Consider the following 57043-nt stretch of genomic DNA (forward strand, 5'->3'; position numbering starts at 1 on the left):
TTTGAGTAATGCGCGCAAAAAGCGATCATTTTTGAGCTCAGGAAACATTAGTACTCTCCAGTGTAAATTTTCAGTTGACGCATTTTACCTAACTTATGTGGGAAAAGCAGAGTGAATAAGCACAATTTATGAGAAGGCGGACTAAAAGGCCAATATTATTGATCTATCGCAGGGTTTGCTGATGGCTATATGAGGCAAATCATCAATCACCAAGATAGGTTTTTAAACTGTTTTTTTGCACCCGTTGTGCGGCATTTTCGATGTCTTTATTGGCATGCAGCTCGGCTAAAACTTTGGGGAATGCCGCTTTGGTTTGTTTAACGTCCATACCGGGTTTTAGGTGGGGGGAATACAGTGCTTTAAGCAGCAAATAGTCCAACGGACTAATGTAGGTGTCTATGCTGACATCATTAAAAACCGAAGGAAACACATCATTGGAATCGTTTGGAAGTCCCAGTAATTGGGTGATTTCTTCTACGATACAATCTAAAAAACGCGCTTTTCTGCGTGCATAGTCAACAGGAATAATAATGCTGCCCTTGGTTATTTCGTACTGACCATTACGGCTAAAATTACCTAAGCAGATCGCTTCGTCGAGTGCTTTACGGATTCTTTCTGGGTCGCCTATGTACTGGCGTACCTTATTTTCCATGTTGTCATAAGATGTAAAAATAACAAAGATATTGGCTTGTTCAGGCGAGGTTGTAAAATCAATAGTTAGGCCTGTTATATGCGCAAGGTGCTGGGCGTGGACGCTGAGCAATTCTTTTTGCAGGCTGGCATCACCTTGGTCACTTTCAAAAAACAGCTTAATGGGTTTATTCCAGCGTATCAGTTTAGGATGCTGGGTTTCTTTGTATTCACGCTCTAAAGCAATTTTAATGAAGCTTTCTTGTATGTAGTCATCCTGTTGCCAATGCTCTTGCCCGAAAGAGCAAGAGGCAATAAAAAGACCGAATAGACCAACACTACAGCGGATCGTTGTCTTTAGGTTGCGTAAGCTTGTGCGCATAATGGCGAAGTGCTTCTAATGAGTCGGGTGTAAAGGAAAGATTATTTTTGTTGAGTAGAATGTCGTCAATGGTCATTTCATGCACGGAAGCGACCTCTTTGGGTTGTAAGGTAAGCTCACCATGAATGGTTTCATCATAGTGACAAGTGTAAATTTTGCCCCAAATTTTAAAACCTTCTCCCTCTGTGAAAAAGACGCCTTGGCTTTTGAGAGGAGCATCAAAACCTAATTCTTCTTGCAGTTCTCTGTGTGCAGAATCTATGTAAGACTCGTTTTTTTCAACCACTCCGCCTGTTGTAATGCCGTAATAACCTGGACAGAAGGCTTTGTCATCTGTGCGTTTTTGAACGAGCAGATTCCCCTTAGTATTGAACACTAAAATGTAGGTGACACGGTGGTAATCTCTGCCAAAGTTCATTAGATGTCGTGGTACATCGCCAATAATGGTGTTGTTTTGGTCGACTAGGATAATGACTTCGTCATTTTCGGGCATAAAATACTCAATTTAATGGTGCTACGAATAGAAAGCGAAAGGGTATCGGCATTTTCTCTGAAAGAAAAGACTTCTTGGTTATTAATAAGAGTAGTCGATCATAAAGCAAACGGGTTACTTATGTCATTTGTCTTAAAAGCGACCTATTTTTCTGTTTTCCGCACGACCCTCTAAAAGATACGTTCCCATTGCTAAAAAAACGCTATTATGGTGCTTATTTTCGACTTAATTGGGCAGGGAAAATGACCATTTTAAACCATGATTTTTTGGCCTTAACATTGGCAAATCCCAACGCTATGGCACCTTTTCAATTGACTTTTCCCAGTGGTACCGGCGTTGTGGAAGAAACGGGGATTTTACGACTTGAACCTACTCAAACAAGTCGCGTCAGTGTGGTTTTGTCCGCTGGCATTCATGGTAACGAAACGGGCCCAATGGAGTTAATTAATCAGCTGGTGAGGGATATTTTAGCCGGTAAGTTGACCTTAGGCGTGCGTTTATTGGTGATCATAGGTCATCCTGTTGCTGCGAATGCTGCGACGCGCTTTTGTGACGTTAATTTGAACCGGTTGTTCAGTGGGGCTTGGCGGAATTATGCTGGTATTGAGGTGCAAAGAGCCGAACGGCTTGAGATGGCGGTGAATGATTTTTATGCTTTATCATCGACCGACAGCGAACATATTCGGCTGCACTATGATTTGCACACGGCTATTCGTGGCTCAATGCATGAAAAGTTTGTTGTTCATCCATTTGTCGAGAACGCGCATTACAGTAAACAGCAATTGGCTTTTTTTGCGGCCAGTGAAATTGAGGCGGTGCTTTTATCGCATCAACCGACAACGACGTTTTCTTACTACAGTCATTCTGTGCATGGTGCGCACGCTTTTACGGTGGAGTTAGGCAAGGTCTATCCATTTGGGCAGAATGATTTGTCGTGTTTTGCTGCATTGGAAAAAAATCTACGCCAACTGTTGGAAAAAGGCAGTTTGGCTGAGTCATCCTTGTCTTCTTTGTGTATTTTTAATGTATTGGACGCACTTGTTAAAGACGATGACAGTTACGAATTAAATATTGATCAGGATGTTAAAAACTTTACCCAATTTACTGAAGGTTACCCTCTAGCGCAATCGAAAAAAAGCGTGTATCGGGTAAAGCAAACCGGTGATGCCATTGTATTTCCGAATACCAATCTGCCGGTTGGTCAGAGAGCGGGGTTGGTTGTGCGAGCGATATCGGTAGACGCCTTGTCGTTAATCTAATCAGTCGATATTTTTGCTTAGACGCTAAAGAGATTTGAGGTAACCCCTTGAATCTCTTTTTTTTATGTCGTATTGTTACGTTATAACGTTTATATGGTGTTGAAAATGAATAAAGTATTTCTTGCGCTAGGTGTTTCTGTTTTATCGCCTTTGGCTTTAGCCAAACCTGTCATTGCTACCAGTATTAAGCCTGTCTCTATGGTTGTTGCTGCGATTGCGGGTGATAAAGCGGATATTCAACAAATTGTATCGAGTACCGCTTCGCCTCATGATTTTGCGATGCGCCCTTCAGACCTGAAAAAGATTACCGATGCCGATACTGTGGTGTGGGTAGGGGAATCCCTAGAGCGGTTTTTAGAAAAGCCGCTTGAGAATGCAGGCAAAGAAGCCTCTTCGATTGAATGGCTTGCCTTGGAAGGGATGAAGCTGCATAACTTTGCGGAAGAGCATCATGACGATCATGAAAAACATGATGATCATGAAAAACATGATGATCATGAAAAACATGATGATCATGAAAAACATGGTGATCATGAAAAGCATGACGATCACGAAAAGCATGACGATCACGAAAAGCATGACGATCACGAACACCATGATGAGCACGAAGGACATGAAGGACATGACCATTCTGGTATTGATCCACATGTTTGGCTGTCACCGGATAACGCTTTAGTGCTGGCAAAAGCTGTGACGGCTCGTTTGGTTTCTTTGGATTCTGCCAATGCTGAGTATTACAAAGGCAACCTAGTGTCGTTTGAAAAAGGCCTGAGTGCGAAAGACGCCGAAATCCGTAACGCACTGAATAAAGTGAATAAAGTGCCTTATATCGTCTTTCATGATGGCTACAGCTATTTTGAACAGCATTATGGACTGCAAAATGCCGGTGAAATTACCGTCAGTCCAGAGCGCAAACCAGGGGCGAAAAAAGTGGCGGAAATTCGTCATGAAATTGAAGAGAACAAGGTTCAATGTGTTTTCAGCGAGCCGCAGTTTAGCCCTGCTATTGTCAAAACCTTGCTAGAAGGTTCTGACGTAAAAACCGCTCCTCTTGATCCGCTGGGTAGTCAGGTAAAAATGGGGACGAACGCGTATTTTTCTTTCTTAGACAGTTTGAGCGGGCAATTTCTTAACTGCTTAGGGTAATGATCACCGCTTTTGAGTCGCTTGTCAGAGAGGAAAAACCGCTCTTTGATAGGCGACTTGCTCTCTCCTCTGTATAATGATGGCAATTTCTGATTATTGCGCTGAGTTGAGAGGCTGTATGAGCGACCCATCTATGAAGAGTATTGACTCCGATGTGCTTATTGAGAGTGCTCGACGCACTCTATCTACCCAAGCACAAGCTCTGGCTAACTTGGTGAATCAAGTCACCGAAGAGTTTGCTAAAGCGGTTCGAATGATTCTAACCAGCAAAGGCCGCACGATTATTTGCGGTATGGGCAAATCCGGATTGATTGGTAAAAAAATCGCCGCCACGCTCGCTTCGACCGGTACACCCAGTTTCTTTCTTCATCCTGGTGAAGCCTTCCACGGGGATTTGGGGATGATTCAACCGGAAGATGTCTTAGTATTGATCAGTTTTTCAGGTGAAACAGAAGAGCTTATGCGCTTGCTGCCTTCATTAAAAAGCTTCGGTAATCCCAGTATTGCCATGGTCGGAAATATAGACTCTACTTTGGCGAAACACTGTGATTGCGTATTAGACCTTTCTATCGATAAAGAAACTTGCCCGAACAATCTTGCCCCCACTACGTCGACCACAATGACAACCGCCATGGGGGATGCATTGGCCGTTGCTTTGATGGAGTGTCGCAATTTTCAGCCACAAGACTTTGCTCGATTTCATCCTGGTGGCAGCCTAGGTCGTAAGCTGCTGACTCGTGTCAAAGATCTTATGCACAAAGATAATCTTCCTATTTGCGCACCAAACACCACCTTAAAAGACGCTATTTCCGTCATGACCCACGGTAGAATGGGCGTCGTCTTAATTCAGGATGAGGGGAAATTGTTGGGAATCTTCACCGATGGTGACTTGCGTCGCGCTATGTTAAAAGAAAGCGAGGGCATGATACACAAAACCATGGCAAGCTTGATGACGCCTAATCCTAAAACCATCAATGAGAATGTGATGATAGTGCAAGCGGAAGAGCAAATGCTGCGCGATAAAATCACCTTGCTCGTGGTCGTGGACGATGCGAAAAACTTGTCTGGAATTTTAGAGATTTACGATCGATAAGCCATAAGGTGCCTCTGCAAGATTATAGTGCTTGCGGCATCAGATACCGTATCTACCTTATTTATATCGCACGCTGACGCGTAAGTGTGCGTTAACTTAGATTAACAATGGAGTTCTCATGACACAGCTATCTCAGGCATCAAAAATCATTAAAATTGGTAGCAAAATTGAAGTGGCTAACCATCTTCCTTTTGTGTTGTTCAGTGGCGTTAACGTATTGGAATCTCGCGATCTTGCTATGCGCGTTGCGGAAGAACATGTAAAAGTAACGGAAGCGCTGGGCATTCCTTATGTGTTTAAAGGCTCCTTTGATAAGGCGAACCGTTCGTCTATTAACTCTTTCCGTGGCCCAGGCATGGAAGAGGGTTTAAAAATTCTGCAAGAGATCAAAGATACGTTTGGCGTGCCAGTGATTACCGATGTGCACGAGGCTTACCAATGTGCGCCAGTGGCGGAAGTGGCAGATGTGATTCAATTGCCGGCGTTCTTATCGCGCCAAACGGATTTAGTCATTGCGATGGCGAAAACGGGCGCGGTTATTAACATTAAAAAAGCCCAGTTTTTAGCCCCTCATGAGATGAAGCATATCCTGACAAAATGCCAAGAAGCTGGAAATGATCAACTTATGTTGTGTGAGCGTGGCACCATGATGGGTTACAACAACTTAGTCGTCGACATGCTTGGTTTTGGCGAAATGAAAAAGTTTGGTTTCCCTGTCATGTTTGACGTCACTCATTCTTTGCAGCGTCCGGGCGGTCGTGAAGATTCTGCGGATGGTCGCCGTGCGCAAGTGACTGAATTGGCTCGTGCAGGTATGTCGCTTGGTCTGTCTAGTTTGTTCTTAGAAACACACCCAGATCCAAACAATGCAAAATGCGATGGGCCATGTGCGTTGCCTTTGGGCAAATTAGCGCCGTTCCTAAAGCAAATGAAGCAGCTTGATGAGTTGGTGAAAACCTTTGAAGAATTGGATACGAGTGCTTAATAAATGGATATGGCTTTTCTGACTTCTTATCCAGTATTGAACAACGATCTAACTTTGCTGCCAACATTACAAGCCTTGAAGTTGGTCGTGTTTGATGTGGATGGCGTTTTAACAGATGGTCGTCTGTTATATACCGAGCATGGGGAGACCCTAAAGCGCTTCAATGTCAAAGATGGTGTGGCGATGAAGCTATTGCCACAGTGGGGCGTTCAGGTAGCCGTGATTACCGCGAAAGACTCCGCCCCATTGAGACAACGGATGAAAGAGCTCAAGGTCGTGCATTTTTACCCTGGTTGTCACAATAAAGCCGCCGCATTTAATGAGTTGATAGCGCAGTTGGGCATTACCTCAGCGGAAGCCGCTTACGTGGGCGATGATGTGATTGATCTTCAAGTCATGCCAAACGTTGGTGTGGCCTTGTGTCCAGCAGATGCACATATTTTAGTGCAGCGTTATTGTCATCTAGTGCTGAATAAGAGCGCTGGTGAAGGTGTCGCACGGGAAGTGGCCGACATGGTGTTGGCATCTCGTATGCCTTTAGAGCAAGCTTATGAATTGGCGCAAAAACCGGAGTTTGAAAAATAATGACCATGCAATCTTTACCTGATTTTCACATTGTTATTCCTGCTCGTTACGCTTCTCAGCGTTTTCCGCAAAAATTGATGGCAGACTTAGGTGGCAAACCCGTGTTGCAATGGGTTTATGAACTGGCACTAAAAGCGGGGGCACAATCGGTCACTGTGGCGACAGATCACGAGGTTATCGAACAAGCGGCATTAGCGTTTGGGGCGTCTGTTGTGATGACCCGTGATGACCATGAAAATGGTACCGAACGTCTGGCTGAAGTGGCGGCTAAAAAAGGCTGGAAGGGGGATGAGATTGTTGTCAACGTACAAGGCGATGAGCCTTTTTTGCCTGTTAACTTGATTCACTCCAGTGTGATTGCGCTAAATCAAGACAAAGAAGCCGAGATGGCGACAGTTGCTTGCGTGATTGATCAGGTTGAAGATTTCTTTAACCCTAACGTGGTGAAAGTGGTGTGTGATGAGAAGCAGCGTGCGCTGTATTTCAGTCGTGCCCCCATGCCTTGGGACAGGGATGGTTTTGCTAGCAATACTGAAAAAACGGGCTTTTTGCCTGTTGATTTCCCCGCTCTTCGCCACATAGGTTTGTACGTTTATCGAGCCAGTTTGCTGGCTAAATACGCCGATCTGCCTATGTCACCATTAGAGCGTTGGGAAAAGCTTGAGCAGCTACGTTTTTTGCATCAAGGTATCAAGGTGCAAGTGGCGCTCGCGGATGGGTTGCCGACCCATGGTGTTGATACACCTGAAGACCTGGAGAAGCTCCGTTATCAGTTGTCTTTGGATGTGAATTAGTTCGACAGTTTGAAACAGTATCCCCCCAAGAAAGTGGCAAGATGTATTTATATCTGCCACTTTTTTTTGTGCTCAATTCGTACGAATTTCAGACTATTTTCATATCTAATAGGCTTTATATATTGCTTTTTACTCAACAATCAGCTTTTTGAAGGGTTATTTATATCTTTTTGTTTTAATTTGTTACGGAAATAGCGATAAAATTGTCTTAATATTGTATGAAATGTGCAAAAAAAAGTCTTACAATTGCTCATGTTGAGATAAACTATCTTACCGTTGTGTATGTTTGCTTTGTGAGGGATTCTGTAATGAAAAAAATGGCGATTGTTTCTATGAGTTTGTTGAGTTCCGCTGTCATGGCGGCGATGCCTGTTAACCATCCAGTAGGCTCTAGTTTCACTTTAAGCAGTGCCCCAAATATTAGAGCGTTATCGACCGCGCTTGGAAACCCCGCAGCGCCTTTTTTGATGGTCAATCAAGACGATAATGACAGCTTCCGATTTGGTATTTTAGGCCCATTGAGTATTGGTGTTGAGATGGGTGATGTAAGTGATCTGGATGATCGTGCAGAAGAGCTCGAAGATCTAATTGATGCTACTTATGCCAATGCGACGGAGGCAAACAATGCCCTTGATAAAGCAAATGGCATATTAAATGAAATAGGCGATACGGCTTACATCAAAACTTCAGTAAGTATGCAAGTACCCTTTATGCCATTGATTTATAAAACTAAAAACAATGGGGCTTTCATGCTAGACGCCAGTCTTTCTGGTGTGGCACGTGCTAATGTCATTACTGACGATATTACAGTAAATGGTTCGGATGAGTTGGTAACGGATACTTCTTTTCAAGCCAAAACCGCCACAGATCTACAAATTGGCCTAGGCTACAGCCAATCTATGTGGCAAAACGATCATGGTATGTTGATAGGTGGCGCAAAAGCCAGCCTACATGATATTTCTATGGGTCGTGCGATTGTGTCTTTAAGCGATGAAAGTGATAACGCAGACGATGCTATTTCAGATGCCATTTCTGATGATGCTGTCAGCAGTACCGGGGTAAGTCTCGATTTAGGTGCTGTCTGGGTGTCTAATTATTATCAAGTGGGCGTGACGGTTGCCAACATCAATGAGCCTGAATTTGATGGTGCACCAATTAACCAAAGCTGCGCGACGGAAAGTTGTGCGGCAGCAGGACGTTTAATTGCTGATGGAAAGCTTTCTGCTAGTGAAAAATACGTCATGGAAATGCAAACCACAATCGATGCCGCAGTATCCACCAAGGGTAAGCAAGTGACTTTGGGCGTGTCCTACGATACCAATGAAGTAAAAGATGCCGTAGGTGACGAATATCAATGGGCAGCCGCTTCATTGTCTTATTACGGTGATTCGCATTTCCTACCTGGTATCCGTGTGGGCTACCGTGAGAATATGGTTGGCACCGAACTTAGCTACGCTTCTCTTGGCTTAACATTCTTGAAACGCCTCAATATTGATCTTGCTGTGGCGCTTGATACGGTGACGGATGAAGACGGTGATGAGTTGCCACGCGGTGGTTTTTTCTCGATTGGTTATGACACTGCCTTTTAAAAAATGTAAAGATTATTCAAACAAAGCCGATGATATTTATATGTCCTCGGCTTTTTTGTTTTTAATTTGATTAGAATACATATGATTTTACTAAAATGGATGGTTTTTCAATGCGATATTTAACTCTATTGTTAGGCGTGATAAGTGTCAATGCGATGGCGTCTTTTTCTGTAGGGACGAGTACTGTGTTGGGGAGCTATGCGAATCGGCAGTCTTTAATAACGTCTTTATCTAATCCTGCAGCCCCCTATCTTATGACAAATGTTCAAAGCCTTCGTGTGGGCTTTTTAGGCCCATTAAGCTTGGGGTATGAAATGAGTGATGTCAGTGATCTCGAAGATCAAGTAGATCAGTTAGAAGTTCTGCTTGAAAGAAATTATAGCGATCCTGTTGCCGCGAATTCGGCCAGAGAGCAAGCAAATAGTATAATTGCTGATATAGGTAGTACTTCTTATGTTAAGTTTTCAGGGGCTTTACAGGTGCCTTTTATGCCCATTGTTTATAAGACCGCTAATCGTGGAGCGTTTACGCTGGATGCTAGCGCCGCGTTTGTTAGTCGAGCTGAGGTGATTGCCGACGATATTTTTGTTAATGGTGGTGAGGAACTGGCTTCTGATACGGCTGTTTACCTAAAAAGGGCAACCGATTATCGTTTTGGTTTAGGTTATAGTCAATTATTCGGGCGCCCAGTAAGCGGCGCTCTTATCTTAGGAGGTAAGTTAAACGTTCATAGTATTGCTTTAGGGCAAAAGCTGTCATTTTTGACGAATGAAGATGATAACGGGACGGACGTATTTGGAGATTTTTTAACAAATAGGGATAACGCTCAATCGGGCATCAGCTTAGACTTAGGCGCTATTTGGACAGCGCCGAATTATCAGCTAGGAGTGGCGGCAACAAGTATTAATGAGCCAGAGTTTGATTTTGATGCGCTGGGGGATTGCCGCGGCTTGTCAGGTTCTGATTTATCAAATTGTAATGGAATCATTCGTTTGTCAGATAAGGGAAAGCTTGCATTAAACGAAACCTACAAGATGAACGCCCAACTTACGGTAGATGTTGCCGTGATGTCCACGAATCAAAATTGGTCTTTAGCTGGCTCTTATGATGTAAATTCGGTCTCTGATCCTGTTGGAGATAAGCAACAGTGGGCAGTGGTTTCTCTGTCTTATTTTAGTGATAATCTTTATTTTCCTGGTATTCGTGTTGGTTACAGAAAGAATCAAGAGGGGAGTAAGCTAAGTTATGCAACGGTAGGCGCAACATTTTTTCGGCGTTTAGATTTCGATGTTGCTTATGGATTAGAAAGGCAAAAAGGTGAAACCTTACCTCGCAGCCTATACCTTTCTCTTGGGTATAATTTTGCTTTCTAAATCAACAAGCCAGCTAAACAATAATACACTGCTTTGGCGTAATAATGGCTTGCAATGGCACATCCCAGCCTTCAATTGGCAGGCTTTTTACTTCTTGGCAATCGTGGGCTAAGCCGATAAGTTGTGGTGCTTTATCGACTTTTTTATTGGCAAAAGTTCGGTCATAAAAACCGCCGCCCATACCTAGCCGGCCTCCATTGGAGTCAAATCCCACTAAGGGTAAAAACACAATATCTAGATCAGCACCTGCAATGTGTTCCGTTGTTGTCGGTTCTTGGATACCGTAAACATTGCTTTGCCATTCTGTTTCTGGAACGTAACGTGCAAAGACTAATTGTTTGTCTTGGATGACAGGCAGATAAATGGCGATATCTTGCTGCCAGAAATATTCACATAATAAATGTGGAGAAATTTCGCCATCGTTGGACAGATATAAGGCCACCTTGTTGGGGGATTGCGCTTGCTGGTCTAAGAAATGTTTGGTTGTGCGTATAACCAACGCTTGTGCCGCGTTACGTTGCTCATCGGCCGATAAGCTTCTTCTGGCTTGACGTAATTGACGACGCAGGGTTTGTCTAGGATCGAGATGATAGGTCATAAAAGAGTTTCCCAAGTTGCCGTTTCGGCTATTGGCCTTGAACCCAGTGGTTCAAGGTGGAAAGAACTGTGACTCTTTAGGCTTTCCGACGCACGGACATGCACACCAAACCAGCAGGCTCTTTCCGGGGTATTACTCATAGGCTCAAGGGCGTTAAGCCGCTTCGAACAACCCAGGAAACGAATTCCAGTATAGAGTAACTCAAAAGAGAAATCACCCAATAGCCTAGTTCGTTTTCTGTATTGTATGAAGAAAATTCGTGTTCTACGCTTGCAATCGAAAAAGTAGGTCAAGGAATAAACCACAGGTGATTATTCATTGACCAATTTTGTTTCGTGGGCTAATGCCGCATCAAGCTGCGAGGTCAGTTCTCGCAACTGTTGCTCGTTAGAACGGGCGTATTTTCGACTCGAAAGCATATCGTGAGTAATATTCAATGCTGCCAGTACGGCTATTTTTTCAAGGCCAACAATTTTCCCGCTGGCTTTGATTTCACGCATTTGATTGTTTAAATACTCAGCGGCTTCTTTCAAATCCGGTTCGTGCCCTTTAGGGCAATTTATCTTATAACTTTGTCCCAGTATGGCGACAGTGACCGTTGGTTTATCCATATTGACTCCATTTGATAGCAAGGCCCACAAAAAATGGTCTGTTTTTCCATCATTGGGTAGCGAATGGCATTTTATGCTGCGAGTAAATTCGTTACAATTCCGAATCATCTTTATTCACACTGTTTATAGCAAATTGACGCCAATATGGAAATAAACCCGATAGTTTCTAAGATAAAAGACCTTTCCGCACGTGCTCTAACCCTTCGGGGGTATCTTTGACTACGAGTCAAAGAAAGAGCGCTTAGAGGAAGTGAACCGTGAACTGGAAGATTCTGCCATTTGGAACGATCCAGAATACGCCCAAAAACTTGGTAAAGAGCGTGCTGCGCTCGAAGCCGTTGTTGAAACCCTAGACAGTATGGAGTCTGGTTTAAACGACTCCAAAGAGCTGCTAGACATCGCCGTCGAAGAAAACGACGAAGATTCCGTAGAAGCGGTGCAACTTGAACTGGAAGAGCTGGAAGCTTTGCTGGCCAAGCTAGAGTTTCGTCGCATGTTTTCCAAAGAAATGGATGAGAATAGCGCCTTCTTGGATATTCAGTCTGGCTCCGGTGGAACTGAGGCTCAAGATTGGGCCAACATTCTGTTACGTATGTACTTACGTTGGGGCGAAGATAAAGGCTTTAACGTTGAGCTAATGGAAGTCTCGGCTGGTGATGTGGCGGGAATAAAATCCGCGACCATTCGTTTTGAAGGGGAATACGCTTTTGGTTGGTTACGAACCGAAACAGGCGTGCATCGTTTGGTTCGTAAGTCTCCTTTTGACTCTGGTAACCGTCGTCATACCTCGTTTGCTTCTGTGTTTGTGTCTCCTGAAGTGGACGACAACGTAGACATCGAAATCAATCCGGCGGATATCCGTACTGATACCTATCGTTCATCTGGAGCGGGTGGTCAGCACGTAAACACGACAGATTCAGCGGTACGTATTACCCACGTTCCGACGGGGATCGTCGTACAGTGTCAGAATCAGCGTTCGCAACATGCAAACCGTGATTTCGCCATGAAACAACTTCGTGCCAAATTGTACGAATTTGAAATGATGAAACGCAATGAAGCGGCGCAAGCCTTAGAGGACAGTAAGTCTGATATTGGTTGGGGTAGTCAGATTCGTTCATACGTATTAGACGCATCGCGTATTAAGGATTTGCGTACGGGTGTGGAGACCTCCAATACGGGGGCGGTGCTAGATGGCAATCTAGACCAGTTTATTGTTGCAAGCTTAAAGCAAGGCCTGTAACGAGCAGAATGTATTTTTAAACCTTTTTGAATTTTATAAAGAGCAATAGCAAACCATGGCTAACGAAAACAGCACAGAATCCACACTGCAATCTGATGACAATCGCCTAGTGGCCGAGCGTCGTGGTAAATTGGCCGCTATTCGTGCAGAACGAAATGCGTTTCCCAATACCTTTCGTCCTAACGCATATGCCGCAGACCTTCAAGCGGAATTTGGCGAACTAGAAAAAGCCGAGTTGGAAGAAAAAGATCACAAAGTCAGCATTGCGGGCCGTATTATTCGTAACCGTGGTGCGTTTATGTTGCTACAAGACATGACGGGCCAAATCCAAGCTTACGTTAACCGTAAAGCCTTGAGCCCAGAGCTGCTGGCTGACCAAAAAACATGGGATTTAGGCGATATCATCGGTATTTCTGGCCCTGTGCATAAATCTGGCAAAGGCGACTTGTACATTGATATGCAAGAAGCGCAATTGCTTACCAAATCGCTACGTCCACTGCCAGATAAGCATCATGGTTTAGCGGATATGGAAATGCGTTACCGTCAGCGTTATGTTGATTTGATTGTCAATGAAGAGTCTCGTGAGACCTTTCAGATGCGTTCAAAAATCATCTCTACGATCCGTCGCTTCCTAGAAGATCGTCGTTTCATGGAAGTGGAAACGCCTATGTTACAAACCATTCCAGGTGGTGCATCAGCACGCCCGTTCGTGACGCATCACAATGCCATGGACATGAGTATGTATCTACGTATCGCGCCAGAGCTTTATTTGAAGCGTTTGGTTGTGGGCGGTTTTGAACGTGTGTTCGAAATTAACCGTAACTTCCGTAATGAAGGTACGTCTACTCGCCACAACCCAGAATTTACCATGATCGAGTTCTACCAAGCTTACGCAGATTACAAAGATCTAATGGATCTAACGGAAGACATGCTGCGTACAGTAGCGGAAAAAGTACTGGGTACAACCAAAGTGACTTACCAAGGGTCTGAATACGACTTTGGTGCGCCCTTTGTTCGTATGAGCATGTTAGATTCGATTTTGCACTACAATCCAGAATTGACTGCGGCCGACCTAGAAACATTAGAAAGCGCGACAGCCGTGGCGAAGAAACTAAAAATCGACGTAAAACCGATTTGGGGTCTTGGTAAATTATGGACAGAAATCTTCGAAGAAACCGCCGAGCATAAACTGGATCAACCGACTTTCATTACGGAATACCCAGCGGAAGTGTCACCACTTGCCCGTCGTAATGACGATAATGACTTTATCACTGATCGTTTTGAATTCTTTGTCGGCGGTCGTGAAATTGCCAACGGTTTCTCTGAGCTTAACGATCCAGAAGACCAAGCCGAGCGCTTCATGCGTCAGGTTGCAGAAAAAGACGCGGGTGATGATGAAGCCATGCATTACGATGCTGACTACATCAATGCCCTAGAATACGGCCTACCACCGACCGCTGGTGAAGGTATCGGTATCGACCGTTTGGTGATGTTATTCACTAATGCGCCTTCGATCCGCGACGTATTGTTGTTCCCACATATGCGCCCACAAGATTAATCTTTGGCCGTGTAGAAAACGTTACATAAAAAATAAGGCCTCAATTGAGGCCTTATTTGATTTGAAGTCTTTTGCACTTTCTTCTTTTGCTGAAAAATATTGGAGCACTCCATGAGTCGTTTTTGGACAGATAAAATCGCTTCTCTTGACCCTTATGTGCCAGGCGAACAACCGCAAGACAAAAAGTACATTAAGTTAAATACCAATGAAAGCCCGTACTCGCCATCGCCTAAAGCCTTAGAAGCAATGGCGGCGGAAGTAAGTGAGCGTTTACGTCTTTATCCAGACCCAAATGGTGTGGCACTAAAAAACGCACTGGCAAAAAGTTACCAGTTAGAAGCGAACCAAGTGTTTGTTGGCAACGGCTCGGACGAAGTCTTGGCCTTGGCTTTCATGGGCTACTTTGCTGGTGGCAAGCCTTTGGCATTTGCTGATATTACCTACAGTTTTTATAAGGTGTACGCAGGCTTATACAGCATCGAACCAAAACTGATTCCGCTGAATGACCATTTTGATATCGTACCAGCAGATTACGAAAACTTAGATGTCTCAGGTGTGGTGGTAACCAATCCAAACGCGCCAACCGGTAAAGCCTTGCCTTTGTCGGATATTGAGACAATCTTAAAAGCGAATCCTGACGTGGTGGTGTTAGTGGACGAAGCCTACGTGGACTTTGGTGCGCAAAGTGCGGTGTCTTTGATTAATCACTATCCGAATCTATTGGTTGTGCAAACCTTGTCGAAATCTCGTGCCTTGGCAGGGATTCGTGTGGGTTACGCATTGGGGCATCCAGATTTGATTGAAGGGTTGGAACGCTTGAAGAACTCTTTCAACTCCTACCCAATTGATCGCATTGCATTGGCTGGCGCTACCGCAGCGGTGCAAGATGAAATGTATTTAAAAGAGATTTGCGATAAAACCATCGCTACTCGTGAGCAGTCTGTTAAAGAACTGGAAGCGCTTGGGTTCAGTATTGTTCCTTCTGCGACTAACTTTATTTTTGCTACACACCCAGACAAGGACGCTGAGCAAATCTACCTTGCCTTAAAAGAACAAGGCATTCTGGTTCGTTACTTTGGTAAAAAACCACGTATTGGCAATTATCTTCGCATCACCATCGGCACAGACGAAGAAATGAGCGCGTTAACAGCCGCGTTGAAAACCTTGTAAGAATCGTCTCACCACAACATCCCCCTTTTATAAAGGGGGATGTTTACCTTATTGCAGAGATGAGTAAACACTTAGTAATTTGCGAGAGTTGATCTTAAAGGTGACGGTGCATTTCAACGAATCGTTAATGGGAAATACAGTTCAAAGTCCGAGTCTATGAAATAGGAAGCCTGTGCTGAGTCGAAAGTAAGCGACATAATGTCTATTGTGATAGTGGTGTCTGCCGAAGAGGTGCACACGATGAGGATCGGTTCAGTGTTGGCCTAAAAGTTGGGATATGCTGAATAAGCTTGTTGAATATGATTACAGGGTTTTATTCGATTGTTTGGGTAGATTTTGATATAAAAATACTCTCTCTACATGTGCAGTGACAGCATGTCTATTTTTAGGAAGGATACTATGAATATTGTTATCAACATCATTGTGACGCTAGCGCTTTTATATTGGCCTGTTGTGCTAATGATGTCCCCCATGATGTTTGCTGCCCCCGGTGCGGATGATGATAAAGGGACGATTTTTACTACGTTCTTTTTTTTGTCTTACCCGGTGACGATTTTTCTTTTATTGGGGGTTTTAGGGGGGAAATACTTCGGTCTTAATAGCTTTGCGCTTGCTCTGGTCAGTGCGATTGTGGTTTTTTTTGTGCTGTCTTTTTTTGGTTATACTGGGATGATTTCAAACGTCATAAAAGGTATCCCTAACAGTGGCTATGGTGTTGTTGGGAAGACGGTTTATTACAATGCCGATCCGATTATTGGCGCAGATGTTGATAGCTTTAAAGCGTATAAGAGTGAAGATTATCAGAGTGATTACAGTGTGGATCAATACGCTGCGGACAATCAATATCTGTATTTTCGTGGGCAATCGCTGCCAGATGTCCATCTTGAAAATCTAGTCGGGAAGGTCATTGCTTATGAGTTTTATTGGTTAAACGACACGCAAGTGATAAAGAATGGTGAAGTCATGGCAGATTTGGATCCTCAAACTTTTGGTGATTTCGAGGGCTTTTCCTATTGGACGTACTCAAAAGTTGGTGAGAAATACACGCTTTTTTATGACAATGTCCCAATCAAGTTGGCGGATTTTTCTTCTTTTGTGCCACTCACCGACATGTTGGCAAAAGATAATAGTCGGATTTTTTATGAGGGCAAGCCCATTGCTCTAGAGGCTGATGTTGAAAGTTTTCAAGCGTTTTCCATTTATGGCTTTGCGAGAGACAAAGATCGTCTTTATTATTTTGGTGGTGAGAGCCCTATTGTCGTAAGCGGCGCCGCCCCTGATTCTTTTGATGAATTGGGCTGGAATTATTACCAGGATAAAAACGCGATTTACTATGTACAGGAAGAAGAGGGCGCATCGATTCTTGAGAGTGCAGATCATCGTAGCTTCCAAATATTAGGTTATGTTGAAGGTCATGAATATGATGCGAAAGACGCCAATGGCTATTATGTACGTGGCACGAAAGTGAGTGGGCAGTAGGTCGAGTATCAATAGCCTGTGTCTGAATGATCAACAGTGGTGTCTGCGGACATATTATCGAATGAATGCTTAATTGATACGAATCTTATGAATCAACCTTTATTATCGGAACAGCACACGACAGAATCCTTGGCCAATTTGCTGCTTAGCGTTGCTCAAGGAGAGCGTCATGCCTTTGCAGAGCTATATCAAGCAACTCATCGGAAACTTTTTGGCATTGTTTATCGTATCTTGAAGAATCAAGCTGTGTCTGAAGAGGTGCTGCAAGAGGTTTACCTTAAAATATGGGAAAAGGCCGCGAGTTTCGATGCGAGTGTTGCGTCCCCCATTACTTGGATGGCAACGATAGCGCGTAATCGTACCATTGATGAGATACGAAAAAATCGACTCCCAGACAGTGATGAAGAGGTGGATTTTGATTTGATCGCAGACGATTCGATGGCGCCTGATGACTCTTTTACTAAGAGCCAAGATTTATTAAAACTAGAAGCGTGTTTGGGTGGGCTGGAATCGCCTCGTGCAGAAATGATTAAAGCCGCTTATTTGGATGGGTTCTCCCGTCAAGAGCTGGCTGAGCGTTTCGAGCAGCCGCTAGGTACGATTAAAACTTGGCTTCATCGCAGCATTAAACAGCTGCAAGGTTGTATGAATTTATGAAGAACGACGAAGAAATATCCATTCAAACCGTCGCGGCAGAGTATGTGCTCGGTACGTTAGATAAAGATGAACGCGATGCTGTTGAGGCAAAACGTGCGAACGACCCTATGCTGGAACAGGCGATTCTCAGTTGGCAAGCGCACCTTGCCGGTTTGAATGATTACGTAAAAGAGGCCGAGCCGAGAGACGACTTGTTTGATGATATTTTGGCTAAGCTCGAGCAATCGCCGGATAAAAAACCGCTGCCTAGCAAGGCGGTTAGTTCATCTGCTTCTGGCGTTATTGAAATAGAGCGGATGCGAATCAAACTCAAGCGTTGGCGACTCACGGCTTTTGCTACGTCAGCCATTGCAGCGTGTCTTGCTGTCTTTATGGTCGTTAAACCGCCCGTAGTGCCTGCTGTTCAAGCGAATGCGCCTTTTGTCGCCGTGTTTCAGGCGGATGATCAACAACCCGCTTTTATTATGTCGTTGGACATTGACACTCGACAGTTGACGGTTCGCTCTGTTACCGCGCAAGGACAGTCGGAGGGAAAAACCTATCAGTTGTGGATTAAGGCGGATGAAATAGGCCCTGCGCCGCGTTCTCTAGGCTTATTGGCGAATGTGGCGTCTCCGATTCAAAAGCAGATAGATTATGATCCAGCGGTCATTCGTCATGCGACGTTTGGCATTAGCGTTGAACCTGCTGGAGGGTCGCCAACAGGTGTGCCGACAGGCCCAGCGATTCATGGCAGACTGTATCCAACATCTTTATGATGTGAGGTTTACTATTCTAAAAGCCAACCTTAATGGGTTGGCTTTTTTGTGTTTTTCATCTTGGTTTTTAGCTTTTTAGAAAAGAGTTTAAAAAAATACCGATTGGCTGAAACCTTTTTCAATTGTTCCCGTAGCTTAGAAAGTAAAACGAAAAATGCTATTTCAATGGGCGACAATTTAGAGGTTTATTATGAAAAATACACTTTCACGTATTACTCTTGGTTTAGGTATTTTAACCATAACTGGCGCTGCACTTGCTGGTGGAATGAGCGGTAAACTGGCGGTAAAAGGCAGCGATCAAGATGTCTCTGGCGGAACCGTGACCACCGATATGGTAATGGCTGAGAGCAATGGCTGGTTGGTTGTGCATCGAACTGATAAGGCGATGAAACCCGGTCCTGTGGTGGCCTATGCGCCACTTAAAAAAGGCGAAAACCATAATGTGGCGGCTATCCTTACCGAGTCAGTAATGTCTGGCGACATGCTGATGTTGATGCTTCATGGTGAAGAAGGCGGTATGAAAACAGGGATTTTTGAGTATACGTTAGGTGCCAAAGAAGATGGCCCCATTCGAGTGGATGGCAAGCTAGTGATGGATGTAATCACCGCAAAATAAAGTAAATACTTGCACAAGAAGGGGCGGATGGATTACCCATGGCCCCTTTTTTATGTTTTTTTGATAGGACATTTATTCCAATATGGATGTGAGTAGCCAAAGAAATCGGCCATAAAATCTAAGAAATACAGTACTTTCGATGATTTCATCCGATTGCCTGGGTATAAAGCATAAATGCTTTGTTGATTGTCTTTTTCTGAGCCTTCCCAGTTTTCTAGTAAGGCGACCAATTCCCCAGATGCCAAATACTGAAACACCAACCAGCGTGGAAATAAAATAATGCCTTGGCCGGCTAGAGCGGCTTGCACCAAAATATCCGCATTATTGCTACAGAGATTACCTGTGACTTCAATGCATTCAAATGCCGGCTTTTTTTCTTGCCGAAAGAACCAATTACGCCGTCCATTATTACCTTTATAAACCAAACAGTTTAAATCGAGTAATTGCTTAGGTTGGGACAGGTGGCCGATTTTATCTTTTATGCTTTGCTGATAACTAGGTGCGGCGCACAGTACGAATTGCTCATCAGCAATGGCTTGGTAATTCAGGCTAGAGTCTTCAAATTCACCAATGCGAATAACAACGTCTGAACCATTTGCGACAGGATCTACATAGGCATCGGTAAGCATTAATTCGACGTTAATGTCTGGATAGCGTTGTTGAAATTGAAAAATTAATTTGGATAAGTGCAATCTGCCAAATGAAACTGGCGCGTTAATATTTAAGTTACCTTGTGGTGTAAGAAGCGAGCCTTTGGCGTGTTCGGTGGCTAAATCTAGGCTGGTTAATGCTTCTCTGACTTCGGCGAAATAATAGGCACCTACTTCCGTCAGCTTAACCGCACGTGTGTGTCGGTGAAATAGCCGTTGGCCAAGCTCATTTTCCAAGCTGGCAATGTATCGAGAAATAGAGGAGGCTGGCAAATCCAATTCTTTCGCTGCCGCAATAAAGCTGCCAGTTTTCGCAACCGACAAAAAAACTCTTAATGGTTTGATGCTCATAATGCAATTATCACTTGTTATCTGTGTTATTGATTTAATTTAAGCACCAATGAACAATGCCCACAACAAGAATGGGTGAGATTAAGAGTATGCAAGTCGTTGTTTATTTATTAGTACTGGCCGCAGGCATGGGATTGTCTATCGAAGCGGGGCTATTAGGACCATTGGGTGAGTTAGTCGGGCACTTTTCAGCCACACTAGCGATTTTTATGATTGGGGCGATATTGTTGTCATTGATCATGATATTTTTTGCTAAGCCTAATTTGCCAGAGCTATTCAAACAGCCTAAATGGTTGCTTAGTGGCGGCGTTTTAGGTCCAGTGTACGTGGTATTTCTCACCATAGGGACACCGATTATAGGTGTCGGAATGACGATGATCAGTGTTTTATTAGGGCAGATTGGTATGAGTTTGGTGATTGATCACTATGGCTTATTGGGTAGTGAAAAGCGCGGCATTGACCCGTATCGAATATTGGCCCTAGCGATGATTGTCGTCGCTCTTTGGCTTTTGAGTTAGGAGCAATTAGTATGACCGTGTTTTTCGCTGTGTTTATGTTGGTTCTGGGTGGCGTTGCTTTGTCTGTACAGTCTTCTATCAACGGACGCCTTGGCAATACTGTTGGTGTGATAGCCAGCGCTTGGCTGACGTTTGTCATTGGCTTTGCTATCTCGTTTTTGTTGTTTTTCTTTTTTGAACCCAGTCATGAAGTCACCCTTTTTAGTGCGCCCAAGTGGCAATTGAGTGGTGCGTTATTTGGCGTGATGTATATGTTGATCGTGGTGTTTGCGGTGCCCAAAATCGGTATCGCAGCGGCGACAGTGTGTACCATTTCTGGTCAGTTGATCATGAGTTTGATCATCGATCATTTTGGTTGGTTAGAAAACAATAGTATTCCATTAGACAGTAATCGATATGTTGCCATTTTATTATTAATGGGTGCCATCACAATGATTTATATGAGTAACAAACGTATCGCAAAATCAGCTTAATAATTCATCCTGTCCATCTTTAATGGCTTAGCCGATCTGTAATCAATAGATCGGCTAGGCCATTTTTGTCTTTATTCCTTCATCACGAGAAGTCTTCTCAATTTAGCTGTTTCAATAAAAGTCTCCGAACTGCGTTCTGTATTTTGCATTTAGCTTGTAAACTGGCATTTTTGGCGAAACACTGTCGACTATAGATTCAGTAATTACGGAGTAGAAATGGATATTCAGAAAGTTGATATGGCTGATTTGGAACTTGTTAAGCACTTTATTGGTCAAGTATCTGCTGTGGATGTGTTGCCTAATTTTAATGATCAAGGTAAGGCTGAGTACAAAGCGCGTGTTTTGCCAGATATTGTAACAACGTTTGATACAACGCGCTTTCAGACACTTAAAGTCGTCTGTGCTGACGAAATCGTTGGTTTTGGTGCGTTACGCGATGGCAATTATCTTACTCACTTATTTGTGTCTAAATCGCTGCAAGGTCAGGGGATTGGAAAGCGACTCCTTAGTGCTTTATTAAATACGACAGACGCTAAAGAAATCAGCCTGCGCTCGTCGGTGAATGCGGTTGGCTTTTATGAATCTTATGGGTTTGAGGCAACAGGCAGTGAGGCTGATTTTAATGGCATTCGCTTTGTGCCTATGTGTTTGACGCGTTGATTAAATTATTAAAAGGAAAGTTCTTTTGCCTGAGTTAAAAACAATAGGTCTTTTTATGGTGACAGCACTGGCAGAAATTGTCGGCTGTTACCTACCTTACCTTTGGCTTCGTGAAGGGAAAACGATTTGGTTATTAGTACCGGCTGCGTTAAGTTTGGCTGTGTTTGCATGGCTGCTGACGTTACACCCGACTGCATCAGGAAGAGTCTATGCCGCTTATGGTGGTGTTTATATCTTTATGGCTGTTTTATGGTTGTGGGTGGTTGACGGAATTCGTCCAACGACCTGGGATATGGTTGGCTCTGCCGTAGCGCTTTTAGGCATGGCTATTATTATGTTTGCGCCGAGATCTGTTTAAATATCATATGCGAAAAAAACCGTTTCAGTGAGCCAAATGCTGGCGTTCTGAAACGGATTTTTATTTAAAATGCATTTATAAACCGCTTATGACGCGTGTTTTCATAAATGATTGAGCTTCATTTCAATAGACTTTTGAATGCCCTCTGCATCCAATCCAACTCGTTTTAACATTGAAGCGTGGCTGGCGTGCTCTTCGTATTGATCTGGTAAGCCAAGATGAAGCGTTGGAATGGTTATGTTGTTGGCAAGTAAGAACTCACTTACGGCTGAACCTGCACCACCCATGATGGCGTTTTCTTCAATGGTGACGATGAGTTTGGCATTACGATGAGCCAGTAGTGCTGCCTTATCAATTGGTTTAACGAAGCGCATATCGAGTAAGGTTGCGTCCAATGCCTGCGCCGCTTGTCGTGCGTCGTAAGTAGGACGACCAAAAGCGCAAATGACAATACCAGATTGACCCGTACGTAGCGTTCGAGACTTGCCTATTTCGAGAGTCGACAGTGTCTCTTCAATGTTGATACCCTGACCTGTGCCTCGTGGGTAGCGCACTGCAGCTGGGCCTTTGTATTCATAGCCAGTTTGTAGCATCTTACGGCATTCATCTTCGTCTGACGGAGCCATAACAATCATATTTGGGATGCAACGAAGGTAGCTTAAGTCGTAAACGCCTGCGTGAGTTGGACCGTCTTCACCGACTAATCCTGCTCGGTCAATGGCGAACAAAACATCTAGATTTTGTAGTGCCACATCATGGATCAGCTGATCGTAAGCGCGTTGAAGAAAAGTGGAATAAATAGCCACAACGGGTTTGATACCATCACAGGCCATGCCTGCTGCCAACGTCACAGCGTGTTGTTCAGCAATGGCAACATCGAAATATCGTTCTGGAAAGCGATCTGCGAAATCAATCAGGTCTGAACCTTCTTTCATGGCGGGTGTGATTGCAATCAGCTTGTCGTCTTGCTCTGCCGCATCACATACCCATTTACCAAAAACATTGCAGTATTTTGGTAGCTTACTTTTTACTGTGTTAGGTTTGGGGTCAGGCTCTATCTTATTAATGGCGTGGTAACCAATCGGATCACCTTCTGCGGGTTCAAAGCCTTTGCCTTTCTTGGTAATGACATGTAAGAACTGAGGGCCTTTTCGGTCTTTCAAATTGGCAATGGTTGTCAACAAATGGTCCATATCGTGACCATCAATGGGGCCAATATAATTGAAGCCTAGTTCTTCAAACATCATGCCAGGCGAGACCATGCCTTTCATATGCTCTTCAGCTTTACGGGCTAATTCAAGTGCGGAGGGCAGTCCGGAAAAAACTTTCTGTCCGCCTTTGCGAATATTATCATAGGTTTTGCTGGCCCAAATACGTGCAAAATAACTCGATAGTGCACCCACGGGCTTGGAAATGGACATTTCATTATCATTTAAAATAACCAGCATGTCAGCTTTGACATCGCCTGCATGGTTAAGTGCTTCAAACGCCATACCGGCTGACATGGCACCATCACCAATGATAGCAACAGCCTTGCGGCCTGTTTTTAATTGTCGTGCGGCAAGCGACATGCCAAGCGCTGCACCAATTGAGGTACTGGAATGGCCAACCCCAAACGTATCGTATTCACTTTCATCGCGTTTTGGGAATCCTGAGATTCCGTTTTCTTGACGAATATTAAGCAATGCTTCGCGACGGCCAGTTAGAATTTTATGAGGATAAGCTTGATGGCCTACATCCCAAACGATGCGATCTTCAGGCGTGTTGTATAAGTAATGAAGGGCCACGGTGAGTTCAACAACACCAAGTCCTGCACCAAAATGTCCGCCAGTTTGTCCGACGCTATAAAGCATGAACTCTCGTAACTCACGAACAAGTGTTGGTAATTGCTCTTTTTTAAAAGCGCGTAAGTCAGCTGGAGCATTGACTTGATCAAGCAGTGGCGTTTCGGGTCGCGCTGTAGGTATTTCTTCGAACATGGGCACAGGTTTGGTCACATATTAGTTAGTCTAAAAAAGCGGGTAAGTATATCAGTGGTTGCGGCCAATAATATAGTTCGCAAGCTCAACTAAAGGCTGAGCAGCGTCACCAAAAGGTGAAATCGCAGTAATGGCTTGTTTATGTAGGCTTTGAGCAAGTGCTTGTGCGCCTTCTAAACCAAGCAGTTTAGGGTACGTTGGCTTGTTTGCGTCTTCATCCGAAAACTGTGTTTTACCCAGTGTGGTGGTATCACTGGTGATGTCTATAATGTCATCTTGCACTTGAAAGGCGAGTCCAATCGCTGTGGCATAAGCGTCTAATGCGGCCAATTCTGCCTCGTTGTGTGCGCCAGTACTGATGGCGCCCATACGGATACTGGCACGAATGAGCGCGCCGGTTTTGTGTTGGTGCATTTGTTCAAGGGCCTTAATATCGATATCTTTGCCCACGTTGGCTAGGTCAATCATTTGTCCTGTGACCATGCCATGGCGGCCTGAAGCGAAAACCAGTTCTTGAATTAATTGTAGCTGGGTTTGTGTGTTTTGGTGTTTGGCGTTGCTTAATAATTCGAAAGCAAACGTTTGTAATGCATCGCCTGCCAAGATAGCTGTCGCCTCGTCGTATTGTATATGGCAAGTGGGTTTGCCACGGCGTAAGTCATCGTCGTCCATGGCTGGAAGGTCGTCGTGGATTAGAGAATAGGCATGAATGGACTCAATTGCCGCTGCGCAAGCATCGGTAAGGCTATTGGCTTCACCAAATAAGGACGCTGCGGCATAGGTCAACATCGGGCGAACGCGTTTGCCGCCATTAAATAAGCTGTATGCCATGGCCTCCTGTAAATGATCTGCGGGTTTATATTGGTCTAAATTGTGCGTAAGGTATGCATCTACGCGCTGACGTGCATATTGAGAAAAATCGTTTAGCGTCACGAATTTAATTCCGGATCAAAGGTTTCTAGATGTTCACCATCTTGCTTTTCTAGCAGAATTTGAACCTTTTGCTCAGCTTGTGTTAAGACTGTTTGACATTCTTGACTAAGCTTAACGCCTTTTTCAAAGGCCTTTAATGCGTCTTCGAGTGAGAGCTGATTTGATTCAAGTTGTGTGACCAGCGTATCCAGTTCGCTGAGATTCTCTTCGAAATGGCGGACATTTGTTTTACGTGACATGATGACTACTCTTATTTTGAACCTACGTTTTGTAACAGAAAATTGCTGATTGTTCGAGGGAGTGTTAACGAAAATTACAAAAATCCTGTAAGAAGATGTCATTCTTCGTCTTCGTTTCGTATAGAATCACTAGTGTGTGTTGGTCGTATTATAGCTTTTTTGTCAGGAGACGTGTGTGGATATCGCAACGTTAATAGGACTTGTTGGGTCTTTTGTAATAATTATTGCCGCCATTTTTGTTGGTGGGTCAGCGGGAATGTTTATTGATACAGCATCCACGTTAATAGTTTTGGTCGGATCTACCTTCGTCGTTTTAATGCAGTACCCTTTAAGTCAGTTTCTTAGTGCGGGTAAGGTAGCGGCAAAAGCGTTTATGTTTAAAAGCGTTCCATTAGACACATTGATTGATGAAATCTATGGTTTAGCCGATGAAGCCCGAAAAGGGGGGTTGCTTTCTTTGGAAGGAAAAGAGGTTGGTCACCCATTTCTATCAAAAGGCATTCAAATGTTAGTGGATGGTCATGATAGCAATGTGGTGAAAAGTCAGTTAACCAAAGATATGAATCAGTCGTATCTTCGTCATACGGCTGGCGCTAAAGTGTTTAAAGCCTTTGGCGATGTCGGCCCTGCCATGGGGATGATAGGGACACTGGTTGGGTTAGTGCAGATGTTGGCTAACATGGACGATCCTAAAGCAATCGGCCCTGCCATGGCCATTGCCTTATTGACTACTCTTTATGGGGCGATGTTAGCAAACATGGTGTGCTTACCTATTCAAGCCAAGCTAAACATTCGTGCTAATGAAGAATTAACCTGTCAGAAGCTTATTTTGGATGCCTTGCTTGCCATTCAGTCAGGTCAAAACCCTCGTATTTTGGACGGTGCTTTGAAAACCTATATTGCTGAAAGTAAGCGAACAGAGCGTGAATAATATGTTAGTTGTAAACGGATTCGATCATGAGTGATGAAGAAGAGTCAGATTGCCCCGAATGTATAGAGGGCTTACCTGCTTACATGGGAACGTTTGCGGATCTCATGTCGTTGTTAATGTGTTTCTTTGTACTTTTACTGTCGTTTGCAGAAATGGATGTGATCAAGTTTAAGCAGCTTGCTGGTTCAATGAAAGCAGCATTTGGTGTACAGAGTGAAATGAAAGCAGATTCCATTCCGATGGGAACGTCGATAATCGCCCAAGAATTTAGTCCAGGTCGTCCTGAGCCGACACCCATTAATGAGGTGAGGCAAAAAGTAGACAGTACTCCGGAAAATACACTTGAGGTTATCTGTAAGCCTGGTGACGCGGAATTGAAAGAGCAAAGTAATTCTGGCTCCCCCTCGCCAGTTACTTTTGTGGATAAATCTAACGCGGATCTTGAACGAGAGAAAAAAATTCAACAAACAGAAGGCGATGCACAAATGATTGCTTCGGTGATGCGCGAAGAAATTTCAAAAGGGACGGTCGAAATTGAAACGCAAGAGCAGACAATCACAATAAGGATTAAGGATAAAGGATCATTTGAGTCTGGTTCTGCGGAGCTAAATTACGATTTTATTCCTGTTATTGATTTAATCCGTGATGTCTTGGTGGGCATTCAAGGGACGATTTCAGTCGAAGGGCATACGGACAATGTGCCGATTGACAGTCTTCGTTTTCGCTCGAATTGGCAGTTATCTTCTGCTCGAGCCATTTCTGTCGCTGAAGAGCTGTTTTCGACTGGAATTCTTAATCAGGGGCGTTTTGCCGTGACGGGTTATGCGGATACGCGTCCTTTGGTACCAAACGACACTTCAGCGAACCGCGCCACAAATCGGCGTGTTGAAATTGTGATTAAGCAAAATGACACCTCTCGTCCGACGATGCGGACGACGGTGGATGATGTACCTTCTGATGGCGCGATTGAGTTTGGTTTGGACAATGTTGAAGAGTTGCGACCCAATGAAATCTTTTAAGCGTTTTAGTGCGTAGATAGAGAAAAAGAAGCTTCGGCTTCTTTTTTTTGTTTGTGTGGCGAGTTGTTGATTTTTAATGCTGAGATTCAAGTGAATTTTTGCTATGGTTTGCGCAGACAAAATTGAGGAAAAAGACAAATGCGAGTAGCAGTTATTGGCGCGTCCGGGCGCATGGGGAAAAATTTAATTACCGCTATTAACGACGCTAATGGTGTTTTTTTAGGCGCGGCTATTTTAAAGCCTGGCAGTAGTTTAATTGGTGCCGATGCGGGTGAGATTGCTGGGGTTGGAAAATTGGGTGTTGCCGCGGTTGCGTCGTTGGCCGATTGTGTGGATGATTTTGATGTTTTAATCGATTTTACCACACCAGCGTTAACGTTAGAAAATGCTGCTTTTTGCGCTAAACATCAAAAAGCCATCGTGGTTGGAACGACGGGTTTAAATGATGCTGAAAAAGCACAACTAAATGACGCCGCAAAACGATCACCTGTTGTTTTTGCCCCTAATATGAGTGTTGGTGTGAATCTAACGCTTAAGTTATTGGCGACCGCTGCGCAAATTTTGGGTGATGATTATGATGTGGAAATTGTAGAGGCGCATCACCGTCACAAAGTCGACTCGCCTTCTGGTACGGCATTACGTATGGGGGAAGTAGTTGCTGAAGCGTTAGGGCGCAATTTAAAAGAATGTGCTGTCTATGGCCGTGAAGGTCAAACGGGTGCTCGTACTCAAAAAGAAATTGGCTTTGAGACTATTCGCGCGGGTGATGTCGTTGGTGAGCACAGCGTTTGGTTTGCGACTGAAGGTGAGCGTATTGAGATTGTTCACAAGGCCAGTAGCCGTATGACTTTCGCTAAAGGTGCGGTTCGCGCAGCGAGTTGGTTAGACGGTAAGTCGGCAGGTATGTATGACATGCAGGACGTGCTGAATTTAAAATAATGGTTTGCACGACATTATGCAAAATCAAAAAATGGCCGCTTATTTGCGGCCATTTCTTTGTTCACTGTGATGCGTTCTAAGCCAAAGAATCCGGAGAATTAATATCCAGTAAGGGGGCTGCATCGAGATTTTCTGCGTCCATCATCATAGCAATACGCTGTAAGGATGAAAGGACTTGGGTTTGTTCCCAACCCTCTAGTGACTCAAACTCGTCAATGAACTTTTCATGAAGCAGTGGGGGCGTTGTTTTGAGTATTTCAAGTCCAGACTCTGTTAGTCGTGCATTGACAATTCGTTTGTCTTTTTGTGCTCTTACGCGTTCTACGTATTTTCGATCTTCCAAACGATTTAATATGGTTGTCACCGTTGCTTGGCTTAATGAGACACTATCGGATATCTTGCGAACCGTTACATCGCCAAGTGCTTCGATAGAACGCAGTACCATAATTTGTGGAATCGTTAAGCCGCAGGCTTTTACTACACGCTTTGATTGAAGATCGGTAGCGCGAATAATGCGTCGTAGATGGACTAAAACGTCGTGTAAGTGTTGTGGTGAGTTAGGCATATTTATTCAGTAATCCCGAAAATTTTACGGATTATAGGGTTTTGTTTTGATCTGTAAAAGATGAGTTCAAAAAAGTTACAGCTCAAAGTATATAGGTGTTTTTCATGTTTGCCAATAATCTCGTCATGGACAACAGAAAAACACCTGTATTCTAACGATCTTTTATTGCGTCAAACGCCGCAATAGCCGCTAATCTTGCTGATTTATAATCAATGATGGGTTTAGGGTAGTGGCAGTGTTTTCTTTGTTCCGGTTTAGGGTCATGAATGGATTTTGCGTCAAGTTTGGCAAGCTCTGGTACAAAGCGTCGAATAAAATCTCCACTTTCATCGTAAGTTTGAGATTGTCTTGTGGGGTTAAAAACACGGAAATAGGGAGCGGCATCGCATCCGGTGGATGCGCTCCATTGCCATCCACCGTTGTTTGCTGCGAACTCTCCATCAATAAGTTTGCTCATGAAGTACGCTTCGCCCTTGCGCCAATCGGCAAACATTAATTTGGTAAAAAAACTGGCCGTGACCATTCTTAAGCGGTTATGCATCCACCCGGTTTGGTTTAATTGACGCATGGCAGCATCAACAATAGGGAAGCCTGTTCTGCCTTCACACCATGCTTGAAATTCCTCTTCGTTCTCCCGCCATACCAGGGCATCTGTTTCTGGTTTGAATGGTCGATTCATGCAAAGGAAAGGAAAGTGGGTCATTAACTGACGATAAAAGTCGCGCCATGCAAGCTCTTTTAGCCAGATGCTTTCTTGCCAGCGTCTTCCTTCTTGGTTACAAGTGTAGAGAACGGCCTCTAAACATTGCCTTGGGCCCAAAGCTCCTAGGGCAAGATAAGGTGATAATGTGCTGGTGGCAGGTTCAATAGGATAATCTCTGGCCGCTTGGTAATGGCGTTCTTTGTGATGACAGAATTGCCAAAGCTTTTGTTTCGCTACGTCATGATCGGCTGGCCATAAATCGTCTCGGAATGGCCTTTCCCATTCCAAATTTAAACTGGGTTCTGGCAGCGGCTCTGCTTGGGGCTCAGGCATTGGCATCGGTGTGTTATCTTGTTGAGCAAGCAGACTTATCCATTTGTTGAAAAAGGGGGTGAAGACTTTAAATGGCGTACCTTGCTGACTCAGCACATCTTGCGGAACAATGATGTCAGTCGCTTGTACGTGAGTGTGAATCTGATGTTGCTGTAATTGTTCACACACTGCTAGATCGCGCTGCTGTTCGTGAATCGGTAAGTCGCGATTAAACCAAAGATGTTTGATATTGTGGTTGAGACAGAAAGTGGTGATGGCTTCAGGGAGTTGGTCAAACGTGTCGGCATCAATAATATGCAACGGGATGCCCAGTGTTGCTAAGGTGTTAGCAAGAGACTTTATCAGCCCAGCGCGAAGGCCAGTTTTTGCGTCTGATTCGTTATGTTTCTCCCACTGTATTGGTGTAGGGGTTAGGATAACCGCTATGCCTTGCTCTGCCTTGCCCGCTTCGAGTGAGGCGAAATAGAGCGCAGGGTTATCCAGGCAACGAAGATCGTTTCTTAACCAAACCAGATGTTCAATGTTCATTTTTCTGTGTTACCTTCAAACTGTATTACGAATACCAAGAGGCGATGGATAGGGGATAAAGTAGCTTTGCTGGTTTACATATTCACTGCCGTAATGCTTTAAGTAGTGACGAAGTAACGTAACGGGAGTGGCAAGATTGACTTCACCGCGTCGGTATTGCTCAACCACATCTAAAATATCTTTGCGCACCGATACATCCACAGCGTGTTTTAAATAGCCCACTAGATGCATAAGAACATTGCAATGGTTTTTGCGTTCGGCTGGTTTTGATAGTGTGGTCATTAAAATGTCAAAATAAGCCGTTTTTAATTCATCAAAAGGTCTTGGGTCATTACCTGCAAGCATACGTCCAAGTTGGCGATAAGTAGGTTGTGAGTGGGCCATGACCATGTATTTATAACGGCTATGGAAAGCGATCAGGTCTTTCATCCGAGCATCGGCAGTTATGCTGTGACGAAAATCATGATGAGTGAAGACTCGCAGCAAAAAATTTTCACGCAGTGCGGGGTCATTTAAACGTCCGTCTTCTTCAATCGGTAGCAATGGATAGCGTTGTCTCAGTGCTTTGGTAAAAAGTCCGACACTTCTTTGCATGTGCGGGTGACCATTTTCTTGATAAACCTTGATTCGTTCCATGCCACAACTTGGTGACTTTTTCATCAAAATATAGCCGTCTAAATGGCCTAGTTTTTCTAGGTACTGGTTAGACGCCGCCATGAAAACATCAGAAACATCTTGATCAGAATGTTTGCTGAAAACCATTCTTGGTGAGTTAGGATCGCCCTCTAGTCGTAGCGTTGGGCGAGGTGTACCGAAGCCGGCCGCCACTTCAGGACAAAATTTCTGGTAGTCAAAATATTGGCTGAGTATGTTGTCGCAATAGTCTGAATGACTATGGCCGCCATTAAAGCGAACATTGTCTCCGAGTAGGCATGAGCTGATTCCAACTGGGATTTTATGGGTCAATTGATCCGGTGACGGTTGCGAGTGCGTCATAGTTGAATCCTCCAATATTCTTCTATTTTGAGTCTTTAATGTGTTGAATAAGTGAGAACGCGCTGAGTAATGCGCCTTCTGCGTCGCCTTGACATAGCCAATCACCAACCAATCCAACGTTGTTTTCTGCTGACCAAGCAAAGGCGTTATTGCCTTTATTTTCGGTAAATCGACTGAAGAACCAACGATGTGGCTCACCGTGTTTTAGTACTCTGTGTTCGGTTATGTCTGCAAAGGCTTGCAGAAGTGTCTGGGTGACCCATTCTTTATCATGATCAAGGTGCTGTTTAGTCCAGTCTGGATGAGTTTGAATGACCCAACGATCTATTTTTTCACTGTGACGCATGGGTTTATAATTGTCTTTAATCATGCGTTTGATTGGTGAATTTTTCGGTTCAATAAGCGCATTTAGATCACATGTGTCTGTTTCTAACCACATTGCCCATTGTGATTGATAAGAAGCGCTTGCTTGATTTGCTCTAAGTAGGAGTACCGCCAATTCGCTGTGAGTGGCTAATATTGAGGCCGCTTGCGGTGCTGGTGCTGCGATAATAATGGTTTTCGCTATTACAATGGGTTGATACTTATCGTCTCTTAGTTGCCAGTGTGGTTGCTGGTTTTTTTCTGTTATTTGCTCTAAGTGTTGTATACGAATATTTGTGATGAAATGTGTGTTACCTAGCAAATGACGTGTAATAGCGCTCATTTTGGGAACACCCACAAAGGCTTGTGTATCCGCTTTATTGAGTTGTTTCCATGGTGCAGCGACATGCTCTTTAGTCAGCTGTTTGAAGAGTTCAATCACTTCGGGCTGCTTAGCAACAACGTAAGGTGTACCAAGATCGCAGCTAAGATCATCGTCTATTCTTTTGCTGCTTGCCCGACCGCCACTGCCGCGACTTTTGTCAATGACACATACCGTTTTGCCAGACTGGGATAGCAAATGCGCACATAAGCTGCCAGCAAGGCCTGCACCAATAATGGCAATATCAAACGTTGGAGTGTGAACTTGACCGGTAGATAATGTGTTCATTTCGTTTTTTCCCAGTGTCCATGTTGCTTTTCTTATACAATATAGAAAACTGTATAAGAAAAGCAACTGGATTGTACAAAAAAAAATTTGTATAGTTTTATTGGCGTCGTTTTTAGTGGTTATAGAAGTTTAGGTCACAATAGGTGAATTGCCTTATATGAGTGATGATTTGTTGGAAAAATGTATGAGTCGATCGAATCAAGCGGTAAAAACACACGGTGAAGCCTCCCAAGAGGTTTTAGATGAATCTGCATTATCGAGTGATTCAGGGTATTTTCCTATTCGTGACTTATCCTTAAAAACGGGGGTGAATTCTGTCACGCTTAGGGCTTGGGAGCGGCGTTATGGTTTGTTAAAGCCGAAGCGGACAGCAAAAGGGCATAGGCTTTATGACCAGACTGATGTGTTGCGTGTAGAGGGTATATTGCGCTGGGTTCAGCAGGGTGTTGCCGTCAGTAAGGTAAGAGCTCTATTAGAACAAGGCGCTACATTCGATGGCGTCTTACCTTCCAGTGAATGGTTGGAGTGGCAAGAGTCTTTAATCCATGCCGCAAAAATGTTTCAGGCTGATAAGATCGAGCAGATGTACCAGCAAATTTTTTCTCAATATCCTGCTGAAATTGCGATACGAGATTGGTTGTTACCGAGCTTTGAGCAGTTAGGGAAAGGGGCGTTTTTAGCGTTTTCTGAATCGGTCATATTGTCGTGCCTAATGACGCGACAAAGTCATTTTAATGTTCAGAAAAAGAGCTTACCTAAGGTGCTAATAACCGGTCTGTCGTCTCAGCGTATCTTATGGTGCTATATGTCAGCGGCTATTTTGCTTGATAAGGGAGTGTCGTGTCGTGTGGTGCCAAATATACAACACAGTCAAGATTGGTCCAGCCTTGTTGAGGCAATAAACCCAAAGTCTGTATTAGTTTTTTGTGAAAATGAATTTGCTAATAAAGTGACTGACTTCATGCAGCAAATACAGCAATGGCGACGGCCTGTTGGCGTCATCAGTCCAAGTTTTTGGTTAGCTACTCGTGAAGCGGCTGTGCCTGAGGTTGCTCAAGTAAGTGTTTATTCTGAGCTTTTAGAGGGCGTAGTGGATTTCTTGAGTAAAGTATCAAAAAGTTGAAAGTAAAAAACTATCAAATAAATATCCATAATATATTTTTATTATGGTAAGCCTTCCCTTAGTCTCTATAGTAAATCAACAGGAGACTCAACATGGCTAAAACAATGACTTTTGCGGTAATGCACTTTTCGATAGCGTTTTCTGTCGCGTACCTTATAACTGGCAGCCTATTGGTTGGTGGTTTGGTGGCCATAGTGGAACCCGCTATTAATACGGTCGCGTTTTATTTTCATGAAATTATTTGGAATAAAATTCAACAGACGGATGTGGCTTCTGAGCTGAGTAACACCATTAAAGCTGCTGGAGAAAATTACGCACTAAGATCGATGTGATTTTTTATAGACATTAAAAATGACCCCCACCAGACTAATGTTCCGGTGGGGGCGTGTTCAACAAATCACTTAATTGGATTTAATAAGAAATACAAGACGACGGCAACTGCGATCGGCGCTGTGAACTTCATCGAAAAGTTCCACAACTTGTAGATCGTATCTGAGGTTTCTAGCTCATCTTTTGCAAACTTATCTTTGACGACCCAGCCAGCAAACAGCGCAATCAGAATACCGCCTAGTGGCAACATAATGTTGGCAGTAATGTAATCTAAGAAATCAAATGTGTTTTTGCCGAAGAATGTGACGTCTGCCATAAAGTTAAACGAACCTAGGCAGGCAATCCCCAATCCCCAAACAATCACGCCTAAACCAATAGAAGCGGTAATACGCTTCATCTTGAAGCGCTCCACTAAAAAGGCAACGGTTGGCTCTAGTAAAGAGATCGCGGATGTCCATGCAGCTACACCAACTAACACGAAAAATAGAGTACCAAACAGCTGACCAAAAGGCATTTGACCAAAAGCAACCGGTAGGGAAATAAACATCAAGCCTGGGCCTGCGGCTGGATCCATACCGTTTGAGAAGATAATCGGGAATATAGCAAGACCAGCCACTAGAGCCACTAGAGTGTCTAGTGCGCCAATCGTTAACACCGTTTTACCGATAGAGGCTTTTTTGGTCATATAAGAGCCGTAAGCCATAATGGTTCCCATGCCAAGAGATAGGGTGAAGAAAGAATGACCTAAGGCAATGAGCGCTGCGTTCCAGGTGAGTTTGCTAAAGTCAAAATGAAACATAAAGTCCCAGCCTTGAGCAAAACCGCCAGTCGTCATTGCATAACCAAGCAAGATGATTAGCAGAACAAACAACGCCGGCATCATAATGCGAGTAGCGGTTTCAATTCCTTTATTAATACCTGCAGCAACGACAACGACTGTCATAATGCTGAATAAGGTATGCCAGCCAAGCAGAGTAGCAGGGTCTGCAAGAAGAGCGCCGAAAGCTGCTCCTGCGTCATCAGATGAAATACCACTCATTTCGCCTGTTAGCATGGCTTTTATGTAGTGAAGTACCCAGCCGCCAACGACAGAATAGAAGGAAAAAATTAGCACACCAGACAGCATACCCATGACACCGATTAAGCCCCATTTTCTGGAGCTTGCAGATTCCTCTGCTACGTCACTTAAAGCATTGATTGGGTTTTTGCGTGCCCGTCGTCCAATAAATACTTCGGCCATCATTATCGGGATGCCAACCAGTAAGATACAAGCTAGATACACAAGAACGAAGGCACCACCACCATTCTCGCCGGTAATGTAAGGGAATTTCCAAATGTTACCCAAACCGACAGCAGAACCCGTAGCTGCCAAAATAAAGATCCATCGGCTCGCCCACGAGCCTTGGATTGATGTTTTATTTGTCATAATTATCTCTAAATGGTTGAAAGCAAAATACGTAAACAGCGATCAGAGTTGGTTTTTTTATCCATACCTATGCTTCCTATTTCGCCAGCACGAAAGATTGCTGGTAAGCAAAACTCTGAGTAGGGGCGGGATTTTCCGAATTTCGATGGAGATATGCAACTAAAAATGTTTTTTTGTGGTGTTTTCTATCATTTTGCTTGCTCCCTGCCTTTAAGACTGAATTTTCAATCAATAAGGTTACGCATGTAATGGTTAGTTCTCTAAATAAATGTCTGGACATGCATTTGATTTCATGTAGAATGATTAGACATCAAATTAATTTGCTCTTAAATATCAGTTGATTAACGTTATAGCCCTTTATTTAGGCCGTTACGGTGTTTGGTAACGGTCTGGTCTATAAGTTTAACTGGTTTGAAATACTTTGTTTTCTAATGGATATGATGATGAATTCAGAAAGAATTGTGTTTACTAAACCCAGTGCGATAGATGGTATGGCTGTTAATCAATTGGTGGCAGCCTGTCCGCCACTGGACACAAACTCGGTGTATTGTAATTTGCTACAAGCAAGTCATTTTAGCGAAACCTCGGTTGTTGCGAGTGTGGAAGGCGGAGAAATGTTGGGATTTGTCTCTGGTTACATTATTCCTACTCAGCTAGACACGCTATTTATTTGGCAAGTAGCCGTTAGTGAGAAAGCGCGCGGTCAAGGTTTGGCGAAAAAAATGCTTTTATCGTTACTTGAGCGAACAGCATGTTCAGGTGTGCGTTACATTGAAACCAGTATCACAGCATCAAATGAAGGTTCATGGGCCTTGTTTCGACGACTGGCAGATCAGCTAGAAGCAGCGTTAGAAGAATCTGTGATGTTCGATAAGAAAGATCATTTTAAAGGGCAGCACGATACCGAACATTTAGTAAGGATAGGCCCTTTTTTTAAAAAATCAGAGATCTGATGAATTTATCAGTAGGCAAGTTAGAAATGCGATGAGTCCTAAAATATCGCTCTCAGTTTTTGCTTTTTAACAGGCTACTCAAAATAACAGTTTATTCACTTAAAGGATGATGAAAATATGAAAATTTTTGACGAAATCGAATCAGAAGTACAATCTTATGCCCGCTCTTTTCCACGCGTTTTTCACCGTGCGCAAGGCGCCTACTTGTTTGATCAAGAGGGGAATAAATACCTTGATTTCTTGGCGGGCGCAGGTACGTTGAACTACGGTCATAACAATCCAATTTTTAAAGAAAAGTTGGTGGAATATATCCTTGAAGATGGCATTACTCATGGTCTAGATATGCACACAAAGGCCAAAGGTGAATTCCTTGAAGTATTCAAAAAGCACATTCTTGAGCCTCGTGGCCTTGAGTATATGGTGCAGTTTACTGGGCCAACGGGTACTAACGCAGTAGAAGCGGCACTGAAATTGGCGCGTAATGTCACCGGTCGTGAAAATATCATCAGTTTTACCAATGGTTTCCACGGTTGTAGCTTGGGGGCTTTATCCGTAACGGGTAATTCTCATCACCGTGGTGCGGCAGGTACTAGCCTTGGTGCGGGTGTTTCTACCGTGCCGTTTGATGGTTATTTAGGTGACGGTATTGAAACCACTGAGTACCTTGATAAGGTCCTATCCGATTCAAGTAGTGGTGTTGATACGCCTGCTGCCGTGATTGTTGAAACGGTACAGGGCGAAGGTGGTATTAATGCTGCAAGCTTTGGTTGGTTACAGAACTTAGAAGCCGTTTGTAAAAAACACGGTGTTCTACTCATTGTTGATGATATTCAAGCGGGTTGTGGTCGTACTGGCACTTTTTTCAGCTTTGAAGATGCTGGCATCAAGCCGGATATCGTGACCATGTCTAAATCACTAAGTGGTTATGGCTTGCCGTTTGCTGTTGTTCTTATGCGTCCTGAGTTAGATGAGTGGAAGCCAGGCGAGCACAACGGTACTTTCCGCGGTAATAACTTGGCCTTTGTGACGGCTAAAGTCGCCATCGAGACTTACTGGAAAGATGACGCGTTTGAAAAAGAGATCAAGCGTAAAGGCGAGTATATCCATGAGCGTACACAAGCCATCGTCAATGAATTTGGTGAAGGTAACTTCACTCTTCAAGGTCGAGGTATGATGCGTGGCATTAACTGCGTAAGTGGTGAGTTGGCTGGCAAGATTACTAAAAAATGCTTCCAAAATGGTCTGATGATCGAGACGTCTGGCGCTGATGATCAAGTCGTGAAATTCCTTTGTCCACTTATTATCAGTGATGAAGACCTAAAACAAGGTATCGATATTTTAGAGCGCGCTATTCGTGATGTGTGTGCTAAAGAGGACGATATGCCTGAAGCAAAAAGTTATTTTGATGAGAACTACGATATCGCTGTCTAGTTTCTCTCTTACAAAGCCGCCTTCATGTTTTGAGGGCGGTCTTTTGTTGAACACTTGAGTGAAGTAAATAGTAAGTCAAAAACCTCAAGTTTCCTTCGGTAATGCTTTACCGACAATAAAGCGATCTTCGGATCATAAGGAGAAAAGAATGTTTGCACGTGATTTAGCTGAATGTGAAAAAACCGAACGCCGTGTTGTGTCTCCAGATGGAAATTGGGAAAGCACACGTCTCTTATTAAAAGAAGACAATATGGGCTTCTCTTTCCACATTACGACTATTTATGAAGGTAAGGATTTTGATATGCACTATCAAAATCACCTTGAATCTGTGTACTGCATTTCTGGCGAAGGTGAAGTGGAAAGTCGCGAGACAGGTCAAAAGCATCATATCAAGCCAGGTGTTGTTTATGTACTAGACAAACACGATGCACATACCTTGCGAGCGTTTAAAGAATTGAAATTGGCGTGTGTTTTCAATCCACCTATCACTGGCAAAGAAGTACACAACTCTGAAGGCGCTTACGAGCTGTTGGATTAAGAATACACATAAGATCAATTCGTTAATAGTGAAGGAGTAGATGAGGGGGTACGATAATGTCCGCGTCGGCATCAGCTTTAACAAGAAATGTTTTTTATGATACGAAGCTTTTGGAACAAGAGCTTTCAAGTAAAAAAAATTCTAGTGAAGAGTCGGTGAAAAAGAACACTCGAGGAGAACAAAAAGATATGTATCCTTCTAGACAGTATTCTTCACCAATGCACATTCATCGCCAAGACCCTGTTATTTATTCAAATGATCGACAAAAAGCGCCGCTCGAAGAAGCGCTTCTTGATCAGTATGAAAAGAAAGGTTTTTTATTCTTAGATGATCTTTTTGATGATCATGAAGTGGCAGATATGCAGCGACATATGCAGCGTTTGCGAGACAGTGATGAAATAAAGCACAGAGCAGAAAGTATTACAGAAGAGAGTAGTGGTGATGTTCGTTCGGTGTTTGATGTTCATAAGCTGAGTCATTTTTTTCAGAACATCGCACAAGACCCACGGTTAGTTCGAATGGCAGAATATCTTTTGGGTGATGATGTTTATCTTCATCAGACGCGTTTGAATTATAAGCCGGGATTTCGTGGCAAAGATTTTTACTGGCATTCAGACTTTGAAACATGGCATACGGAAGACGGTATGCCGCGAATGAGAGCCTTGAGTATGTCCATTTCACTGACTCCCAATGATTATCATAATGGCCCTTTATTATTGATTCCGGGGTCTCATCAGACGTTTATATCTTGTGTTGGTGAAACACCAGACAATAACTACCTTTCTTCGCTTAAAAAACAAGATGTTGGCATTCCAGATGATGCTTCATTGCAGTCATTGATTGAACAGAATGGTATTGAAGCGGCTGTTGGTCAGCCTGGCAGAATTATTTTGTTTGATTGCAATCTGCTGCATGGCTCAAATAGCAACATTACTTCATCGCCTAGGTCGAATTTATTTTTTGTCTACAATGCCTTGTCGAATCGTGTGGTTTTACCGTTTGGTAATACGGCGCCAAGGCCTGAATACATCGCGGCTAGGAAGTCGATTAAAGGCCTCAAAAAGAGCGATTAGTGCTTAAATTTTCCGCAACCTTATGACAATATAGCGGCAGTTTTAAATTTCGGCATAAGTTGGCTTTTAGCCCCTTAAAAAATTGGAAAAATGATGGGACAACATACAGTTGAGAAAATTGGCGGCACGTCCATGAGTGACTACCGTTCAGTGAGAGATAATATAATTTTTAAACCCACTTTAGCGAACAACATGTACCAGCGAATTTTCGTTGTTTCTGCTTATGCCGGTATAACAGATAAGCTGTTGGAGCATAAGAAAACCGGCGACGCAGGTGTATTTGCTTTGTTTGCTCAGGAGCGTAAGCAAAATAATTGGTTTCCTGCTTTGCAAGACGTACGCAATGCAATGTTGGCAATCAATCACAGCCTATTTGAAGTGGGAGAGCTACGCCATAAAGCGGATGCTTTTTTAAATAGTCGTTTGAAAGAAGCTCAAGAATGTTTAGAAGACTTGCATCGTCTTTGTCAACACGGGCATTTCTCGATTAGTGAGCACCTTGCGACAGTACGTGAAATGCTTGCCAGTCTTGGCGAGGCACACAGTGCTTGGAATACCGCGCACCTTTTACAGCGCGACGGTGTAAACGCTGTGTTTGTTGATTTGACCGGTTGGAATAGCCCAAGTCATATGTCGCTTGATGAGCGTATTCTAGATGCGTTTAAAGACATCGATTTAAGCAAAGAGCTGCCTATTGCGACAGGCTATGCTCACAGTGAAACTGGACTGATGTCTACTTTTGACCGTGGTTACAGTGAAATGACGTTCAGTCGAATTGCGGTTCTGACAAAAGCTCATGAAGCCGTCATTCATAAAGAATTCCATCTAAGCAGTGCCGATCCTCGTTTGGTTGGTGAGAGTAAAGCGGTGCCAATAGGTCGAACTAACTACGATGTCGCTGATCAGCTTGCCAATCTTGGGATGGAAGCGATTCATCCGAAGGCGGCGAAAGGCTTACGCCAAAGTGATATATCACTGCGTGTGAAAAATACCTTTGAGCCAGAGCATACTGGTACGCTTATTACTGGTGATTACGTCAGTGACGCACCTTGTGTTGAGATTATTGCTGGCTGTCGTGGCGTGTTTGCCGTGGAACTGTTCGATCAAGATATGGCCGGTGATATCGATAAATTTGATGTGGATATTCTTAAAGTATTAAGACAATTCCATGCGCATATCATCGCTAAAGACATTAATGCGAATACTATTACACACTATTTGGCAATCAACCTGAAAACCTTGAAGCGTGTCATGAGGGTGTTGCATGAGCGCTTTGCAGACGCTGAGATTACGCAACGTAAAGTAGCGATTGTTTCCGCGATCGGCAGTGATATGAAAACCACAGGTATGTTAGCGAAGGCGGTAAAAGCCATTGCTGAACAGAATGTAAATGTGTTGGCGATGCACCAATCTATGCGCCAAGTAGATATGCAATTTGTTGTCGATGAAGAAGACTACGAAAAAGCGATTTGCAGTTTGCATAAGGAATTGGTTGAAGTGCATAACCATGGTCGAGCTATCTGTTTAGCATCTTAATGGATAAGTAATGTGACCAAGTGAAGGCTACCAGCCCTAAATGTTAGAGATGACATTTAGGGCTGTTTGCATTAATGAGAAGCCTTTAATGTCGTTTAGAGGCTTCATTGTCGCTTAGTCTGTGTGGACGATGGGGCTACCTTGATTGAATTCCTCCGCTGTCACCGCTTTACTCACATAGTAGCCTTGGCCAAAATCACATTGGAATTCGGCCAGCATTTTCCATTGCTCTCTGGTTTCTATGCCTTCTGCTAATACTCTGATATTGAGTTTGTGCGCCATGGCAATAATGGCTTCAACGATCTTACGATCATCTGGATCATTTTCTAGATCCATCACAAAGCTACGATCAATTTTTAATAAATCTACGGGAAGGTTTTTTAGCTGCGAGAGGGAGGAGTAGCCTGTGCCAAAGTCATCAATCGCAATACAAATGCCCATGTCCTTAAAGGTTTGTAACAGTACTCTTGCGAGATGGACGTCTTCAAGAATGGACGTCTCAGTGATTTCAAAGCCGATTAAATGAGTGGGAACCTGATATTTAAGGAGTAATTCTTTGACTAATGCTGTGAAGTTGGGGTCAGACAGCTGTGATGAGGACAGGTTGATATGTATTAAAAGATCCGGTCGACCTTCTAATTTACGTTTTGCTAGATACGCAATACCTGCTTCTAGGACCCAATAACCTAGTTCTACAATTTTGCCCGTAGTTTCTGCGAGCGGTATAAAGTCATTGGGAAACACCAGACCTTTTTCAGGATGGTTCCAGCGAATGAGTGCTTCAGCGCCAAACACCTGGTCAGTATGAAGGTTGAATTGCGGTTGAAAGTAGAGCTCAAATTCTTTTCTTTGCAATGCTAATGATAAATCTTCTTCTGCTTTGATGAGATTATGCGTGCGGATCTTCATGCTTTCAGTGTAAAAAGAATGTTGGTTTTTCCCCAACAACTTCGCTTGATACAAAGCCATGTCGGCATTTTGCATGATGGTAACCAGATCATCACCATGCTCGGGAATCATAGCTATGCCCAATGAAGTACTTAAAAAATATTCTTTGTCGCCAATGTTAACTGGGGTTCGAATACTGTTGAGTATTTTGTTAGCGAATTCTTCTGCTTCTGCTTGATTCATGATGTCGCTGAGTAGTATTCCAAACTCATCGCCACCCAAACGCACAACTAAGTCAGATATCCCTCTTAATTTATTGAGACGATCAGCCACAATAATTAATACTTGATCACCTATGTCATGGCCGATCGTGTCATTGATGCGTTTAAAGTTATCAAGGTCAAAATAAATAAACGCTGAAATACGCTTACGTTTCTGATTATTAAATAAGATGCTAGGTAAGCTGTCTTGTAAATAACGGCGATTAGGTAAACCGGTTAAAGGATCCTTATAAGCTAGATCTTGAAGTTCTGCGGTTTTTTCCTTTACTAATACTCGGAGTCTTAGTGGCTGAAGTAAAATACCGTATAGTGACATAGCGAGTAGAAGCGCCACAATAATAGAAAGTATATAGCCAGATATCCTGCGTTTCTCTAATTGTTGATCTAAATCACGGCTAACGCTAAGGGTCCATTTGCCAACGGGTAGAATCAACTCAGTAGACGCCCTGATATCCGTTACGGGAACAGACGAAGAGAAAAGCGATATGCTCTGCTCGCTATCCGCGTACATTCTGGTGAGATTGAATTGGTAGCCCTCTTTTTCCAGCTGTTTTAACTGTGTGGTTTCTAATAGGTTATCTAGATAAACGACTGCCGAAGCCAGCCCCCAAAATTGTTCATGTTGGGTGTTTTTATACAAAAAAATAGGTGCGCGGCTAATGACAGCGACTCCACCTTGTACGAGAGGAACGGGACCAATAACAAAGAGCTGACGATTTTGAATCGCTAACAAGGCTTCATCTTTGAATTTAGGTGTTGAAACAATATCGAGTCCTACAGCGGCTTCGTTTCCTAAGAGTGGATAAATTTGCTGGATTACACCATCGGGTGCTAATTGAAGGTTTTCAATACCACCAATTGATTGAATTAGTTTGTCTGCATAGTCATCAAACCACTCAGTATTACCGTTATTTAGTTCAACTTCGTAAGCTAAGATTTGCGCCGTAGTAAAAATAGAAGAGAGACGGCGTTCGAGAAGAGAGGCTTGTGTGCGGGAAAGACCGCTTAAAATAGATTGTTGTTGGTGAATAATGGAATTGGTTGTGGATTGGGTCCAATAAACACCAAATAAAGCAATAGCAAAAAAAGCAATCAACGAAAAAAATAGGGCTGAAGGCTGTTTAAACTCGGCTTTTTTCAATGAGCTATCCTTTATTTATAATTGATTAAAGAGCCTAGGATCATACAGATAAATTATTTATAGGTAATTGGTCTTTTTGTAAACGGATTGGTCATCATTATTTTTTAGATAAAGTAACTTTTAGGAAGGACTGAATGGCCTTTGTTAGAAAGCAAGGTCGAGAGTGGCCACGGTTTTCGTATAAAACCGTGGCCAAGACAGACTACGCGAAAGCGAGAAGGACACCAGCGAAAGCAATTAAGCTACCCATAAGACGAGTCACAATGGGAGCTTGAAAACGAGCCACTATCATACCAAAGCCGATACCAGCAACATGCAACAGTGCGGTTGCCGCAGCAAAGCCTAATGCGTATTCAGCACCGTTAGCATTCAAAGGCATTTCTAAACCGTGAGCGGCGCCATGGAAAAGAGCAAACAGTCCAGCAATGCCAGCACAAATGGCAACAGGGAAACGTGCCGCGCCAACTAACAAAGCGCCCATCAGAATCACCGACAAGACAATGCCTTGCTCGATGAAAGGAACTTGCACCCCCGCAACCGCTAATCCGCCACCAACCAACATGGTGCCAACAAATGCAGCAGGAACTGCCCACAAAGCACGACCACCAAGGCTTGCAGCCCAAAGGCCGATGGCTAGCATCGCTAACAAATGGTCCAAACCACCCATAGGGTGCATAAAGCCCGTCATAAAGCTGGTTGTGTGTTCGTGTCCTGGGTGAGCGGATGCAAGAGCGGGGATAGCGGCAACAAGTGCGGCCAATGCCATTTTAAGCGATAAACGCATGGATTTGTCTCCAAAAATATTTATAAATATTAAGACCGTACAGAATGGTCTTGTCTAAACCACCGCTCTTGCGGCTGGAAGAGAGGATTCTAACATACCCACAGTGTGGGTAAATTGAATGATGTTGCCAATCGATAACGAAATATTCAGCTTCCAACAAAATATGGTGGTAAATTAATCTTCTATTGGTGTTAACTATGCATTTTATAATCAGTCTGATTGAATTTGGGCAATCAATGCGGTGTTTACCTAGGAGTAAACTATGACCTTTCATCTATGGACTTTGTTTTTCTTGGCTTACTTGGTGACCACTCTGTCACCGGGGCCGAATGTATTGTTGGTGCTTAAGAACAGTATTCAATTCGGTTGGAAGTCTGCCTTCATTACTATTTTCGGTAATTTGACTTGCCAATTTTTGATCGTTTGTTTAGTTGCGTTGGGGGTTGGCGCATTGTTACAAACATTGCCAGTTTGGTTTCTGGTGATGAAAATATTAGGCGGAACCTATTTGATTTACCTTGGGATTAAAGCGTTACGATCCAAAAAGAAATCTACTTTTGATGCTATAGATAATACAGTTGTCACTAAGTCGACTAAAACCGGACTTGCACTGTTTGGTGAGGCGTTCTTAGTCTCAGCAAGTAACCCTAAAACATTGATATTTTTGTCGGCCTTCTTACCCCAATTTTTAACCCTAGAATCGCCAGCGTATCAACAGTTTTCGGTCATGTTTATTACTATTTGCGCCATCGTTACCAGCGTGCATATTAGCTATGCTTTTGGCATCGCTCGTCTAGGAAAGCGTTACTCACTAAAAAACATGGAAACCAAAATCACCAAAATAACAGGCGGCTTGTTTATCACCATGGGTGGTGGAATATTGTTGAGTAACCGATAACGCGAACGAAAGGACGTATACGAACAAGTTCACAATCATTGTGAATAGAAGCATGATAGAAGGCCTTATTTACTCTATTTATTAGGTGGAAATTAGGCCTTTTTGCTATGTGTTCCCAAAATATTAGATATGATGAGACAGTTTCACTCCAAAATTCACGCTGTGATTGTCTTCGAATGTTACTTCATTGCTCGCTAGATTGGCCTTAGCTTCACCAATCCATGTATAGGATACACCTGTCGTAATGGTGATCTTTTGTGTTGCTTGATATTTTAGCCCAGCAGTTAATGAAGTATAGCCATCGGTTGGTGATAGGTTACTAACTAGGTTGCCTGATGGCTTTTCATGCGCGATGGAGAGTAACCCTGTCAAGTTGTTTGTTAGTTTCTGGCCAAGCCCGAGAGAGTAGGTGAGAGAGTTGTTTCTATAACCAACAAGGTTATTTGCTTGATTGACAAACTGGGTGAAAAGCTGGGGAGTGATTTTTGTTTTGTTCCATTCAACCCAACGGGCAGAAAACATCAGAAGTGTGGATTGTGTAATACCAGTCTGAAAGTCGAAGTTTAATGATTTAGGCATATCGACGTCAAACGACGTCTCTTTCGTAAAAGAGGAACTGACTATATTCTCTTGGCTATCAAAATTCACCTTTATCGCTGAGTGATAGGTTAACGAGGTCCGAAGTGCGATATCTGGAATTTCATAGGCAGCGCCCAACAGATAACCCCAATCGTTCTGAGTATCTGTTTTCATGGTGTAGAGTAGATTGTTCGATCGCTGATTGACGGTAACATCACCACTTGATGTGACATTTCTTAGCCCGCCATAGACGGAAAAAGGAGAATTTATTTTATAGCGAACGATTCCGCTGATGGCTATGGTATCGACAGAAGCACGGGTTCCAGAGAGGGGATAAGTCGAATGTGAAGGGTAGCGAATATCTGCACCAAAAGGTTGATCTACAATAATGGCCATGGAGGTTGAGTTAGACACGTCTTGTTTATAGGCGCCACCGAAAAAATAGCCTTTTTTTGCCACGTTTCCTGATTGGATTGAATCCGTTAGCTTGCCTGATACTTCTGGATCAACGCTATAGGCGCTTAATTCAAGATACGTTCCTTGCTCGAATAGAGGGGCAATGGGTTGTCTTGATAGATCCATACCGCCGGCATATACCTCTTTGGCACTAATTGAGCAAAGAGTGATCAAAATGACTGTGTTTTTCATGAAGCTTTTACCTGTTATCGGTTCTATGTCGGCTTAACGTTTAAAATGATGCTGTAAAGCAAATAAAAAATATTTGGGCGTGCCTTTTATGGCGGCCAATAATAAAGTAATTGTAAAGGATTACTAAATGGTAAATCGGTTATTTCTAAAGTTTGAGGCTGAACGATTATGGCGAGCGGTTGGGCGCAAGATGGCGCGGTGCAAGATCAAATAGACGCGACGGTGGACGCTGAAGTGGAGCGTGCAAAAAACAGTCTACCAAAAGGCGATAGCCTGACCCATTGCGAAGAGTGCGATGCGGTGATCCCTGAGTCTCGGCGCAAAGCCATTCAAGGAGTACGTTTATGCATCCGATGTCAGTCTGAGCAAGAGAAGAAAGGTCGAACAATCGGGCGGGCAGTAAAGACAGTCAGCTAAGATAAAAGCGGTACGTTGTTTTTGTCATTGCATTGATATTGATTCCAGTAGTCTTCATGAAATCAGCGTATTTATTGTCGAATTTTGCCTGCTTGATCTTCTCCATTGTGATAAGGTTTCGCTTATCTAAAAGGGCGTTTGACCATGAGTCTAATGCTCTGTTTCTTTCAGAATAAATAAGGATGAGCTTGTGGCAGACACTTACTCAACAGAAGTGAATAAATTAGAGAAGCTGCGTGCGGCTTGGTTGCCTGCGGTGGAGTTTCTTTTTGGCGAAGCGGTTCTTGAAGCTAAATTTGATGGCTTTGACGTTAGCGACGATATTGCCAAACCAAGTGCGGTATTTGAACACGCCGATGAACCATACCGTTATAAGATTCAGATGCCAGCTCGAGTATTCAGTAATGATGTCATGCTGTTGGCGGATGTCATTCAAGAAATGGTTCGTGGCCAATATCCTATCGGTTTTGAAGGCGCTAAAACGCCAGCACTGTGTGAAGGGGTCGCGGTCTTTGGTGCAATTACCGCCATCAAGCAAGTGTTTGGTGAAGAGTCTGTCGATTCATATTTGAATGCATTGCGTGAACAAGCGTTCCCTTATTACGACGCGTTCTCTTACGTGGCGGTTTTGTTAGCTGAAGATCCACAAGCCATTAAGAAATTACGTGGTGTTCAACCTTTCTTGTACAAGGTAGAGCGAGCGGATTTTGAGGCTGCTCAGGTAGAAATAGACCGTAAAATCAAAGACATTCTTTTATTGGCTTTTCGTGCTTAACAAAGACGTTACATCGAACAGAAACAAAAATGCCGCGTGATCGCGGCATTTTTGTTGGTAATATTAGCTAAGTCTCGTATTAGCTTTTAAGCTCAGACAATTCTTCACTAAACCAGATTTTGCGTTTAAAACGAGGGTTTTTAGACGACATATCGATTTTATAAGGGTTCGGCTCGTGGGTCTGTGGCAAATCAAGAATGTTACAAAGCTCTTGAGCAAGCCATTTTTCTACTTTTAGCACGACCATTTTTTTACGCAAACGACCTTGTTCATCACGGTTCAAAATCGTTGGTAAGGTATTCAGCGTTAAAATTTCACCAATTGCTGGATGCGCCATGCGCTCACGACCTTCATCGCTGGCATAAAAATGCGACACGGCAAACACCATGCGCTGAGGATTGATTTGCTGTAAGAATTGGCAAGATTTCACTACGGTAGAACCCGTGCGAACCATGTCGTCAAACAACACAATGCTCGCCCCATCTAGGCCGTCGAAAGTGTGTTCGCTTTCTTTGTGGAGCGTGATTTCCACTTTGCGTTCCGCCGTACGGTCTTTGTCTAGCATGATAAATTTTGCTTTGCTTAGGCCGAGCGTTTTGTACATTTGCTTAACGAAGTCGCGTGCGCCTTTATCGGGAGCACAAAGTACTAATCCTTCCCCATCTTCACCGTAATTTAGAATGTTTGAATTCAACAAGTAATGGGCGTAAATCTCATAAGGAATTAAATTATGGAAGTCACCTTCAAATACTTCGGTAAACATCTTTTGCACGGATTCGGAATGGTTGTGAATGGTCATCACAGTGTCCACGCCGGATAGTTTTAGCAACTGTGCATAAAGTTTGGCGGTAAAAGGCTGGCCATCGAATTTTTTAACATCTTGGATATCACGCTCAAAACTGGTTTCGCCTAAGCTTTGGTGAGGACCACGATCTTGTGCACTATAGAAAAGATCTGGCTCGACCAGAATAACGCGGTCGGCACCGTTCTCTTTTGCTGCACGGGCGATGATCAGGTTAGACATCGCCAGTTCTTGGCGACTTTTTACGTGACTGCCAGTACTCACAATGATGACAGCCTTACCCTTGAGTTTGCGGCCAATATTATCGAAATCGGCTTCATCGGAGATAAACCGAGGGCAAAACTCGGAATTCATGAACTGCTTCATACTGATTAAATCAGCGATGTCTTCGTGTTGCCCCATTGCATAGGCGACATCAATAGCAAAGGGATTATCGGAAGAGTTACTAACAACGACAACATTAGTAGCCTGACCGGTCGACAAAGTCATGAGAGATCCTTAACTAAGGGATGGGAATTTGCGCTGATTTTAATACTTGTGAGTTTGTTTCGATAGGGTTGATTGAGGATAAATGGCATTTTTATAAGGATTGGGCATGGCTAGGGTCACTTATGCTTCAGATAACAGCTGCCAGCATCATGCTTCCTATCTTCAAGCATTGAATTTGAATGGATAGATTAGGAAGCCCTAGCCCTGCTATATTCTGATTTGGACTTGTTTATAAACCTCTCTAAAGAGACTCGTGCGGTTATGACAGACATACGAAATATAGAAAAAACACTGCTATCTGATAACTGGTATACCTTGAATAAGTTTTCTTTTGAACTAAAGGGCAAAAATGGTCAGTGGCAACGTCAGGAGCGAGAGGCTTACGATAGAGGTAACGGAGCGACGATTTTGCTCTACAACGTTGAAAAAAAGACGGTGGTACTGACGCGACAATTTAGAATGCCTACTTTTGTGAATGGCAATCAGGATGGCATGTTGATCGAGTCTTGTGCTGGATTATTGGACCAAGATAACCCTGAAGATTGCATAAAACGAGAGACCGAAGAAGAAACGGGCTTTAAAGTCGAGCGAGTAAAGAAAATTTTTGAAGCCTACATGTCCCCAGGCTCTGTGACAGAAATTTTGTACTTCTTTGTGGCTGAATACTCGGACAACATGAAGGTATCCGATGGTGGCGGCCTCGAGCACGAGCAAGAAAATATCGAAGTGCTAGAACTGGATTTTCAATTAGCGTGTGACATGATGGTTTCAGGGGAAATTAAAGATGGTAAAACCATTATGCTGCTGCAATACGCCAAACTACATGGCTTATTGTAATGTTGCCTGATGCCAAAGCAAAATTCGAGTCTTATCCTGAGGGCGTGAGAAGCATCATGTTGACCATGAGGCAACTCATTTTGTCAGTGGCAGAAGAGAATCAACTTGGTGCTGTTGAAGAAACGTTAAAGTGGGGCGAGCCAAGCTACCTTGTAAAAGGTGGCAGTGCAGTACGAATAGACTGGAAACTAAAATCGCCAGATCAATACTGCTTTTACTTTAATTGCAAAAGCAAGCTGGTCGATACTTTCCGAGAGTTACATTCTGAACAACTCAAATTCGAAGGCAACCGCGCCATCGTGCTTAGCCTGAATAAAGAGCCTCCACTTAACTGTTTATCACATTGCATTGAACTGGCAATGAAATACCAGAAAAACAAACATCTTCCTTTGCTGGGAGCTTGAGTTGGTAGGCTATGATTGGTTTATGACAATATTGTCTGACGTTACACTGTAATTTTTTCGAAATTGCATTGGGGTGACATTGAAGGCAAGTTTAAATTTTTTAGCAAAGTAGGCTGAGCAGTTGAAACCACTCTCAAAGGCAATGTCTGCGATTTGTTTATTGCTTTCTGTTAGCAGTTGAACGGATTTCCGTAACCGATAATTCAACAGGTAACTGTTTGGAGAACAGCCCAAAGCGTTGCGGAATATTCGATAACATTCACTTTCACTGATATTTGCTGCCTGACTTATATTGGCAATAGAGATGCGCTCTTCATAATGACTATGAATGAAATTTAGCAAGGTTTGTATTCTTCTTTCGTTCGTCTTTGAGCGGTTTTGAGTCACGGTGATGCCTTGCTGATTGGTACAGAAGACGTGCCAGAATTTCATTAGCGCAATGTTCATATAAAATTCGCGGTCAGAGCCTTCTTTTTTCCAAACATCAAAGGCGGTCGCTAGCTCATTGATGACTTGCTGGTGCCAAGCTTTGTCGTTGGAGAATTTATAAAATAGCAGCTCTTTGTTATTGAGAACAGGCAGCACATGCTTTTTATAAATGAGCCCAAAATCAACACCACCCAGTATTTTTGGACTGAACACCACGTTGAGTATTCGACAGTCTTCAGAGCCATGATTCGTTAGCTTGTGTAAGGTGTTGGCATTGATAAAGACCATTTCGCCCGTTCGGATTATGTCGCTGGAATGAATGCATTCGACCTTTGTCGCGCCTTCTATCACCAGCACAACTTCAATCTCGTCGTGCCAGTGCCACGGTACTTCGCCACCAACGAAATGGGAAAAGCGTTCGTCGTAAGATCCACAGGGGAAGTCATGACTCCCGTGAATTGTGAGTTCTCTACCATTTTCTTCTGTTTCAATCTTATAAATTTGCATGGCATTGTTTAGTAACGTCGTTAGGTTAAATGGCTCGGCAGAATCGTCTTGATAGAATCGTTATATTTCAAGAGAGTATATACCTATATATAAAGAAAATTAGGCGGTATTGTTCTAAGTTGTTCAAAATAGCCAAATTAAAACAGGTAAACAATGTCATGCTTTTGCTTTTTATCATCTATATCGCTTTTATCAGTTTAGGTCTACCTGATGCCGTGCTTGGCTCATCCTGGCCGGTTATGAAAAACGACTTAAATGCCTCGTTGGAATTTGCCGGTGTTATTTCTCTCATCATCAGTGCTGGCACCGTGCTCTCCAGCCTTTATGTAACAAAAGCGATTCATTATGTTGGTATAGGAAAAGTCGTTGCGCTAAGCGTCTTGCTGACAGCGATAGCTTTATTTGGCTTTAGTATGTCCAATATGGCTTGGGCGCTTGTGTTCTTGGCTATTCCGTTAGGTGTTGGAGCGGGCGCTGTGGATGCGGCACTGAATAATTTTGTTGCCTTGCACTACAGAGCCAAGCACATGAACTATCTGCATTCATTTTGGGGTGTTGGTGCGACCGCTGGACCACTTCTAATGGCGAATTATTTGGCTCTCAACGATGGTTGGCGCGATGGCTATATGACCATTGCGATTCTGCAATTCTTACTGGTCATTTTATTATTTGCTTCGCTTCCTTTGTGGAAAAAATTTGTCATTAACTCAGTAAAAAGTAATGAGCCTAACACTCCGTTAGTGACAAATGCTTCCGCACTAAAAATGAAAGGTGTCACACTGCAGTTAGCGGTATTTTTTAGCTATTGCTCAATAGAAATGAGCACTGGTTTGTGGGCGGCGAGTTATCTCACAACCGAGCGCAATATTTTACCAGTAGACGCTGCTTTTTGGGTCGCCATGTACTATTTAGGTATCACAGTAGGGCGCTTTGCCTGTGGCGTGATTGCTGAAAAAGTGACAGAAGAAACCCTTATCCGTTCAGGCGTTGTCATTATCTTGTTCGGTTGCATTTTGCTTGCGCTACCGTTTTCAGATGAGCTCGCCAAAATAGGCTTGATATTGATTGGGTTAGGTTGCGCCCCAATTTTTCCTAACACCATTCAAATGACACCTAAACGTTTTGGCTCATCGGCATCGCAAGCCATTATTGGTTTATCTATGGCCACGGCTTATATCGGTATCATGGTTGTACCGCCAATACTTGGTGTCACAGCAAAGATACTCACCTTTGCTTCGTTCCCCATGATATTGCTGTTGCTAGCTGGCATTATATTGCTGACGACCGAACGCTTAAGGCGTTATCACAGCACCTCCTTACGTTAATAACGAAGAGAGGCACCATGATGAGCACCGAGAATAGACCAAGCATTCAGAGACAACAAACCATACTATTGCTGCTAGCATTGGATGGAAAAGTATTCTCTGAGACGCTAAAGCTGCGATTTAATGTGTCGGATCGCATCATTTACAACGATATGATTTATCTGGAAAAAGCCGGCCTATTAAAACGTATTGACGCTGGGGCAATTGCTGTAGAAGCGTGTTCGGAGTCACAAGAAGAAAAGTAGTGGTTGTCTTGTCTTACTCACCGTCAAATTTTAGCAGTGATGAAGACAAGGAAATATGTATCGACTATGGTGTAGAATCTTAGAGAACCTCGGAGAATGTCAATGTCTTTAAAAGTAACCTCCGTCAGACTAGACGAAGAGACACTGCAACGTGTTATTACAGGCTTACTTTTTGTCGTCGTTTATCGAGAAAATTTGTCTGTAAATTGCCTAGAACTCTTACGTATTCTTCATGAATCGCAGCATTGGCTAATGAGTGAACAATAGCTCATGCAAAAGCCGCTGCGAAGTTTTGTAATTCAGCTAGGTGTTTAGGCTGTTTAGGCTGAACGATGTCTTCATTGATTTTTAAAATAAGACTTTTAAATACTTCGGTATTATTTTTTAATTTTTGTGATGCCATTAAGGATTTGATTTCATTAATGCTTTTTTCATTAAGCTTAACGGAAAAGCGTTTCGACGCTTTTGCTTTGGCGATATCAGATTTTAGCAATAAACCTAAGTTGTCTTGTGAGAATCGATTGGAACTTAAAGCATGAAGATAATACAAGACTAGAGCTTTATTAAAACTATCCCCTAAACTGGCATCAATTTTCTGAGTCGCTATATTTAAAATATCTAAAAAATGAGCCGGCAAACGCACATCAATGGGCGTTTTGATCTTATTGTATTCAGCACGTATTTTCGCGGTGGATTGTTTTGGGATACTAACCACGGTATTGCAGCTGTTACAAACGGCAGCCAAAATGTTTCTCACTACGCCAGAGTCATCACTAAAACTCACATCTCGAAGCTGATAAGTTGCGTGTGTTAAGCCACATTCTGGACAAATGACCTGTCTTGAGTCGCCTTCTTTAACTATTTTCATTTCAGACTCCGCTTTCGTGAACACTGATAAACATGGCATCGGGTTCGATAAAGTAAAATTTTATATACCATCGTTTTCCATTCTTGAATGGCTTTAACACGTGTACATTAATAGTAGGAGCTTGATGATGAGGGCTCATTTCGTATTCGTTGCCGCGAGTATAGCGTATCAGCTCAATAACCTCATCATCGCTTAACTGGCCGCACTGAAAAAGATTCTTAACATCAATCTCTTTTCTTACTTCATGGTCGTACGAACCGCTTTCTAAACAAGTTATTACCTGTGATTTCACTTCCTTGAAACCCATCACCACTCCTTTTTTGTACGAAATAATTCGTACGTATTAATTGTACGTAAGTATTCGTACATTTCAAGCTATTACTTTTATTCTAGTTCAAGCACAGCAGAGAAGACAAAGCTTGGCTTCCACCGATAAACTCTCCTCAAACAAGCTGACTATCGAGCCTCACATTGCTGATAGCAACTTGGTTTCCTCGGGCAGACGGCACCGCGGGAGCAAATCAGTCGAGCATCGTTGTCTATGCCGCGTTCTACCCAGTTGATATTAAGGATTTTCGCCACGCTCATGAGGTCTTTTTTAATGCTTCTTGGTATCTGTGAGGAACCGCCTTTGGTGACACACGCTTGACGTAAATCGGCCGCGATGGAAAGGGCGTCTTTGCCTTGAGCATCAATAGCAGGATTCAAGTCAATGCCGGAGCAAAGTACGTGGCTATTGCCGGCAAGATCTTGCACCTTGATTGATTCACAGGCGTATATTCGTGGCTCGTCGCCAACATTAAGAATCGATATTTGTGCGGAGGTGCCTGTACTAGGTTCGCTGATTTTGCGGAACACTGACCAGTGCTGGCATGGGTCTTCCACCATGCTCATGTTGCCCCAAGGCAAAGGAATGCCATTGCCACGATAGATGGCTTTGAGCTTACCTGGCGCGTAGGCATCGAAATAATGCCAATGAGGATAAGGCGACGCGGCCGTCATGCGGCGCATGGTGACGGATTCAGAAACACCTGCCAGTTGTGCGGTATTAATTTCGTAGCCATTGCGATCTAACATTTGTCGAAATGGCACTTTTGGGCACAGCAAAGCGCCAGCAAAAAAACTGCATTCAAAATCTCGCCATGCGAATAAAATATCCTGAGCATCCATCCCCGACGATTGTATTTTTGCGTTTTTGGCTTGTAAGGGGGAAATTTCATTTCGCCCTGTAACTAGCACATTTTTCAAACCGTCTTTGTCATGCAAAACCGTGTGGCCAATGTGTACCGCAAGGTTGTACTTGAGGCGCTGAGGCTGATTTTTCATGATCTGATTGATGTAAATCGTGCTTGGCGGATCAAAAAAAGACGTCACCACATGGCTTTCACCAACGCCCATTTCCTGCAATACCGCTAAGGGGGTTTTTTTAAACCACTTGATTTGCAAGCCCATCTGCTTAGTGATGGCGACAATATCGTCAAGGCTCAATGGCAAGCGTTTGAGACCAACTTCTTCAGCGGCGCGCTCTAAATCGGGGAAATGATTTTGATGATGTTCCTGGTGGGCGCGAATCAACAAATGCGCAAATTGGCGACCGCTGGTGCCGGTTTGGGAAAGCATCTCAGGAATGGCGATTTGTAGTATTTCTTTGGAGAACAAAAAGTTCGGCTCTAACGCCATACCATTAATGCCACCGCCAGACCCTTTCGTCGGCGTAATGGCGTCTTCTTCCGGAATATCATCCAAAAACCATTCGACATTTTTTTGAAAAACGCTGGCAATGACTTCCAGGACGTCTTCACTGGGGATGCGTTTTCCCCTTTCTATCATGGATAAATAAGACACCGATGGGGCGGATTCTGCGTCCACTTTTATGCAGCGTGCTGACAGGTCTTCCATCGTCAAACGGTTGCGTTTACGCAGGTTGCGGATCTTAGTACCCAAAAAATGGGCTTTACGATTGAGGCTATTTTTATTTTTCATTTTTGTAAAATTTACACTGTGTAATTCTTATTGTGAAATTTTAGCTTAGTCGGGCATAGACTATAAATCAAGCAATCGTAAGAGAGATCAAATGCATTGCTAACCCTAAGAATCAGAATGATAAGAGACAGAAGGAAAGCGAGATGAATATGCCCCAAGCAAAAAATAACAGTGTGATTCATCCAGGGTTTTGCCACTTCATTAATGAGGAAGTGCTGCCACTTCACGCTATCAAACCGACAAAATTCTGGCGCGATCTTGAACAGTTAGTGGCTGACTTATCGCCGACTAATCGCCAACTGTTGGCCACTCGCGATGCGATGCAACAGCAGATTGACCAATGGCATCTCGCTCGAAAAGGCCAAGCCATGGACATAAAGGCCTATGAAGCCTTCTTGCGTGAGATTGGTTACTTGGTCAAAGAGGGCGAAGATTTCACCATCACTACGGCGAATGTCGATGAGGAAATCGCTCACTTGGCTGGACCTCAATTGGTTGTGCCAGTAAAGAACGCACGCTTTGCATTGAATGCCGCCAATGCACGTTGGGGCAGTTTGTATGATGCTTTTTATGGTACGGACGTCATTGCGAAAACACAGGGTCTTGAGACAAGCAAAGGCTACAACCCAGCGCGTGGCGAAGCAGTGATTGCCAAAGCCAAAGGCTTTTTGGACGACGTGTTTCCGCTGGAATCTGGTTCTCATAAAGACGTCGTCAGCTATGTGGTTTATTACCACCATTTATTGGCTTTTTTTCAAGACGGCAGCCAAACCGGCTTAAAACAACCTTGTCAGCTGGTGGCTGTCAATGGTCAACGCAGTGAACCCGAAGCCATTTTGCTAAAAAACAATGGGCTGCACGTAGAAATCCAGTTTGACCGTAACGGTAAAAACGGTGCGAAAGACCCAGCCAATATCAACGACATTCTAATTGAATCGGCACTAAGCACCATTATGGATTGTGAAGATTCAGTGGCAGCGGTGGATGCGGAAGACAAAATTGAGGTTTACCGCAACTGGCTAGGACTGATGCAAGGCACGCTGCAAGCCAGCTTTAGTAAAGATGGACAGATGCAAACGCGCCGCATGAACCCTGATCGTATTTTTACGGATTTAGACAACCAAGAATACCGTCTACATGGTCGTTCTTTGTTGTTGATTCGCAATGTGGGTCACTTGATGGAATGCGACTTGATGCAAGATGAGCTGGGTAACTTTGTTCCCGAAGGCATTATGGATGCGGTAGTCACTGTGTTAATTGGCGCCTTGGATTTGCAACGTAGTAAGGGCATGCGTAACAGTAGAACCGGCAGCATTTACGTGGTGAAACCTAAGATGCATGGTCCTGAAGAAGTGGCGTTTAGCTGTGAGTTATTTGCTCGAGTAGAACAGATGCTCGGTTTGCCAGAAAACACCATCAAGATCGGCATTATGGACGAAGAACGTCGCACTACTTTGAATTTGAAAGAGTGTATTCGTCAGGCGAAATCTCGGGTGTTTTTCATCAATACCGGCTTTTTGGATCGTACTGGCGATGAGATTCATACCAGCATGCAAGCAGGGCCGTTTTTGCCGAAAGATCAGATCAAAACGCAACCTTGGATTCAGGCTTATGAAAATCGCAATGTCGACATTGGTTTGCAATGTGGTTTACCGGGTAAAGCGCAGATCGGTAAGGGTATGTGGGCGATGCCGGATGAAATGGCGGCCATGATGGCAGCCAAAATTGCCCATCCAAAAGCGGGCGCCAATACGGCTTGGGTGCCTTCGCCAACGGCGGCGACATTGCATGCTTTGCATTATCACCAAGTGAATGTGTTTGAAGTGCAAGATCGCATAAAACATCGTCAGAAAGCGAATCTAACGGATTTACTGACCATTCCGACGATTCCAAGCAATTTGACCTTGTCGGACCAAGTGATTGAGCGGGAAATTGAAAACAACGTTCAAGGGCTATTGGGTTACGTAGTGCGCTGGGTTGAAGCAGGTGTCGGTTGTTCGAAAGTACCAGATATTAACAACGTGGGCTTGATGGAAGACCGTGCGACGCTGCGAATTTCCAGCCAGCATTTGGCGAACTGGTTGCTTCATGGGGTTTGTAGCAAAGAAC

60 protein-coding genes and 1 other RNA gene (2 of these 61 only partly in view) are annotated in these 57043 nt (G+C 43.5%); 38 read left to right on the forward strand and 23 right to left on the reverse strand.

Annotation, left to right across the window (positions count from 1 at the left end; genetic code table 11):
* The 3 genes from hemE to DK187_RS13655 all read right to left on the reverse strand — a co-directional run.
* A protein-coding gene (gene hemE / locus DK187_RS13645) for a uroporphyrinogen decarboxylase (protein WP_111607909.1) crosses the window boundary here: on the reverse strand, window positions 1–48 show its start. Its footprint begins 1053 nt before the window's first position; 48 of the gene's 1101 nt are visible here — the first part of the coding sequence; its start codon is at window positions 46–48; the stop codon falls past the left edge of the window.
* Window positions 49–202: 154 nt separating this feature from the next.
* Window positions 203–1012, reverse strand: coding sequence for a DUF2927 domain-containing protein (locus DK187_RS13650; RefSeq protein ID WP_111607910.1), 810 nt, complete (start codon window positions 1010–1012; stop codon window positions 203–205).
* Window positions 969–1505, reverse strand: coding sequence for an NUDIX hydrolase (locus tag DK187_RS13655; protein WP_111607911.1), 537 nt, complete (start codon window positions 1503–1505; stop codon window positions 969–971). Before DK187_RS13655 ends, DK187_RS13650 begins: the two co-directional genes overlap by 44 nt.
* Before the next feature lie 242 nt (window positions 1506–1747).
* Between DK187_RS13655 and astE the strand changes: the two genes are divergently transcribed.
* The 8 genes from astE (at window position 1748) to traF (DK187_RS13695) (ending at window position 10329) form a co-directional block, all read left to right on the forward strand.
* Window positions 1748–2764, forward strand: coding sequence for a succinylglutamate desuccinylase (gene astE / locus DK187_RS13660; RefSeq protein WP_111607963.1), 1017 nt, complete (start codon window positions 1748–1750; stop codon window positions 2762–2764).
* Window positions 2765–2869: 105 nt separating this feature from the next.
* Window positions 2870–3910 carry a zinc ABC transporter substrate-binding protein gene (locus DK187_RS13665; RefSeq protein ID WP_111607912.1) on the forward strand — a complete coding sequence of 347 codons (1041 nt, stop codon included), beginning with the start codon at window positions 2870–2872 and terminating at the stop codon, window positions 3908–3910.
* A 118-nt stretch (window positions 3911–4028) separates the two neighbouring features.
* A complete protein-coding gene (locus DK187_RS13670) occupies window positions 4029–5003 on the forward strand; it encodes a KpsF/GutQ family sugar-phosphate isomerase (protein WP_204355633.1) in 975 nt (324 codons plus the stop codon).
* 118 nt (window positions 5004–5121) lie between these two features.
* Window positions 5122–5988, forward strand: coding sequence for a 3-deoxy-8-phosphooctulonate synthase (gene kdsA / locus DK187_RS13675; protein ID WP_111607913.1), 867 nt, complete (start codon window positions 5122–5124; stop codon window positions 5986–5988).
* A 3-nt stretch (window positions 5989–5991) separates the two neighbouring features.
* Entirely contained in the window at window positions 5992–6573 is a 582-nt protein-coding gene (locus DK187_RS13680; protein WP_111607914.1) for a KdsC family phosphatase, read from the forward strand.
* Window positions 6573–7367 (forward strand): 3-deoxy-manno-octulosonate cytidylyltransferase, encoded by a 795-nt coding sequence (kdsB, locus tag DK187_RS13685; RefSeq protein WP_111607915.1) that lies wholly within the window; start codon window positions 6573–6575, stop codon window positions 7365–7367. The genes DK187_RS13680 and kdsB overlap by 1 nt, the downstream gene beginning before the upstream one ends.
* A gap of 308 nt (window positions 7368–7675) precedes the next feature.
* A complete protein-coding gene (gene traF, locus DK187_RS13690; protein ID WP_162623521.1) occupies window positions 7676–8956 on the forward strand; it encodes a conjugal transfer protein TraF in 1281 nt (426 codons plus the stop codon).
* Window positions 8957–9111: 155 nt separating this feature from the next.
* Window positions 9112–10329 carry a conjugal transfer protein TraF gene (gene traF / locus DK187_RS13695; protein WP_275426774.1) on the forward strand — a complete coding sequence of 406 codons (1218 nt, stop codon included), beginning with the start codon at window positions 9112–9114 and terminating at the stop codon, window positions 10327–10329.
* Window positions 10330–10342: 13 nt separating this feature from the next.
* On the opposite strand, the gene DK187_RS13700 is transcribed toward traF (DK187_RS13695), so the two are convergent.
* From DK187_RS13700 to DK187_RS13710, 3 genes are all read right to left on the reverse strand, one after another.
* Window positions 10343–10927 (reverse strand): 5-formyltetrahydrofolate cyclo-ligase, encoded by a 585-nt coding sequence (locus DK187_RS13700; RefSeq protein WP_111607918.1) that lies wholly within the window; start codon window positions 10925–10927, stop codon window positions 10343–10345.
* Between the two features lie 4 nt (window positions 10928–10931).
* Window positions 10932–11109, reverse strand: a non-coding RNA gene (gene ssrS, locus DK187_RS13705) — 6S RNA.
* A gap of 129 nt (window positions 11110–11238) precedes the next feature.
* The gene (locus DK187_RS13710) at window positions 11239–11538 is read right to left on the reverse strand and encodes a cell division protein ZapA (RefSeq protein WP_111607919.1); all 300 of its coding nucleotides are present in this window, start codon (window positions 11536–11538) and stop codon (window positions 11239–11241) included.
* A gap of 144 nt (window positions 11539–11682) precedes the next feature.
* Between DK187_RS13710 and prfB the strand changes: the two genes are divergently transcribed.
* The 7 genes from prfB to DK187_RS13745 all read left to right on the forward strand — a co-directional run bounded on the left by prfB (window position 11683) and on the right by DK187_RS13745 (window position 19016).
* A protein-coding gene (prfB, locus tag DK187_RS13715; RefSeq protein WP_111607920.1) for a peptide chain release factor 2 occupies window positions 11683–12778 on the forward strand; the annotation gives its coding sequence in 2 pieces (ribosomal slippage) (window positions 11683–11754 and window positions 11756–12778; 1095 coding nt in all).
* 55 nt (window positions 12779–12833) lie between these two features.
* Entirely contained in the window at window positions 12834–14336 is a 1503-nt protein-coding gene (gene lysS, locus DK187_RS13720) for a lysine--tRNA ligase (RefSeq protein ID WP_111607921.1), read from the forward strand.
* Between the two features lie 111 nt (window positions 14337–14447).
* A complete protein-coding gene (hisC, locus tag DK187_RS13725) occupies window positions 14448–15506 on the forward strand; it encodes a histidinol-phosphate transaminase (RefSeq protein ID WP_111607922.1) in 1059 nt (352 codons plus the stop codon).
* A gap of 399 nt (window positions 15507–15905) precedes the next feature.
* Entirely contained in the window at window positions 15906–16985 is a 1080-nt protein-coding gene (locus DK187_RS13730) for a DKNYY domain-containing protein (protein WP_162623522.1), read from the forward strand.
* 87 nt (window positions 16986–17072) lie between these two features.
* Complete coding sequence (locus DK187_RS13735) at window positions 17073–17642, forward strand: sigma-70 family RNA polymerase sigma factor (protein WP_111607965.1); 570 nt, start codon at window positions 17073–17075, stop codon at window positions 17640–17642.
* Window positions 17639–18400: an anti-sigma factor gene (locus tag DK187_RS13740; protein ID WP_111607924.1), complete on the forward strand. Its 762-nt coding sequence runs from the start codon at window positions 17639–17641 to the stop codon at window positions 18398–18400. The genes DK187_RS13735 and DK187_RS13740 overlap by 4 nt, the downstream gene beginning before the upstream one ends.
* Before the next feature lie 190 nt (window positions 18401–18590).
* A complete protein-coding gene (locus tag DK187_RS13745; protein WP_111607925.1) occupies window positions 18591–19016 on the forward strand; it encodes a DUF7282 domain-containing protein in 426 nt (141 codons plus the stop codon).
* Window positions 19017–19066: 50 nt separating this feature from the next.
* Here DK187_RS13745 and DK187_RS13750 read toward each other — a convergent pair whose 3' ends face one another.
* Window positions 19067–20017, reverse strand: a complete 951-nt coding sequence (locus DK187_RS13750) for a LysR family transcriptional regulator (protein ID WP_111607926.1) — start codon at window positions 20015–20017, stop codon at window positions 19067–19069.
* 89 nt (window positions 20018–20106) lie between these two features.
* Here DK187_RS13750 and DK187_RS13755 point away from each other — a divergent pair, with 89 nt between their 5' ends.
* From DK187_RS13755 to DK187_RS13770, 4 genes are all read left to right on the forward strand, one after another.
* Window positions 20107–20535, forward strand: coding sequence for a DMT family transporter (locus DK187_RS13755; RefSeq protein WP_111607927.1), 429 nt, complete (start codon window positions 20107–20109; stop codon window positions 20533–20535).
* Between the two features lie 11 nt (window positions 20536–20546).
* Window positions 20547–21008: a DMT family transporter gene (locus DK187_RS13760; protein WP_111607928.1), complete on the forward strand. Its 462-nt coding sequence runs from the start codon at window positions 20547–20549 to the stop codon at window positions 21006–21008.
* 216 nt (window positions 21009–21224) lie between these two features.
* Entirely contained in the window at window positions 21225–21668 is a 444-nt protein-coding gene (locus tag DK187_RS13765) for a GNAT family N-acetyltransferase (protein WP_111607929.1), read from the forward strand.
* A 25-nt stretch (window positions 21669–21693) separates the two neighbouring features.
* Entirely contained in the window at window positions 21694–22026 is a 333-nt protein-coding gene (locus DK187_RS13770; protein ID WP_111607930.1) for a YnfA family protein, read from the forward strand.
* 101 nt (window positions 22027–22127) lie between these two features.
* Here DK187_RS13770 and dxs read toward each other — a convergent pair whose 3' ends face one another.
* From dxs to DK187_RS13785, 3 genes are read right to left on the reverse strand one after another with little or no spacing between them, the layout of a single operon-like run.
* Window positions 22128–24005: a 1-deoxy-D-xylulose-5-phosphate synthase gene (gene dxs / locus DK187_RS13775; protein ID WP_111607966.1), complete on the reverse strand. Its 1878-nt coding sequence runs from the start codon at window positions 24003–24005 to the stop codon at window positions 22128–22130.
* Between the two features lie 51 nt (window positions 24006–24056).
* Window positions 24057–24938, reverse strand: a complete 882-nt coding sequence (gene ispA / locus DK187_RS13780; RefSeq protein ID WP_111607931.1) for a (2E,6E)-farnesyl diphosphate synthase — start codon at window positions 24936–24938, stop codon at window positions 24057–24059.
* A complete protein-coding gene (locus DK187_RS13785) occupies window positions 24935–25177 on the reverse strand; it encodes an exodeoxyribonuclease VII small subunit (RefSeq protein WP_111607932.1) in 243 nt (80 codons plus the stop codon). The genes ispA and DK187_RS13785 overlap by 4 nt, the downstream gene beginning before the upstream one ends.
* 175 nt (window positions 25178–25352) lie before the next feature.
* Between DK187_RS13785 and pomA the strand changes: the two genes are divergently transcribed.
* The 3 genes from pomA to dapB all read left to right on the forward strand — a co-directional run bounded on the left by pomA (window position 25353) and on the right by dapB (window position 28066).
* Window positions 25353–26108 carry a flagellar motor protein PomA gene (gene pomA / locus DK187_RS13790; protein ID WP_111607933.1) on the forward strand — a complete coding sequence of 252 codons (756 nt, stop codon included), beginning with the start codon at window positions 25353–25355 and terminating at the stop codon, window positions 26106–26108.
* 26 nt (window positions 26109–26134) lie between these two features.
* Window positions 26135–27127 carry a flagellar motor protein MotB gene (locus DK187_RS13795; protein ID WP_111607934.1) on the forward strand — a complete coding sequence of 331 codons (993 nt, stop codon included), beginning with the start codon at window positions 26135–26137 and terminating at the stop codon, window positions 27125–27127.
* 138 nt (window positions 27128–27265) lie between these two features.
* A complete protein-coding gene (gene dapB / locus DK187_RS13800; protein ID WP_111607935.1) occupies window positions 27266–28066 on the forward strand; it encodes a 4-hydroxy-tetrahydrodipicolinate reductase in 801 nt (266 codons plus the stop codon).
* Between the two features lie 76 nt (window positions 28067–28142).
* Here dapB and DK187_RS13805 read toward each other — a convergent pair whose 3' ends face one another.
* From DK187_RS13805 to DK187_RS13820, 4 genes are all read right to left on the reverse strand, one after another.
* Entirely contained in the window at window positions 28143–28631 is a 489-nt protein-coding gene (locus DK187_RS13805; RefSeq protein ID WP_111607936.1) for a MarR family winged helix-turn-helix transcriptional regulator, read from the reverse strand.
* A 151-nt stretch (window positions 28632–28782) separates the two neighbouring features.
* The gene (gene phrB / locus DK187_RS13810; RefSeq protein ID WP_111607937.1) at window positions 28783–30195 is read right to left on the reverse strand and encodes a deoxyribodipyrimidine photo-lyase; all 1413 of its coding nucleotides are present in this window, start codon (window positions 30193–30195) and stop codon (window positions 28783–28785) included.
* A 15-nt stretch (window positions 30196–30210) separates the two neighbouring features.
* Window positions 30211–31191 (reverse strand): YbgA family protein, encoded by a 981-nt coding sequence (locus tag DK187_RS13815; protein ID WP_111607938.1) that lies wholly within the window; start codon window positions 31189–31191, stop codon window positions 30211–30213.
* Between the two features lie 22 nt (window positions 31192–31213).
* On the reverse strand, window positions 31214–32224 hold the full coding sequence (locus DK187_RS13820; protein WP_111607939.1) for an NAD(P)/FAD-dependent oxidoreductase: 1011 nt from the start codon (window positions 32222–32224) through the stop codon (window positions 31214–31216).
* A 184-nt stretch (window positions 32225–32408) separates the two neighbouring features.
* Here DK187_RS13820 and DK187_RS13825 point away from each other — a divergent pair, with 184 nt between their 5' ends.
* Window positions 32409–33347: a MerR family transcriptional regulator gene (locus DK187_RS13825; protein WP_223232304.1), complete on the forward strand. Its 939-nt coding sequence runs from the start codon at window positions 32409–32411 to the stop codon at window positions 33345–33347.
* 92 nt (window positions 33348–33439) lie between these two features.
* Window positions 33440–33679 carry a DUF2061 domain-containing protein gene (locus tag DK187_RS13830; RefSeq protein ID WP_111607941.1) on the forward strand — a complete coding sequence of 80 codons (240 nt, stop codon included), beginning with the start codon at window positions 33440–33442 and terminating at the stop codon, window positions 33677–33679.
* 65 nt (window positions 33680–33744) lie between these two features.
* Here DK187_RS13830 and DK187_RS13835 read toward each other — a convergent pair whose 3' ends face one another.
* A complete protein-coding gene (locus DK187_RS13835; protein WP_111607942.1) occupies window positions 33745–35103 on the reverse strand; it encodes a sodium-dependent transporter in 1359 nt (452 codons plus the stop codon).
* A 443-nt stretch (window positions 35104–35546) separates the two neighbouring features.
* On the opposite strand from DK187_RS13835, the gene ectA reads away from it, so the two are divergent.
* From ectA to DK187_RS13860, 5 genes are all read left to right on the forward strand, one after another.
* Entirely contained in the window at window positions 35547–36056 is a 510-nt protein-coding gene (gene ectA / locus DK187_RS13840; protein WP_204355634.1) for a diaminobutyrate acetyltransferase, read from the forward strand.
* Window positions 36057–36173: 117 nt separating this feature from the next.
* A complete protein-coding gene (ectB, locus tag DK187_RS13845) occupies window positions 36174–37487 on the forward strand; it encodes a diaminobutyrate--2-oxoglutarate transaminase (RefSeq protein ID WP_111607943.1) in 1314 nt (437 codons plus the stop codon).
* Between the two features lie 148 nt (window positions 37488–37635).
* On the forward strand, window positions 37636–38025 hold the full coding sequence (locus DK187_RS13850; RefSeq protein ID WP_067013657.1) for an ectoine synthase: 390 nt from the start codon (window positions 37636–37638) through the stop codon (window positions 38023–38025).
* Between the two features lie 188 nt (window positions 38026–38213).
* Entirely contained in the window at window positions 38214–39098 is an 885-nt protein-coding gene (gene thpD / locus DK187_RS13855) for an ectoine hydroxylase (RefSeq protein ID WP_111607968.1), read from the forward strand.
* 93 nt (window positions 39099–39191) lie between these two features.
* The gene (locus DK187_RS13860) at window positions 39192–40634 is read left to right on the forward strand and encodes an aspartate kinase (protein WP_111607944.1); all 1443 of its coding nucleotides are present in this window, start codon (window positions 39192–39194) and stop codon (window positions 40632–40634) included.
* A gap of 114 nt (window positions 40635–40748) precedes the next feature.
* Here the strand turns inward: DK187_RS13860 and DK187_RS13865 are convergent, their stop codons facing one another.
* Entirely contained in the window at window positions 40749–42944 is a 2196-nt protein-coding gene (locus DK187_RS13865; protein WP_111607945.1) for a bifunctional diguanylate cyclase/phosphodiesterase, read from the reverse strand.
* 202 nt (window positions 42945–43146) lie between these two features.
* Complete coding sequence (locus DK187_RS13870; protein WP_111607946.1) at window positions 43147–43728, reverse strand: HupE/UreJ family protein; 582 nt, start codon at window positions 43726–43728, stop codon at window positions 43147–43149.
* A gap of 262 nt (window positions 43729–43990) precedes the next feature.
* On the opposite strand from DK187_RS13870, the gene DK187_RS13875 reads away from it, so the two are divergent.
* Window positions 43991–44626 carry a LysE family translocator gene (locus tag DK187_RS13875; RefSeq protein WP_111607947.1) on the forward strand — a complete coding sequence of 212 codons (636 nt, stop codon included), beginning with the start codon at window positions 43991–43993 and terminating at the stop codon, window positions 44624–44626.
* A gap of 123 nt (window positions 44627–44749) precedes the next feature.
* Here DK187_RS13875 and DK187_RS13880 read toward each other — a convergent pair whose 3' ends face one another.
* Window positions 44750–45853, reverse strand: coding sequence for an OmpP1/FadL family transporter (locus DK187_RS13880; protein WP_111607948.1), 1104 nt, complete (start codon window positions 45851–45853; stop codon window positions 44750–44752).
* A 168-nt stretch (window positions 45854–46021) separates the two neighbouring features.
* Here DK187_RS13880 and DK187_RS13885 point away from each other — a divergent pair, with 168 nt between their 5' ends.
* Both DK187_RS13885 and DK187_RS13890 read left to right on the forward strand, forming a co-directional pair.
* Window positions 46022–46270 carry a DksA/TraR family C4-type zinc finger protein gene (locus DK187_RS13885; RefSeq protein ID WP_442915038.1) on the forward strand — a complete coding sequence of 83 codons (249 nt, stop codon included), beginning with the start codon at window positions 46022–46024 and terminating at the stop codon, window positions 46268–46270.
* Between the two features lie 190 nt (window positions 46271–46460).
* Window positions 46461–47045, forward strand: coding sequence for a hypothetical protein (locus DK187_RS13890; RefSeq protein WP_111607949.1), 585 nt, complete (start codon window positions 46461–46463; stop codon window positions 47043–47045).
* A 79-nt stretch (window positions 47046–47124) separates the two neighbouring features.
* Here DK187_RS13890 and DK187_RS13895 read toward each other — a convergent pair whose 3' ends face one another.
* Window positions 47125–48336: a phosphoribosyltransferase family protein gene (locus DK187_RS13895; protein WP_111607950.1), complete on the reverse strand. Its 1212-nt coding sequence runs from the start codon at window positions 48334–48336 to the stop codon at window positions 47125–47127.
* Window positions 48337–48597: 261 nt separating this feature from the next.
* Between DK187_RS13895 and nudK the strand changes: the two genes are divergently transcribed.
* Window positions 48598–49173, forward strand: coding sequence for a GDP-mannose pyrophosphatase NudK (gene nudK, locus DK187_RS13900; RefSeq protein ID WP_111607951.1), 576 nt, complete (start codon window positions 48598–48600; stop codon window positions 49171–49173).
* Window positions 49173–49577 (forward strand): DUF1801 domain-containing protein, encoded by a 405-nt coding sequence (locus DK187_RS13905; protein WP_111607952.1) that lies wholly within the window; start codon window positions 49173–49175, stop codon window positions 49575–49577. Before nudK ends, DK187_RS13905 begins: the two co-directional genes overlap by 1 nt.
* 9 nt (window positions 49578–49586) lie before the next feature.
* On the opposite strand, the gene DK187_RS13910 is transcribed toward DK187_RS13905, so the two are convergent.
* A complete protein-coding gene (locus DK187_RS13910) occupies window positions 49587–50513 on the reverse strand; it encodes an AraC family transcriptional regulator (RefSeq protein WP_111607953.1) in 927 nt (308 codons plus the stop codon).
* Window positions 50514–50671: 158 nt separating this feature from the next.
* On the opposite strand from DK187_RS13910, the gene DK187_RS13915 reads away from it, so the two are divergent.
* The 3 genes from DK187_RS13915 (at window position 50672) to DK187_RS21115 (ending at window position 52350) form a co-directional block, all read left to right on the forward strand.
* Window positions 50672–51838 (forward strand): MFS transporter, encoded by a 1167-nt coding sequence (locus DK187_RS13915; protein WP_111607954.1) that lies wholly within the window; start codon window positions 50672–50674, stop codon window positions 51836–51838.
* 17 nt (window positions 51839–51855) lie between these two features.
* Complete coding sequence (locus tag DK187_RS13920) at window positions 51856–52083, forward strand: HTH domain-containing protein (protein WP_111607955.1); 228 nt, start codon at window positions 51856–51858, stop codon at window positions 52081–52083.
* 102 nt (window positions 52084–52185) lie between these two features.
* The gene (locus tag DK187_RS21115) at window positions 52186–52350 is read left to right on the forward strand and encodes a hypothetical protein (RefSeq protein WP_162623523.1); all 165 of its coding nucleotides are present in this window, start codon (window positions 52186–52188) and stop codon (window positions 52348–52350) included.
* Window position 52351: 1 nt separating this feature from the next.
* On the opposite strand, the gene DK187_RS13925 is transcribed toward DK187_RS21115, so the two are convergent.
* From DK187_RS13925 to DK187_RS13935, 3 genes are all read right to left on the reverse strand, one after another.
* Window positions 52352–52951, reverse strand: coding sequence for a hypothetical protein (locus tag DK187_RS13925; protein WP_111607956.1), 600 nt, complete (start codon window positions 52949–52951; stop codon window positions 52352–52354).
* 1 nt (window position 52952) lies between these two features.
* Window positions 52953–53258 (reverse strand): hypothetical protein, encoded by a 306-nt coding sequence (locus DK187_RS13930; RefSeq protein ID WP_111607957.1) that lies wholly within the window; start codon window positions 53256–53258, stop codon window positions 52953–52955.
* A gap of 149 nt (window positions 53259–53407) precedes the next feature.
* Complete coding sequence (locus DK187_RS13935; RefSeq protein ID WP_111607958.1) at window positions 53408–54934, reverse strand: DUF3612 domain-containing protein; 1527 nt, start codon at window positions 54932–54934, stop codon at window positions 53408–53410.
* A gap of 143 nt (window positions 54935–55077) precedes the next feature.
* Between DK187_RS13935 and DK187_RS13940 the strand changes: the two genes are divergently transcribed.
* Window positions 55078–57043: the 5' portion of a malate synthase G gene (locus tag DK187_RS13940; RefSeq protein WP_111607959.1), read on the forward strand. It continues 206 nt past the right edge of the window; 1966 of the gene's 2172 nt are visible here — the first part of the coding sequence; the start codon lies at window positions 55078–55080; its stop codon lies beyond the right edge, outside the window.

The organism is Marinomonas arctica (assembly GCF_003259225.1).
In the GTDB taxonomy this organism is placed as follows: domain Bacteria; phylum Pseudomonadota; class Gammaproteobacteria; order Pseudomonadales; family Marinomonadaceae; genus Marinomonas; species Marinomonas arctica.

Bases quoted from the DNA above. Each gene is read 5' to 3' on its own strand.
- DK187_RS13650 (WP_111607910.1), bottom strand. From the start codon at position 1,012: ATGCGCACAAGCTTACGCAACCTAAAGACAACGATCCGCTGTAGTGTT.
- DK187_RS13655 (WP_111607911.1), bottom strand. From the start codon at position 1,505: ATGCCCGAAAATGACGAAGTCATTATCCTAGTCGACCAAAACAACACC.
- astE (WP_111607963.1), top strand. From the start codon at position 1,748: ATGACCATTTTAAACCATGATTTTTTGGCCTTAACATTGGCAAATCCC.
- DK187_RS13665 (WP_111607912.1), top strand. From the start codon at position 2,870: ATGAATAAAGTATTTCTTGCGCTAGGTGTTTCTGTTTTATCGCCTTTG.
- DK187_RS13670 (WP_204355633.1), top strand. From the start codon at position 4,029: ATGAGCGACCCATCTATGAAGAGTATTGACTCCGATGTGCTTATTGAG.
- kdsA (WP_111607913.1), top strand. From the start codon at position 5,122: ATGACACAGCTATCTCAGGCATCAAAAATCATTAAAATTGGTAGCAAA.
- DK187_RS13680 (WP_111607914.1), top strand. From the start codon at position 5,992: ATGGATATGGCTTTTCTGACTTCTTATCCAGTATTGAACAACGATCTA.
- kdsB (WP_111607915.1), top strand. From the start codon at position 6,573: ATGACCATGCAATCTTTACCTGATTTTCACATTGTTATTCCTGCTCGT.
- traF (WP_162623521.1), top strand. From the start codon at position 7,676: ATGAAAAAAATGGCGATTGTTTCTATGAGTTTGTTGAGTTCCGCTGTC.
- traF (WP_275426774.1), top strand. From the start codon at position 9,112: ATGGCGTCTTTTTCTGTAGGGACGAGTACTGTGTTGGGGAGCTATGCG.
- DK187_RS13700 (WP_111607918.1), bottom strand. From the start codon at position 10,927: ATGACCTATCATCTCGATCCTAGACAAACCCTGCGTCGTCAATTACGT.
- DK187_RS13710 (WP_111607919.1), bottom strand. From the start codon at position 11,538: ATGGATAAACCAACGGTCACTGTCGCCATACTGGGACAAAGTTATAAG.
- lysS (WP_111607921.1), top strand. From the start codon at position 12,834: ATGGCTAACGAAAACAGCACAGAATCCACACTGCAATCTGATGACAAT.
- hisC (WP_111607922.1), top strand. From the start codon at position 14,448: ATGAGTCGTTTTTGGACAGATAAAATCGCTTCTCTTGACCCTTATGTG.
- DK187_RS13730 (WP_162623522.1), top strand. From the start codon at position 15,906: ATGAATATTGTTATCAACATCATTGTGACGCTAGCGCTTTTATATTGG.
- DK187_RS13735 (WP_111607965.1), top strand. From the start codon at position 17,073: ATGAATCAACCTTTATTATCGGAACAGCACACGACAGAATCCTTGGCC.
- DK187_RS13740 (WP_111607924.1), top strand. From the start codon at position 17,639: ATGAAGAACGACGAAGAAATATCCATTCAAACCGTCGCGGCAGAGTAT.
- DK187_RS13745 (WP_111607925.1), top strand. From the start codon at position 18,591: ATGAAAAATACACTTTCACGTATTACTCTTGGTTTAGGTATTTTAACC.
- DK187_RS13750 (WP_111607926.1), bottom strand. From the start codon at position 20,017: ATGAGCATCAAACCATTAAGAGTTTTTTTGTCGGTTGCGAAAACTGGC.
- DK187_RS13755 (WP_111607927.1), top strand. From the start codon at position 20,107: ATGCAAGTCGTTGTTTATTTATTAGTACTGGCCGCAGGCATGGGATTG.
- DK187_RS13760 (WP_111607928.1), top strand. From the start codon at position 20,547: ATGACCGTGTTTTTCGCTGTGTTTATGTTGGTTCTGGGTGGCGTTGCT.
- DK187_RS13765 (WP_111607929.1), top strand. From the start codon at position 21,225: ATGGATATTCAGAAAGTTGATATGGCTGATTTGGAACTTGTTAAGCAC.
- dxs (WP_111607966.1), bottom strand. From the start codon at position 24,005: ATGTTCGAAGAAATACCTACAGCGCGACCCGAAACGCCACTGCTTGAT.
- DK187_RS13785 (WP_111607932.1), bottom strand. From the start codon at position 25,177: ATGTCACGTAAAACAAATGTCCGCCATTTCGAAGAGAATCTCAGCGAA.
- DK187_RS13795 (WP_111607934.1), top strand. From the start codon at position 26,135: ATGAGTGATGAAGAAGAGTCAGATTGCCCCGAATGTATAGAGGGCTTA.
- dapB (WP_111607935.1), top strand. From the start codon at position 27,266: ATGCGAGTAGCAGTTATTGGCGCGTCCGGGCGCATGGGGAAAAATTTA.
- DK187_RS13805 (WP_111607936.1), bottom strand. From the start codon at position 28,631: ATGCCTAACTCACCACAACACTTACACGACGTTTTAGTCCATCTACGA.
- phrB (WP_111607937.1), bottom strand. From the start codon at position 30,195: ATGAACATTGAACATCTGGTTTGGTTAAGAAACGATCTTCGTTGCCTG.
- DK187_RS13815 (WP_111607938.1), bottom strand. From the start codon at position 31,191: ATGACGCACTCGCAACCGTCACCGGATCAATTGACCCATAAAATCCCA.
- DK187_RS13820 (WP_111607939.1), bottom strand. From the start codon at position 32,224: ATGAACACATTATCTACCGGTCAAGTTCACACTCCAACGTTTGATATT.
- DK187_RS13825 (WP_223232304.1), top strand. From the start codon at position 32,409: ATGAGTCGATCGAATCAAGCGGTAAAAACACACGGTGAAGCCTCCCAA.
- DK187_RS13830 (WP_111607941.1), top strand. From the start codon at position 33,440: ATGGCTAAAACAATGACTTTTGCGGTAATGCACTTTTCGATAGCGTTT.
- DK187_RS13835 (WP_111607942.1), bottom strand. From the start codon at position 35,103: ATGACAAATAAAACATCAATCCAAGGCTCGTGGGCGAGCCGATGGATC.
- ectA (WP_204355634.1), top strand. From the start codon at position 35,547: ATGAATTCAGAAAGAATTGTGTTTACTAAACCCAGTGCGATAGATGGT.
- ectB (WP_111607943.1), top strand. From the start codon at position 36,174: ATGAAAATTTTTGACGAAATCGAATCAGAAGTACAATCTTATGCCCGC.
- DK187_RS13850 (WP_067013657.1), top strand. From the start codon at position 37,636: ATGTTTGCACGTGATTTAGCTGAATGTGAAAAAACCGAACGCCGTGTT.
- thpD (WP_111607968.1), top strand. From the start codon at position 38,214: ATGTATCCTTCTAGACAGTATTCTTCACCAATGCACATTCATCGCCAA.
- DK187_RS13860 (WP_111607944.1), top strand. From the start codon at position 39,192: ATGGGACAACATACAGTTGAGAAAATTGGCGGCACGTCCATGAGTGAC.
- DK187_RS13870 (WP_111607946.1), bottom strand. From the start codon at position 43,728: ATGCGTTTATCGCTTAAAATGGCATTGGCCGCACTTGTTGCCGCTATC.
- DK187_RS13875 (WP_111607947.1), top strand. From the start codon at position 43,991: ATGACCTTTCATCTATGGACTTTGTTTTTCTTGGCTTACTTGGTGACC.
- DK187_RS13880 (WP_111607948.1), bottom strand. From the start codon at position 45,853: ATGAAAAACACAGTCATTTTGATCACTCTTTGCTCAATTAGTGCCAAA.
- DK187_RS13885 (WP_442915038.1), top strand. From the start codon at position 46,022: ATGGCGAGCGGTTGGGCGCAAGATGGCGCGGTGCAAGATCAAATAGAC.
- DK187_RS13895 (WP_111607950.1), bottom strand. From the start codon at position 48,336: ATGACTTTGTCGACCGGTCAGGCTACTAATGTTGTCGTTGTTAGTAAC.
- nudK (WP_111607951.1), top strand. From the start codon at position 48,598: ATGACAGACATACGAAATATAGAAAAAACACTGCTATCTGATAACTGG.
- DK187_RS13905 (WP_111607952.1), top strand. From the start codon at position 49,173: ATGTTGCCTGATGCCAAAGCAAAATTCGAGTCTTATCCTGAGGGCGTG.
- DK187_RS13910 (WP_111607953.1), bottom strand. From the start codon at position 50,513: ATGCAAATTTATAAGATTGAAACAGAAGAAAATGGTAGAGAACTCACA.
- DK187_RS13915 (WP_111607954.1), top strand. From the start codon at position 50,672: ATGCTTTTGCTTTTTATCATCTATATCGCTTTTATCAGTTTAGGTCTA.
- DK187_RS13920 (WP_111607955.1), top strand. From the start codon at position 51,856: ATGATGAGCACCGAGAATAGACCAAGCATTCAGAGACAACAAACCATA.
- DK187_RS21115 (WP_162623523.1), top strand. From the start codon at position 52,186: ATGTCTTTAAAAGTAACCTCCGTCAGACTAGACGAAGAGACACTGCAA.
- DK187_RS13925 (WP_111607956.1), bottom strand. From the start codon at position 52,951: ATGAAAATAGTTAAAGAAGGCGACTCAAGACAGGTCATTTGTCCAGAA.
- DK187_RS13930 (WP_111607957.1), bottom strand. From the start codon at position 53,258: ATGGGTTTCAAGGAAGTGAAATCACAGGTAATAACTTGTTTAGAAAGC.
- DK187_RS13935 (WP_111607958.1), bottom strand. From the start codon at position 54,934: ATGAAAAATAAAAATAGCCTCAATCGTAAAGCCCATTTTTTGGGTACT.